The sequence below is a fragment of the Agriterribacter sp. genome (assembly GCF_035445465.1).
Taxonomy (GTDB): domain Bacteria; phylum Bacteroidota; class Bacteroidia; order Chitinophagales; family Chitinophagaceae; genus Agriterribacter.
Window position 1 is genome coordinate 57,672 of sequence record NZ_DAOMQT010000014.1, and the last position, 57,213, is coordinate 114,884.

At 44.8% G+C, this 57,213-nt stretch carries 37 protein-coding genes (1 of these 37 cut by a window edge); 18 read left to right on the plus strand and 19 right to left on the minus strand.

What is annotated here, in order from left to right:
- The 4 genes from PLE34_RS09575 to PLE34_RS09590 all read left to right on the plus strand — a co-directional run.
- On the plus strand, window positions 1-682 hold the 3' portion of the coding sequence (locus PLE34_RS09575) for a sugar MFS transporter (RefSeq protein ID WP_324556242.1). The gene continues 644 nt to the left of window position 1, outside the view; only the last 682 of its 1,326 coding nucleotides appear in the window; the start codon falls outside the window, past its left edge; the stop codon is at window positions 680-682.
- Between the two features lie 37 nt (window positions 683-719).
- A complete protein-coding gene (nagA, locus tag PLE34_RS09580; protein WP_324556244.1) occupies window positions 720-1,904 on the plus strand; it encodes an N-acetylglucosamine-6-phosphate deacetylase in 1,185 nt (394 codons plus the stop codon).
- A gap of 363 nt (window positions 1,905-2,267) precedes the next feature.
- On the plus strand, window positions 2,268-4,523 hold the full coding sequence (locus tag PLE34_RS09585) for a DUF7133 domain-containing protein (RefSeq protein WP_324556246.1): 2,256 nt from the start codon (window positions 2,268-2,270) through the stop codon (window positions 4,521-4,523).
- Window positions 4,524-4,652: 129 nt separating this feature from the next.
- Window positions 4,653-5,684, plus strand: a complete 1,032-nt coding sequence (locus PLE34_RS09590; protein ID WP_324556249.1) for a GntR family transcriptional regulator — start codon at window positions 4,653-4,655, stop codon at window positions 5,682-5,684.
- Between the two features lie 98 nt (window positions 5,685-5,782).
- On the opposite strand, the gene PLE34_RS09595 is transcribed toward PLE34_RS09590, so the two are convergent.
- The 4 genes from PLE34_RS09595 to PLE34_RS09610 form a co-directional block, all read right to left on the minus strand.
- Complete coding sequence (locus PLE34_RS09595; RefSeq protein ID WP_324556251.1) at window positions 5,783-6,598, minus strand: FkbM family methyltransferase; 816 nt, start codon at window positions 6,596-6,598, stop codon at window positions 5,783-5,785.
- A 101-nt stretch (window positions 6,599-6,699) separates the two neighbouring features.
- A complete protein-coding gene (locus tag PLE34_RS09600; protein ID WP_324556253.1) occupies window positions 6,700-7,671 on the minus strand; it encodes a glycosyltransferase family protein in 972 nt (323 codons plus the stop codon).
- Between the two features lie 274 nt (window positions 7,672-7,945).
- Window positions 7,946-10,390, minus strand: a complete 2,445-nt coding sequence (locus PLE34_RS09605) for a TonB-dependent receptor (protein WP_324556255.1) — start codon at window positions 10,388-10,390, stop codon at window positions 7,946-7,948.
- Between the two features lie 161 nt (window positions 10,391-10,551).
- Window positions 10,552-10,902, minus strand: coding sequence for a hypothetical protein (locus PLE34_RS09610; protein WP_324556257.1), 351 nt, complete (start codon window positions 10,900-10,902; stop codon window positions 10,552-10,554).
- Between the two features lie 329 nt (window positions 10,903-11,231).
- Here PLE34_RS09610 and PLE34_RS09615 point away from each other — a divergent pair, with 329 nt between their 5' ends.
- The 3 genes from PLE34_RS09615 to PLE34_RS09625 all read left to right on the plus strand — a co-directional run bounded on the left by PLE34_RS09615 (window position 11,232) and on the right by PLE34_RS09625 (window position 16,958).
- Entirely contained in the window at window positions 11,232-14,504 is a 3,273-nt protein-coding gene (locus PLE34_RS09615) for a protein O-mannosyl-transferase family (RefSeq protein ID WP_324556259.1), read from the plus strand.
- Between the two features lie 17 nt (window positions 14,505-14,521).
- Entirely contained in the window at window positions 14,522-16,489 is a 1,968-nt protein-coding gene (gene abc-f / locus PLE34_RS09620) for a ribosomal protection-like ABC-F family protein (RefSeq protein WP_324556261.1), read from the plus strand.
- A gap of 199 nt (window positions 16,490-16,688) precedes the next feature.
- Window positions 16,689-16,958 carry a hypothetical protein gene (locus tag PLE34_RS09625; protein ID WP_324556263.1) on the plus strand — a complete coding sequence of 90 codons (270 nt, stop codon included), beginning with the start codon at window positions 16,689-16,691 and terminating at the stop codon, window positions 16,956-16,958.
- Between the two features lie 250 nt (window positions 16,959-17,208).
- On the opposite strand, the gene PLE34_RS09630 is transcribed toward PLE34_RS09625, so the two are convergent.
- The 4 genes from PLE34_RS09630 to PLE34_RS09645 form a co-directional block, all read right to left on the minus strand.
- Window positions 17,209-17,946, minus strand: a complete 738-nt coding sequence (locus PLE34_RS09630) for a type 1 glutamine amidotransferase (RefSeq protein WP_324556264.1) — start codon at window positions 17,944-17,946, stop codon at window positions 17,209-17,211.
- A complete protein-coding gene (locus tag PLE34_RS09635) occupies window positions 17,943-19,043 on the minus strand; it encodes an alpha/beta hydrolase family protein (RefSeq protein WP_324556266.1) in 1,101 nt (366 codons plus the stop codon). The genes PLE34_RS09630 and PLE34_RS09635 overlap by 4 nt, the downstream gene beginning before the upstream one ends.
- A 129-nt stretch (window positions 19,044-19,172) precedes the next feature.
- Window positions 19,173-19,946: a copper resistance protein NlpE N-terminal domain-containing protein gene (locus PLE34_RS09640; RefSeq protein ID WP_324556268.1), complete on the minus strand. Its 774-nt coding sequence runs from the start codon at window positions 19,944-19,946 to the stop codon at window positions 19,173-19,175.
- Window positions 19,947-20,784: 838 nt separating this feature from the next.
- Complete coding sequence (locus tag PLE34_RS09645; RefSeq protein WP_324556269.1) at window positions 20,785-22,581, minus strand: MutS-related protein; 1,797 nt, start codon at window positions 22,579-22,581, stop codon at window positions 20,785-20,787.
- Between the two features lie 325 nt (window positions 22,582-22,906).
- Here PLE34_RS09645 and PLE34_RS09650 point away from each other — a divergent pair, with 325 nt between their 5' ends.
- Window positions 22,907-25,624: a 4-alpha-glucanotransferase gene (locus PLE34_RS09650; protein ID WP_324556270.1), complete on the plus strand. Its 2,718-nt coding sequence runs from the start codon at window positions 22,907-22,909 to the stop codon at window positions 25,622-25,624.
- A gap of 279 nt (window positions 25,625-25,903) precedes the next feature.
- Entirely contained in the window at window positions 25,904-26,941 is a 1,038-nt protein-coding gene (locus PLE34_RS09655) for a dipeptide epimerase (protein WP_324556271.1), read from the plus strand.
- 115 nt (window positions 26,942-27,056) lie between these two features.
- On the opposite strand, the gene PLE34_RS09660 is transcribed toward PLE34_RS09655, so the two are convergent.
- The 3 genes from PLE34_RS09660 to PLE34_RS09670 all read right to left on the minus strand — a co-directional run bounded on the left by PLE34_RS09660 (window position 27,057) and on the right by PLE34_RS09670 (window position 31,605).
- Complete coding sequence (locus PLE34_RS09660) at window positions 27,057-27,653, minus strand: 3-keto-disaccharide hydrolase (protein WP_324556272.1); 597 nt, start codon at window positions 27,651-27,653, stop codon at window positions 27,057-27,059.
- Between the two features lie 120 nt (window positions 27,654-27,773).
- The gene (locus PLE34_RS09665; RefSeq protein ID WP_324556274.1) at window positions 27,774-29,438 is read right to left on the minus strand and encodes a pyruvate dehydrogenase complex dihydrolipoamide acetyltransferase; all 1,665 of its coding nucleotides are present in this window, start codon (window positions 29,436-29,438) and stop codon (window positions 27,774-27,776) included.
- A 337-nt stretch (window positions 29,439-29,775) separates the two neighbouring features.
- Window positions 29,776-31,605 carry a DNA polymerase III subunit gamma/tau gene (locus PLE34_RS09670; protein ID WP_324556275.1) on the minus strand — a complete coding sequence of 610 codons (1,830 nt, stop codon included), beginning with the start codon at window positions 31,603-31,605 and terminating at the stop codon, window positions 29,776-29,778.
- Between the two features lie 393 nt (window positions 31,606-31,998).
- Between PLE34_RS09670 and PLE34_RS09675 the strand changes: the two genes are divergently transcribed.
- A complete protein-coding gene (locus tag PLE34_RS09675) occupies window positions 31,999-33,711 on the plus strand; it encodes an IlvD/Edd family dehydratase (RefSeq protein ID WP_324556276.1) in 1,713 nt (570 codons plus the stop codon).
- A gap of 59 nt (window positions 33,712-33,770) precedes the next feature.
- A complete protein-coding gene (locus PLE34_RS09680; protein WP_324556277.1) occupies window positions 33,771-34,544 on the plus strand; it encodes an SDR family NAD(P)-dependent oxidoreductase in 774 nt (257 codons plus the stop codon).
- Between the two features lie 195 nt (window positions 34,545-34,739).
- On the opposite strand, the gene PLE34_RS09685 is transcribed toward PLE34_RS09680, so the two are convergent.
- Complete coding sequence (locus PLE34_RS09685; protein ID WP_324556278.1) at window positions 34,740-35,525, minus strand: SDR family oxidoreductase; 786 nt, start codon at window positions 35,523-35,525, stop codon at window positions 34,740-34,742.
- Between the two features lie 120 nt (window positions 35,526-35,645).
- On the opposite strand from PLE34_RS09685, the gene PLE34_RS09690 reads away from it, so the two are divergent.
- The 3 genes from PLE34_RS09690 to PLE34_RS09700 all read left to right on the plus strand — a co-directional run bounded on the left by PLE34_RS09690 (window position 35,646) and on the right by PLE34_RS09700 (window position 39,035).
- Window positions 35,646-36,497 (plus strand): polysaccharide deacetylase family protein, encoded by an 852-nt coding sequence (locus PLE34_RS09690; protein WP_324556279.1) that lies wholly within the window; start codon window positions 35,646-35,648, stop codon window positions 36,495-36,497.
- A 141-nt stretch (window positions 36,498-36,638) separates the two neighbouring features.
- Window positions 36,639-37,220 (plus strand): DUF3347 domain-containing protein, encoded by a 582-nt coding sequence (locus PLE34_RS09695; RefSeq protein WP_324556280.1) that lies wholly within the window; start codon window positions 36,639-36,641, stop codon window positions 37,218-37,220.
- Between the two features lie 267 nt (window positions 37,221-37,487).
- Window positions 37,488-39,035 (plus strand): M28 family metallopeptidase, encoded by a 1,548-nt coding sequence (locus PLE34_RS09700; RefSeq protein ID WP_324556281.1) that lies wholly within the window; start codon window positions 37,488-37,490, stop codon window positions 39,033-39,035.
- Window positions 39,036-39,132: 97 nt separating this feature from the next.
- Here the strand turns inward: PLE34_RS09700 and PLE34_RS09705 are convergent, their stop codons facing one another.
- The 3 genes from PLE34_RS09705 to PLE34_RS09715 form a co-directional block, all read right to left on the minus strand.
- Window positions 39,133-39,660 (minus strand): YfiT family bacillithiol transferase, encoded by a 528-nt coding sequence (locus tag PLE34_RS09705; protein ID WP_324556283.1) that lies wholly within the window; start codon window positions 39,658-39,660, stop codon window positions 39,133-39,135.
- A 61-nt stretch (window positions 39,661-39,721) separates the two neighbouring features.
- The gene (bamJ, locus tag PLE34_RS09710) at window positions 39,722-40,468 is read right to left on the minus strand and encodes a BamJ family beta-barrel-assembly machinery protein (RefSeq protein ID WP_324556285.1); all 747 of its coding nucleotides are present in this window, start codon (window positions 40,466-40,468) and stop codon (window positions 39,722-39,724) included.
- A gap of 30 nt (window positions 40,469-40,498) precedes the next feature.
- Complete coding sequence (locus PLE34_RS09715; RefSeq protein WP_324556287.1) at window positions 40,499-41,263, minus strand: ABC transporter ATP-binding protein; 765 nt, start codon at window positions 41,261-41,263, stop codon at window positions 40,499-40,501.
- Window positions 41,264-41,419: 156 nt separating this feature from the next.
- Between PLE34_RS09715 and PLE34_RS09720 the strand changes: the two genes are divergently transcribed.
- Together PLE34_RS09720 and PLE34_RS09725 are read left to right on the plus strand one after the other, a co-directional pair.
- The gene (locus PLE34_RS09720; protein WP_324556289.1) at window positions 41,420-42,682 is read left to right on the plus strand and encodes an aspartate kinase; all 1,263 of its coding nucleotides are present in this window, start codon (window positions 41,420-41,422) and stop codon (window positions 42,680-42,682) included.
- A 139-nt stretch (window positions 42,683-42,821) separates the two neighbouring features.
- A complete protein-coding gene (locus PLE34_RS09725) occupies window positions 42,822-43,577 on the plus strand; it encodes a hypothetical protein (protein ID WP_324556291.1) in 756 nt (251 codons plus the stop codon).
- A 39-nt stretch (window positions 43,578-43,616) separates the two neighbouring features.
- Here PLE34_RS09725 and PLE34_RS09730 read toward each other — a convergent pair whose 3' ends face one another.
- The 4 genes from PLE34_RS09730 to PLE34_RS09745 form a co-directional block, all read right to left on the minus strand.
- Window positions 43,617-44,726, minus strand: a complete 1,110-nt coding sequence (locus PLE34_RS09730; protein WP_324556293.1) for a PorP/SprF family type IX secretion system membrane protein — start codon at window positions 44,724-44,726, stop codon at window positions 43,617-43,619.
- Window positions 44,727-44,833: 107 nt separating this feature from the next.
- Window positions 44,834-48,478, minus strand: coding sequence for a DUF7948 domain-containing protein (locus tag PLE34_RS09735; protein WP_324556295.1), 3,645 nt, complete (start codon window positions 48,476-48,478; stop codon window positions 44,834-44,836).
- 57 nt (window positions 48,479-48,535) lie between these two features.
- Window positions 48,536-50,668 (minus strand): ATP-dependent DNA helicase RecG, encoded by a 2,133-nt coding sequence (gene recG / locus PLE34_RS09740; RefSeq protein WP_324556297.1) that lies wholly within the window; start codon window positions 50,666-50,668, stop codon window positions 48,536-48,538.
- A gap of 344 nt (window positions 50,669-51,012) precedes the next feature.
- Window positions 51,013-52,578 carry a hypothetical protein gene (locus tag PLE34_RS09745; protein ID WP_324556299.1) on the minus strand — a complete coding sequence of 522 codons (1,566 nt, stop codon included), beginning with the start codon at window positions 52,576-52,578 and terminating at the stop codon, window positions 51,013-51,015.
- A 256-nt stretch (window positions 52,579-52,834) separates the two neighbouring features.
- On the opposite strand from PLE34_RS09745, the gene PLE34_RS09750 reads away from it, so the two are divergent.
- Window positions 52,835-55,951 (plus strand): DUF5107 domain-containing protein, encoded by a 3,117-nt coding sequence (locus PLE34_RS09750; protein WP_324556301.1) that lies wholly within the window; start codon window positions 52,835-52,837, stop codon window positions 55,949-55,951.
- 138 nt (window positions 55,952-56,089) lie between these two features.
- Window positions 56,090-57,213: formimidoylglutamase (locus PLE34_RS09755; protein WP_324556303.1), on the plus strand; the 1,124-nt coding region annotated here is incomplete at its 3' end.

A 57,213-nucleotide genomic window follows, 5' to 3' on the forward strand; every position in this document is an offset into this window, starting at 1 on the left:
AGGATTGGGTTTAATGGTGCGGTTTTCCCCGCTTCCCGAGATCAATACGGAAAAGGAAAGCGCTGAGCTGGCATCGGCTAACCTGGGGAAAAAGAATATTTTTCACTTTCCTTATCTTATTCTTGGCGCCGTGGCTATCTTTTTGCATGTTGGCACACAGGTGATCGCTATTGATACCATCATCGGCTATGCCAATTCCATGCAGATCAGCTTGCTTGAAGCGAAAGTGTTTCCATCCTATACACTGTTTGCCACCATTTGCGGCTATATCCTGGGCATTATCTTTATTCCCAGGTACGTAAGCCAGGTAACCGTATTAAAGCTGTGTACGCTCATGGGATTGTTATTTACACTGATGATCATTTTCGCCAGTGGCCAGGTAACGTTTTTGGGACATACCGCAGACATTTCTATATGGTTTATTGTACTGCTCGGGTTGGCCAACTCCATGGTGTGGGCGGGTATATGGCCGCTGGCCTTAGACGGGCTGGGGCGATATACCAAGCTGGGGGCTTCAGTGCTCATCATGGGTTTATGCGGCAACGCTATCCTGCCGCTTTTTTATGGCTCGATGGCCGATGCCTACGATGTTAGAACCGCTTACTGGGTGCTTTTTCCCTGTTACCTCTACCTGATATTCTATGCTTTTTACGGGCATCGTATAAAAAGGTGGACATTATAAACCGGCTCATGCATATTAACTGATTAAAACCGGAATCATGCAGCGATTGAAAATATACAACGGTAAGATCATAACGCCTTCGGGTATTATGGAAAAGGGTTCGGTATTGATTACGGGAGATACGATCACCGCTGTTAGTGAAAATAATATGGAAGCAGGTGATGCGGTTGAAATAGATGCCAAAGGATTATATGTTTCGCCTGGTTTTATTGATATCCATGTGCATGGCGGAGGTGGTCACGATTTTATGGACAATAGTGTGGAAGCTTTTTTGGCCATTGCCGAAACACATGCCCGCTATGGCACAACGGCTATGTGGCCAACCAGTCTTACCAGCCACACGGAGGGGATCCTGAAAACAATAGATACGTACGAAGCGGCGAAAGACAAAAATGTAAATGGCGCACAGTTCCTGGGGCTGCATCTTGAGGGCCCTTATTTTGCCATGAACCAGCGGGGCGCGCAGGACCCGCGCTATATACGCAATCCTGATCCGGAAGAGTATAAAAGAATATTATCGCACTCCGCGTCCATCAAACGCTGGAGCGCCGCCCCCGAACTGGAAGGGGCTATTGAATTTGGAAAATATATACAATCAAGGGGTGTGCTGCCGGCAATAGCGCATACCGACGCCATATATGAAGAAGCATACGAAGCGTTCAGAACGGGATATACACTGGCAACGCATTTGTATTCTGCCATGTCGGGTGTTACCAGGCGCAATGCCTACCGTTATGCCGGTGTAATAGAAGCGGCTTTCCTAACGGATGATATGGATGTGGAGATCATTGCCGATGGCGTTCATTTGCCGGCGCCCCTGCTGAAGCTGGTATATAAAATTAAAGGCGCTGAACGAACGGCATTAATTACAGACGCCATGCGGGCTGCGGGTATGCCTGAGGGTGAGAGTGTGCTGGGCAATATTAACGACGGGCTGAAAGTAATTGTGGAAGACGGCGTGGCCAAGCTGCCCGACCGGAATTCCTTTGCAGGCAGCGTAGCAACGGCCGACCGGCTGGTAAGAACCATGATCAGTATGGCGGAGCTGCCGTTGGAAAAAGCCATACAAATGATCACTGCCACGCCCGCCCGGATAGCGGGAGTAAGCGATAAAAAAGGATCCATAGAAGCAGGTAAGGATGCCGATATTGTATTGTTTGATGAAAGCATCCATGTTACAATGACCATGATAAAAGGAAGGGTCATCTGCCGGCAGACATAGTAAAAGGCAAAGCGCCGGGCATTGGGGAGATTGATTTTTAATTTTATATAGGGCAGAGAGGGGGAGAAGTGAAAAGTGAGAAGAAAACCTCTTGCGGGTTCGTACTTTCTTTTGCCGCTTTTCTCTTTGGATTTGAAATTTATTTGTTTTTTGCTATTTGTGATTTGGTTCTTTTGCTTCTGTCCGTATGCTCTTTCGAATTTCGGGTTTTCATCCTTCGAAATTTAATTTTATAATTACATGACGCTGCAGGATGATGATATGCATAATATTTTTTAACTTTCCATTTTGGTGCCGAATGAAGTTTGTTCTGTTGCATGCTGCGTTTCACATTCGCCATTTTTAATTTCACCCAACCCTGTAATGAGAAAAATATTTTCCCCCCTGGTCTTTTTATTGATCGCTGCCGCTTTTAATTGCAAAAATGCGGATAATGATATTCCTGAAAAACCTGCAATACGACCGCCCGTTATCCAAAATCCTTCCCCTGTAGCACTTTCTCCGGAAGAGAGCATGAAAACCATGCATCTTCCGGAAGGCTACAGGCTTGAGTTGGTAGCCGGCGAGCCCATGGTACAAGAGCCTGTTGCCATAGTATGGGACGGCAATGGGAGAATGTATGTGGCCGAAATGCTTACCTATATGCAGGATATTGAAGCTACGGATGAAAATGCTCCTGTTAGCAGGATTGTACGGCTGGAAGATACCAATGGTGACGGTAAAATGGATAAGCGGACCGTGTTCATTGACAGCCTGGTTTTACCCCGCATGATGCTGGCTTTAGACGACCGGCTGATTGTTCAGGAAACGTACTCCTGCAATTTATACACTTACAGAGATTCGGATAACGATGGCATAGCCGACCAGAAAGTACAGGTATACCACGATGATACGCCCGACACCCGCAACCTCGAGCATCAGAAAAGCGGGCTGGTATGGAACCTCGATAACTGGATATATACCACAAGCCAAATCAGGTATAAATGGACCGGCGATCAGTTAAAGATTGACAGCCTTGAGGATGTACCCAGCGGGCAATGGGGACTGGGGAATGATGATTACGGAAGATTATTCCTTTCTTCTGCCGGCGGTGAAGTGGCGGCACTGGGCTTCCAGCAAATGCCGGCCTATGGCGAGCTGGATTTTGAGAACGATCAGTATGAAGATGATTTTCATGCCCCCTGGCCTATAATAGCCACACCGGATGTGGAAGGTGGCAAAAAACGGTTGCGTGAAGACAGTACCTTAAATCATTTTACGGCAAGCTGCGGACAAACCGTTTTCCGCGGCGACAGGCTTCCTGCAGGGATGAAGGGCGATCTTTTTATTTGTGAACCTGTGGGAAGACTGATCCGGCGCGCCAACGTGCTGAACAGGGAAGGGATGAGAGTAGTGAGGAACGCTTACGATAAAGCCGAGTTCCTGGCTTCTTCCGATATGAATTTCCGCCCGGTTAACATGGCTACCGGGCCGGATGGCTGTTTGTACATTGTAGACATGTACCGGGGCATCATACAGGAAGGAAACTGGACGGGCCCCAAATCCTATCTTCGCCCGCAGATACAGCGTTTTGGGCTCGACAAAAATATTGGCAGGGGAAGAATATACAGGGTAGTTCACGAAGCTATCCCGCCTGATACACAAAAGCCAAATATGCTGAATGCATCAGCAGCACAATTAGTGCAATATCTCTCACATCCTAATGGCTGGTGGCGCGATAATGCGCAAAAACTACTGATCGTTCGTAATGAACAATCTGTTGTTCCCGCGTTAAAGCAAATTGTGCTGGATGAGCCTTCCTTTTGGGACGACCTGATATTCTGGAAGGATAAGCCTTCCCTATTGGGCCGGATACACGCATTATGGACACTGGATGGATTGCAGGCTGTAGACAGGCCTTTTTTATGGCAGGTAATGAAGGATCAATCGCCGGAGTTAAGGCGTATGGCTGTATGGATCAGTGAAGCGTATATTAAAGCCAAAGGTCAGGACGTGTTTCTGCAGTTAACTAAACTGGTCAGCGATCCGGATACAGATGTGCGTACCCAACTGGCACAATCATTACGGTATAGCACACCCGAAAAAGCAAAGCCGATGCTTGAAGTGATGATTAAAGCAGACAGTAGCCGCAAAGGCATGGTATACCAGGCCGCTCAAATGACCATGGGGCATCTTACTACAACGCTTCCTGTGGAGGTACAAACAGATCATCTTAAGGAAGCCGACAGGGCATTGGTATTGAAGGGTGCAGAAAATTTTAAATCCCTTTGCTCTTCCTGTCATGGCGCCGACGGCAAAGGGTTGCAGTTTGGCGGTTCCGGAATGGTGGCGCCACCTTTAGCCGGTTCAAAGCGGGTGAACGGTGATCCCGGGAAATTGATCCGCATTGTTTTGAGCGGTTTAACCGGCCCGATAGATGGAAAAGAGTATCCCAGTATAATGCCACCTATGCTAAACAGCAATGATGAATGGCTGGCCGCAGTACTGAGCTATATACGCACGAATCTCGGCAATTCAGCCTCAACCATACAGCCGGCAGATATTAAAAAAGTACGTGATGTGGTAGGAAGAAGATGGGACCCCTGGACGCTCGAAGAACTGGAAAAAGAAGGGAAATAAAAAAGAGGAGCGTTGTAAACAGATGATGATTCCTTAGCGGTCTCTGCGAAAACCTGCCTGCGTGACCCGATACTGTTAACCCATATAACAGGCGCATACTTTATATTTGCTGAAACATAAAATACAGGGATGAAATTCAGCAATTTTTTTGAGCATGTGCAGGTAGATGAATTTTCTGCTACACCCAAATACCTCCAGCTTACGCATTCCATACTGAATGCCATAGAGGCGGGGAAGCTAAAAAAAGATGATCTTGTTCCTTCTATCAATGAGCTCAGCTTTGAGCTGGAAATATCAAGAGATACTGCTGAAAAAGGATATAAGCACCTGAAAAAAATGGGCGTCCTCGGCTCAGTTCCGGGTAAAGGATATTATATTATTAACGACGATATTAAACAAACCCAGCATGTAATGTTGTTGTTTAATAAGCTGAGCGCCCATAAAAAAATCATATACGATGGCTTTGTGGAAACCCTGGGAGAGCATGTGGCCATTGATTTTTACATTTATAATAATGATTTTGCCCTGTTTAAGAAGCTATTGGGCAATGCCAGAGAAGACTATTCGCATTTTGTGATCATCCCCCATTTTATAGAAGGCGGAGAAAACGCGCATGAAATTATCAATACCATTCCAAGGCATAAGCTGATATTACTCGATAAAAAGGTTCCCGGTGTAAACGGCGAATATGGCGCTGTGTATGAAAATTTTGAGAACGATATTTACAATGCGCTGGAGCAGGCGCTGAAGCAGTTGGCCAAATACCATACTATAAAAATCATCTTCCCCGAAAAAAGCTATTATCCCAAAGGCATATTAAAAGGGTTCAACCGTTTTTGCCAGGAATATGCCTTTACGCATAAAGTGGTGCACGATATTGCAAAAGAGCCTATCAATAGCGGCGAGGTATACATTAACGTTATGGAAGCCGATCTGGTAATACTCATCGAAAGGCTCATATCCATGAAGTATAAAATCGGCAAGCATATTGGCGTTATTTCCTATAATGAAACTGTTATGAAAAAAATAATCTTAAACGGGATCACCACCATATCAACAGACTTTCGTCAAATGGGCGTAAAAGCTGCCGAGCTGATATTATCCGGCGCCAAAGATCATATTGAAGTGCCCTTTAAACTTACGCTGAGAGCGTCTTTGTAAAGCATCAGATACACTTAGCGCATCAAACATCAATCATCTTCTCCCTTGCGATGCAATAGAAGGTATATAAGCGGAGAATAGTTTTGTTCACCCGTTAACTATGCACTGTACTCAGCATAGAGGTTAAAAGTTTTCCAATTCGTCATTTCCTCTTTGTTCGAAATGAGCGTTACAGATGCGTTTTCATCAAAGTCATCAAATTTATAAATCTTATAGCCGGGTAAAGCTACAGTATTGTAAAGGTCATATCGTTCTTCCTTTGTAGATTTTGTAAAGCATTCCGCAATAACCAGCGGCTTGTATGTTTCGATCAGGTCTCTTACAGATTTAAGAATCGTACTATCCAATCCTTCAGCATCTACTTTTATAAACGAGAGTTTATTCAACTCTTTGGAATAATTTTCACGTAAATAATCGGACAGCCTTATGCCTTTTATTTTTTGTTGCAGTGAATATTTTCCATGATATCCCTTGTCTATCTCCTGGATACCTCCATTAGCAAAGGATGCTTCTGATGAGTTGTAAAAAAACTCACTTTCGTTTTCTGTGATGGCATAAGGGAGAGGTATAATGTTTGTCTTGCTGGAATTAAGTTTGGAGTTTGCCTCTAAAATTTTATACACATAGGGATTGGGGTCAAATCCAAGCGTTAACCCTTCTTTCCCTGCAGCCAATGCCATAGGAACTGTTGTATCACCAATATTTGCTCCTATGTCAATTACCAGGTCTCCTTTTCTAATGAATTTTTTATAGAAATTAATTTCAGATTGTGTAATGGTCTTAGATTTTACAAGCGGATTCAGCCAATTAGCAAATTGTATTTCTCCTTCTGCTGGTAATAGGAAGCTGTCAATTTTATAGGCATATTCCTGAGTTACCCTGCGGGCTTTTTTCTTGTTGAAAGATTTTTTCAAAAAGTTGAACATAAGAAGTTTGTTTATTTAAAAAGTATATTTTGTTCCTGACTTTGACTGAGCATTAATCTTGCGGGGGCTGTACGCATTAGTGTACTGATCTAAAAAAATAATTTATTATCAAGTTGACGCCTGATAAGAATATAATTTTTAAAAGTGAAGATTTGGTTGCCGCTCAATAATTTCTTTTCGATATAAGACAGCAAGCGATTTTTCCACTTCTCGTGTTTGTGTTTTATTTTGGGATCAGGTGGCTTATTGGGGTAAAGCTTATCCTGCCAGTTAAACCGGCTGATCGTATTTTCCATTACCCGCGGATGTGTTTCACTGAAACTGCTTAGTTTGCTGAGATCACCAAAATTAAACTCTGCTTCACTTTGCCTGAAATCCTTCTCTGCAACAGCGGCTCCTTTATAATTGCTCACATATACTTTCCGCTTGTTTTGCATATACCGGGGCGGGCGAACCCAGCCATAATGGTATACGCAGGCATCTGCACTGGCTACTTTCAGCTTATATGCTCCCCTTTTCTGGTAATAATCTATTCCATCAAAATCCGGGATGTTCCTGAACGACTGTGCATCACCCCATGAGTGTATGTGAGGCAGGTTGCGGATGATTCTTATTTCCTTTGCGTACCATCCGTGAGATTCGATATAGTGACTATAATCGCCCCAGAAATGCTTATAGTCAAAAAGCAGGCCTTCTACCTCTTTATCTTTTAAAAAGATTTCACATTTTTTTTTAATGACCGGCAGGTATTTTTCATGGATCACTTCATCACTTTGCAGGTAAAAAAGCCAGTCGCCTTTGCATTCCTTTTTTGCTATATCTGTTTGATGGGCATATGCCGTACCGCCGGGATATTTTTCCAGATCCCATACCGTGTGGATGATCCTTATTTTATCAGATCCTATGCTTTGTATCTCTTCCAGGGTATTGTCATCCTCGTCACAGTTTCCCAATGCTACAATAAACTCGTCTACCATCGGAAGAATGGATTGGATGGATTCTTTAATGGGGTAATAAAGTTTTGTAGCATTCCGGACTATAGTAAAACCGCTGATTGTCATATTGATTACAAGGCTATGCTTTTAATTGCAATACAATATGCAGAATTGTTTTAACAAATCAACAACAAATCTGCTTTTTTTTAGAAAAAAGAGGCTGCCTCAAAGTACCGTATAGAAGAAATGCCACTAAGACCCTAAGACACAAAGTCCTGACCTTCAGGTTTTGTTTTCTTCGTGCCTTAGAGACTTTGTGACAAAATATTACTTTTTAGAGAGTCACTTTGCTTTATAGGCTGATGCTGAATTTCGGATAATAAGAATGATATGGTACTGCTTAAAACGACAACGGCACATTGATCTTTACACTAAAGTTCCTCCCCATGTTATATACACCCTGCCGCCCGGTAACATCATTTACATCGGTGTATTTCAACCGGCTTAAATGACTTTGATAAGCGGCGTTGGCAAGGTTGCTGCCCGAAACATACACCGAGAACAGCGTTATTTTATGATGCATGATATCCGCTCCTATAAAGGCATTCAGTAAGCTGTAACCTTTTGTAGGCGTTTCTGTATTATAGGCGGTGAACGCCTTGTTCTGCCTGAACGTATTATCCAACTCAGCAGTGATGGAAAGGTTGCTGATCTTTTTTCCTTTCTGTAGAAATTCTCCTTTCAGTTGCGTAATGAGCCGGGCGGCGGGTATAAAGGGGATATGCTTTACGCCTTCCACCGGCTGGTTAAATTCACCGCTTACATACGAGAATGTATTTTCGAAATGCAGCCAGTCTAACGGATGGGGATGAATATCCATATATAATTCCGCGCCATACAAAAGGGCTTTGGCCTGGCTGAAGGTAAAAGCGGTAATATCATCGCCATCTACGTGCACCAGCGAATCGCCGCCATTAACATTAGAAAGCTTTCTGTAAAAAATAAAATGATCAATGGCGTTTACAAAACCGGTTGCGCTTAAAGACAGGTGTTCGGTATTGATCTCCGCCCCTATATCGGTCTGCAGGCTGCTTTCCGATCTCAGGCTTTGATCGCCGTATTCGTACCGGTTAGTGCCTTCATGCGTGCCGTTAGAGGCTAGCTCGGCAATGCCCGGCGCACGGAATCCTCTTGCTATGTTAAGTTTTAGCGTTGTGGCTTTACCGGCTTCATAACTAATGCCGGCACTGCCCGATACATTGCTGAACGACCTGGTAAAGGGTTCAAACTTTGTTTCATTGTTTTCCGTTAATTTTTTTGAATCTATGCTCCTGTTATCAAACCGTATGCCCCCGCTAAGGGTAAAGCGATCGTAATTGCGCTGCGTGTATACAAAAGCGCCTGCATCAAATAAATGATATTCGGGGATCAGCACTTCCTCCGCCTTATTGGTATTGCTTTGCTGCATACCGGTAATGCCCACAGCGGTTTTCCATTTGTTGTTATCCGGGAAGTGGTATTGCACATTATAGGTAAATGTGTTAAGATCAAAATACAATTCGGGCGTATCCGGCTCCAGCACATCCGCGAACTCTTTTCTTTTGTTGTTTTGGAAGCCAAGATTAACGGAGAGTTTTCCGTTGCCCACGTTAAACCTGTTATCGGCGGCAACTTTAAAGTGTTGAATATGCTGCCGGGGAATACCGGGGTGAATCCCCGAGAAATCACTGCGTTCCGTTATTCTTGTTTCCGCTATGCCATTATTGTTTATTTCCCGTATGAATTTTCCCGTAAGCGCATCGCGGTCGCCTTCTATAAGTCCGGGCTCCTGGTTAAAGCTGCTCACAATAATATGGCTGTAGCCCCAGCTTCCGTTGTAACCAATATACCCCCCAATATTCTTTTCATTAAATTTTGAATTGAATACATAACCATCGTATTTATTTTTATAGTCCTGCGCTCCTTTAAAAGATCCGTATACATTCCAGTTCAGCCCGTTTTTATTGCCTGCCAGGTTAGCGCCAAAGCCGCGGAGCTTATTATTGGTTTGATAATTGCCAACGATGTTTCCTTTTATAGTTCCTTCCGCGGCAGGTACGTTGGTTAAAATATTGATCACACCGGCCATGGCATCACTTCCGTAAATAAGGGAAGCGGGCCCTTTCAATATCTCCACCTTCTGCACGCTGTATTCATCTATTTCAATACCGTGCTCATCGCCCCACTGCTGTCCTTCCTGGCGTATGCCATCATTGAGCACTACCACCCGGTTGTAGCCCAGCCCCCGGATAATAGGTTTTGAAATGGAAGGTCCCGTTGAAACTTGGGCTACGCCGGGGCTTTTGCTCAATGCATCTATGAGGTTCGTTGCCGCCACCTGGGTAAGTTCTTTTTTGCTCATGATGGTAACCGGTGTGGGCGTTCTTTTAATTTTTGTGGCAGTGGAAACGCCGGTTACCGTTATACCTTCATTTTCCAGAACAGAAGGCAGCAGCGCAAAATCCTTTTGCAGGTCTCCTGTAAGCTTCACCTGTTCCGTAATGCTGCTGTACCCAACAAAAGAAATTTCAATAAGATAGCTGCCTGCTGCAATATTCCTGATCATGTATGCTCCGTTTGCATTGGTAACAGCGCCTGTTTTAGCATCGGCAATATATACGGAAGCGCCTGCCAGGGGCTCGCCTGTTTGTGCATCGCTTACCCGGCCTGAAACAGAAACCCTGGCTATGCCGCTACGGGCATTTTTTATGGGTTCAGGCAACAGGTGTTGTGCTCTTGTAAAACCAATGCTTAAAAAAAATACAGCAAATGATATAAGGAATAGCCTGATATAATGATGTTTCAAAATGATACGCTTAAATAATGAAGAATGTTTCAGTTAACGCCGTAAAACAGCAGTACACAGCTTATCAAAGTGTAATAGCTAATTATGTTTTTGTGCGAATGATAGTTGGTTCCGCTATGCTGTTGTTATGCGTAAAGAAGATGACGTCCGGCTGAGGGTGTTTACGCCATACAATGTGGGGGTCCCCGGAGCGCAGTATGTTCCGGCGTGTTGGAATGTATACCGGCAAAAGCAATGTGCCGGAACAGGAAACTGCTGCCGGAACTGTATTCCGGAAGCGGGCTGTTGAACAGGAATACTTTTTCTACATGAATGCTGCATGCCAAGCAATGATCCTTTTTTGTAGCCAGGTGCGATTTATGCTGGCATATATCTGTTCCCTGGCTATACGCGCTGCAAACAACGGTATTGCCGTGGTTATGAAAAAGCTCAAAGGGAAATTGCGTTGCTGAAAAGCTGATCAGCAACAGCAGCGCAGCACAGAAGCGATATGACCGGACTAATTTGAGCAACAGGTATTTGTATGAGCACACGAAGATATAAAAAATGAAACAATGATGCAAATTGTTAGCAAATGAATGTTGGCAAAATTAAATCCGAAGCCGGAGAGCCGTGAAAGATAGAATTACGGAGACGAGGGGAAGTTTGTAGTTTGTGATTTATAGTTTCTTAAATTCAAACCTCAAAACGCACTTGCGTTCTTTGTTCCTGTGTGCACTCTGCGTGAAATCCTTAACCACGGTTTAAAAATGTGATAAGGATAACCAAATTCATTGCAGTGGTTTTTGTAGCTTATTAAAATTCGTGTAGGTTTGCCAATCTTATAAAAGACAGTACTAATATGAATTTCAACAAGGTTAATAACATTACCGGATGGATTGTTTGCATTATTGCCTGTGCCGTATATATTTTAACAGCAGAGGCAGGAGGAAGCCTTTGGGATTGCGGCGAATTTGTGAGCAGTTGTTTTAAGCTGCAGATCCCCCACCCCCCCGGAGCGCCGTTATTTGTGATCATCGGGCGCATTTTTATTGTGCTATTCGGCGATAACCCGTTAACCGCCGCCAAGGCCGTGAACATCATGAGCGCTTTGGCCAGTGGCTTTACCATACTGTTTCTTTTTTGGACGATAACGCATTTTACCCGTAAAATATACCAGAAAGCGCATGCCACCTTAAACGCTGAAAAGTTGTTTACCATTATGGCTGCCGGTGTAGTGGGCGCCCTGGCCTTTACTTTCAGCGATTCTATGTGGTACAGCGCCGTTGAAGGGGAAGTATACGCTTTTTCCTCATTCCTTACTGCGCTGGTATTCTGGATGATGTTAAAATGGGAGCATAATGCCGATGAGCCCGGGGCAGACCGATGGATTGTATTGCTGTTTTTTGTTATCGGGTTATCTATAGGCATTCACCTGCTTAACCTGCTTACCATTCCTGCCATTGTAATGATATATTATTTCCGCCGGTATAAAACCACGCCCTGGGGTATCTTCTGGGCTTTTATAGTAGGCTGTATCATTACAGGGTTTGTACAAAAATTTGTAATACAATATACCATAACCGGCTCGGGCATATTCGACCGCTGGTTTGTAAACGGACTCGGCTTGCCCTTTTTTACGGGTTTCGCCACTTATTTTGCCCTGCTTGCCATTGTAATAGTAATAGGTATCCGCCGGGCCGATAAGCTGATCAATAATTTCACAGGTTTTGCTGTCTGGCTTTCTGTTTTTATTTTCCTGTTCTCGTTTCCTTACATTACCTCTTTCCTGTCTTTCCTGCTCTTTGTAGCCGGTACCACCATAGTGGTATATGCCGCTTACCACAGCAGGGCTAAAATACTGAACTTCCTTAAGCTGGGTCTGTGGTGCTTTGCATTTATACTTATTGGCTACTCTACCTATCTTACTACCATGATCCGCTCTGCAGCCAACCCTTCGGTAGATATGTATAATGTAGATAATCCCATGAGTTTGGTAGGTTATGTTGGCCGTGAGCAGTATGGCGATTTTCCGTTAATATACGGACAAACCTTTGCCGCCGATGTAAAAAGGAATCCAGATGGTACCCCAATGGTTAAAGAAAAAGGCTACCGCTGGCAGAAGGGAGATAAGAAGTACATCAATATCGGTAAAAACTTTGAATACGAGTATGAGGCCGAAGATATGATGTTCCTGCCCCGTATATGGGATGCCAGCAACGACCAGGGGCACGCCAATTATTACCGGAGCTGGCTGGGATTGGGAAAAGATGAAAAACCCACCTATGTTGATAATATCCGCTGGGCTTTCGGTTACCAGATAGGATGGATGTACCTGCGGTATTTTGGATGGAATTTCATTGGTAAGCAAAACGACCTGCAGGGAACCGGCAATGTGCGGGATGGTAATACCATTACCGGCATTTCATTTATTGATAACCTGTTTTTGGGCGACCAGTCTAAGCTGCCCGACAGCATTAAGGATAATAAGGCCAACAATAAATTATTTGCTTTGCCTTTTATACTGGGTCTTATCGGACTGTTCTTCCATTACCGTCATCACCGCGAAGACTTTTTAGTAAGCTTTTTATTGTTCTTCTTTACCGGTTTTGCCATTGTGTTTTACCTGAATGCGGCCGGTCCGCAACCGCGTGAACGCGATTACGCGTTTGCCGGTTCTTATTATGCATTTGCTATATGGATTGGCATTGGCGTAATGATGGTAAAGCAATGGTTTCAAAAAGTAATGAATGCTAAGCTGGCTGGTTATGCCGCGGCAGTGATCTGTACCCTGGCCGTTCCTGTTATCATGGGTTTCCAGGAGTGGGACGATCACGACAGGAGCAAAAAGGAGCTGGCCCGCGACCTGGCGAAAGACTACCTCGAAAGCTGCGCGCCTAACGCCATACTCTTTACATTCGGCGATAATGATACCTATCCTTTATGGTATGCGCAGGAAGTGGAAGGCATCCGCCGCGACATACGGGTGGTGAATTACAGCCTGTTGGGCATAGACTGGTATATTAACCAGATGCGGTATAAGGTAAATGACAGCGATCCTATAGCTTTATTGTGGGGGCCCGAAAAAACGGAAGGCGATAAACGCAACGTGGTATACTTTGAGGCCAAGCCCAATATCCCCCAGAACCAGTATGTATACCTTGGTGATGTATTAACCAGGATCATTGGCAGCGATGATCCCGCCTATACCATAACCTATGGCGCCGATAATGTATTCAATACTTTTCCTGTAAGAAAATTCAGTTTGCCGGTAGACAGTGCGCTGGTACGTGAAAACGGAACAGTAAATGCAGACGATACCCTGGTAGATGAATTAAGGTTTGACTTGCCGGAGGGTAAAAACGCGCTGATGAAAAATGATCTGGCCGTACTGAATGTACTTGCAGCCAACAACTGGAAACGGCCTATCTATTTCACTGCACCTTTCAGCGAGCTGGGTTTTTCCAGGTACCTGAGGGCGGATGGATTGAGCTACCGCTTAGTGCCCGTACAGCTTAAGCAGGATAATGCGACTAATGTAAACACGGAAGCGGCCTATGAAAATATGATGAAAAAGTTTGCCTTTGGTAATGCAAACATCCCGGGCGTATATTTTGATGAAGAGAACCGGCGTCATTTGTTAACCATACGGCAGGCTTATGCCAATGCGGCTGAAAGCATGGCTAAAGATGGCAGAAAGGAAGAAGCGAGGAAATTATTAGAAAAGAGCGATAAAGGGATTAATGTGGCCAATATGCCATATGCTATGGTAAGCCGTGGCAACCAGCAGAATATTGTAGCCATATCGGTAATGGAAGCCGCTTACGAAGCAGATTATAAAGAGCTGGGCGACAGGGTATTGAAAGATATTAAAAAGGATATTGATCAGCAATTGAGGTATTATGCCGCTTTGGGAAGCATGTCGGTACAGGAAATGACACAGCATATGCAGGATCCGGAAGGCTTAAGCGCAAAGCAACGCACCTTATACAGCGAGATTGACCAAACCTTCAGGGTACAGAATTATCTTTCCTTTATTGAAGGAAAATATAATGTGCCTGCCATTAATCCCGAAACGCCTGCTGTAATAAAAACAGACAGTCCCGGAGATAATCCGGATTCTATAAAACAATAAAGTTATTTTTTGGAACTATGCTGGCAGGATTGCAGGATGTGACTTTTGAATTTGGCGCAAGAACCATTGTACGGGATGCCACCTGGCATATACAGCCCGGCGAAAGGATAGGGCTGATCGGTTACAACGGAACGGGAAAATCAACCTTACTGAAAGTGCTGGTAGGCGAATACCTCCCTTCTGCCGGAACAATAGAAAGAGGCAGGGGCACAACGATTGGGTACCTGCACCAGGATTTGCTGAGCTTTGATACCAACGAATCCATACTGCAGGTTGCCCTCGGCGCCTTCGAAAAAATATTGTTATTAGAAAAGGAAATTGAGGTATTGGGCAATCGCCTCGAAAAAGAGCATGAAGATGAAGCCCTGCTGCATGAATATTCAGACAAACTGCATGAGCTGGAAATGCTGGGTGGATATAATATTCATCACCAAACGGAAGAAGTGTTGCAGGGCCTGGGCTTTGCCAATAATGACCTGCAAAGGCCTTATAAAGAATTTAGCGGGGGATGGCGTATGCGGGTGCTGCTGGCTAAAATGATATTGCAGCAGCCCGACCTGCTGCTGTTAGATGAGCCCACCAACCACCTCGATCTTCCTTCCATTGAATGGCTGGAAAAATATTTGCTGCATTACAAAGGATCAGTAGTAATTGTAAGCCACGATAAATATTTTTTGAACCGCATGGTTACCAAAATTGTGGAACTATACCAGCAACAACTGCATTTCTATATTGGCAACTACGATTTTTATGAAACCGAAAAAGCAATGCGGATAGAACTGCAGCAGCGTTCTTTTGAGAACCAGCAGGAGTATATTAAGCAGCAGGAAAGATTTATAGAACGCTTTCGTGCAAAGGCCACTAAAGCGGCTGCGGCGCAAAGTGCTATGAAACGGTTAGATAAGTTAGACCGGATAGAAGATGTATCTGTTGACCGTCCTGAAATAAAGATCAACTTCCAGTTAGACAAGGTGCCGGGGAAGATCATTTGCACCTTAAAGCATGTTAGCAAAAGCTTTGGCAATATTAAGATCGTTGAGAATACATCCGCTGAAATTAACCGTGGCGATAAAATTGCGCTGATAGGCGCTAACGGTAAGGGAAAGTCAACCCTTCTCAGGATCGTTGCGGGTACGGAGTCTTTTACAGGTGAAAGGATATGGGGGCATAACGTGGAGGAAAGCTTTTATGCCCAGCACCAATTAGAGGCGCTGAACGTGCAGCAAACCATCCTCGAAGAGATGAAAAATTGCGGCAGCCAGAAAACGGAACAGGAATTAAGAACGCTGCTGGGATGTTTTTTATTTAGCGGCGATGATACGGATAAAAAAATTAGAGTGCTGAGCGGGGGAGAAAAAGCACGGGTGGCACTGGCGAAAACCATGGTAAGCAAAGCCAATTTTTTAATATTGGATGAGCCTACCAATCACCTCGACTTGCTTTCCATTGACTTATTGATAGAAGCATTGAACCGCTACCAGGGCAGCCTGATCATGGTAAGTCACGACAGGCATTTTATTTCAAAAGCGGCCAACCGGATATGGGAGATTGAAAATTACGAGATCAAAGATTTTGCCGGAGGATATGAAGAATGGATGGAGTGGAAAGAGAGAAAAAAAGCGGAAGCGGCAAAAGCAGGCGGTGCTGCTGTAAAGCAACAGGAGAAAAAGGCGCCGGTGAAGGAACAGCGGCCTGTTGCGCCTGCCAAAGCCATAGTAAAAGGGCCTATTGATAAAGAGCTGAAAAGAGCATTGCAAAAGCAGCAAAAAAACCTGGAGCAACTCGAAGAAAAAATTGCTGCTTTAACCCGGCAAAAAACCACATTTGAAGCGCAACTGGCTTCACCTGATATCTATTCTGATAAGAACAAATTCCTCGCTGCCGAATCCGGCTATCAAAAGAACGGCGAAGCGCTTGCCGCCGCCAATAAAGAATACGAGCAAACTTTTGAAAAGTTGCTGGAACTGGAGGAGAAGAATAAGTAGAGGCAGTAAAAGTTATAGCATCCGGTTAGCTTTATTAACCACATATTTATACATCTTGTAAAAGCATAGTTAACGTTATAGCAATGGCGTTACACGGGTTGTTTCTTTCAAATTGAATTATATATTATTACAATAATATTATATAGTAGTCCGTTCATATATTTCTTTCATTTAAATTAATCCTTAAAAATTAAAAAGTATGAAAAAAATTTTGTTCGGTCTCTTAATTTGTGGCATGGCTCCTGTTTTGGTTTCGAGTTGCAAAAAGGAAAAAAAAGTGGATTGCACCAGTGCAGCTAAAAGAGTAGCAGATGCGGTTCAGACTTATGCGGCCAATATTAATTCTGCTAATTGTAAGGCTTATAAAGCGGCACTTCAGGAATATCTTGAAACGGATTGTGTTACCGGCTTGAGCGCAGAGGAAAAAGCTGCCTATCAAAGTGCATTATCTGGACTTACTTGCGATTAATGATTAAAGCTGAGACATTGCTATCTTAATGGAATAAAATGTAAAAAAGGCCGATCGTTGGGATTGGCTTTTTATTTTATCGAGAAGATAGTGTTGCTTCTCGTTACCAAAGCTGCCTTCCGGGTGTGTACTCCTGACTTTACCCAATATGCTGCGCATTTGAGATTTCTGTTCTTCATGCCTGCCTTGTTTGCCCCTGGCAACAAAACAGGTGGTGATGTGCGCAGCAGTACAATACTTTCTGTTTGCACTACCGTTGCCGGGTGTTGAGTATAGGTTGAAATGCCGCTACCAGCTTATCCAGAAATACAAAAAGCTTGTTGTTCATTTCTCCGTAGTCGTAACCGAGCATTTTTTCCGGCGATTGAACAAATGTATGCTTCCTGCTTTTTTCTTTTAGATCATCCTCGTTTTCAATCAGTAACGCAACCACTTCTTTTGTCAGTTCCATATGGCATTGAAAGCCGTAAACATAGTCGGCGTATTTTATAATCTGCCGCGGGCACCCTTCGCTGATAGCCAGAATCTCACAGTCGTCTGTCAGTCCCGGCATATCATTATGCCAGTGACCAACGGTGAGTACCGGGCCAAAATGGCTGATGTTTTCATCCTGCTTTCCAGCTTCGGTTAAAGCGATGGAGAAATTTCCGATTTCCTTTTCCGGACTATGAGCATAAGGGGCATTGAGACTTTGTCCGATGAGTTGGGAGCCCAGGCAAACACCCACTATGGCTTTCTTGGCCTGAATGCATTTCCGGATCAGGTTCATCTCAGCTTCTGCGTTAAAATGGGGGCATTGCAATACGGAAGTATCAGGGCTCTGCGGCCCTCCTAAAATGATCAGCAGATCAATATGCGCGGCAGCATCGGGTAAGGGTTGAAATTCATAGACTTTTGAAAAAGTAATTTGATAGCCTTTTTGCTCAGCCCATTTCAGATATGCGCCCGGCGCTTCAAAAACTTCGTGTTGTATAAAATGGATGTTCATAGCAGTTCACTGATGCGTTTAAATATCTTATACTGAGTTTCTAATACTGATAAATTAAAACCATGTGCTGTTTTGGGTAATAAATAATATTTCTTTTCAGGTGCTTTTATTTTATCAAAGTATTTTTTTGATTTTTCTTTTGGCGTTAAAATATCCTCATCACCCTGAATTAAATATACCGGGATCTTAAAATTTACATTGTCTTTCATTAAGTTGATGGTGCTGCTCATTGATGGCACACCCAAAACACTATCACCTGCATAGTTCACAAATGAATAGTCATCTCCGTCATTTCTGTCCTGATTATCTTTTTCATTATCATAATCAGGAGAAGGTACAAACCAACTCCCGGGAGCAGGAATCGAATTTTCCTGTTCATACTTTTTTATGATCCGCAGTAACTGCCCTGTCTTCCTTGCCCTGTCATAAGGAGGCTTTCCTGTTGCATGTAATATGGCTAAGCCATCTTTGTCATGTTTGATCTCTGCCATTGTATAAATCGTATTATACAATTCCAGGTCAATGGCAGGATTAACAATTTGAGAATGTCCCACATAAGCGTAAAAAAGATCGGGCCGCCGGGTAACCATTTTTACCGCGAGTACCGAACCCCAGGATGTACCAAAAAGAATAATTTTTTGCTTGCTCAGATGCTTTAAAAGATATTCCGCCAGTGCAATACCGTCGCCTGTCATCAGGTCAACCGTTAAAGGATGGTCTTTCAAATATTCGGGAGTTAATTCCTGCGGAGCAAGTTTGCCAAAAGTTTTTCCTGTTCCCCGCTGATCCCATTGCACTACAATGAAGTCATCTTCCAAATTCTTGTAGAGATGATTCGCGTACGGGCTTAACGGACTGCCCGGCCCACCGTGAAGAAACAGTATGACGGGCTTTGAACTTTCTCCTTTGATAGTAACCCATTGTTCTATACCATTGATTATAACAAATTGCTCCTCAAAAAGTTTTGTTTTTAGGGCAGTAGCTGTTTTGATAGTTTCAGTTTGTGCATGTGCTGACGCGGAGAAGGTTAATGAAAGGAAGAGCATAGAAACATTCACCGTATAAATGAATATGCTGTACAATTTGTCAACCTTCATCGGGAAATAATTGATGCAACCGAAGATACAAAAGACCGGAATATAGGTTTCAGTTTATATGTTTTAGGTAAGTAACTAAACAGGGCTTGCTCAAAAACTTAAAAAGCAATCATTACCTGTGAAACTAATCTAATTCATAACAACCAATTTAAACCTGGCAAGCGGAGCCATTTTGGCTTTGTTGAGTGTTAGCATATCTCCGTCAATTTGATAATGATCTGCTTTTTGAAGCACTTCCATAAATTGTTGCGCTGTATTCATATCGGGGCAGGCCATGAGGGTAGCTGCTACCTTTGAAATGGTGATACGATTCATTCCTTCCAAACCAAAAGGCCCTGACAGACTATTACAACCATCATTTCCAACCACACGGTTGTTCTCTTCCTTAAAAATGAGATATGGTTCCTCTCTAAAGCTGCTATCCACAATAACGGGTTTGCCATTTAGTTCTACCAGTTTCCAGTAGCGCTCATAAAGTGCAAATGCCGTTTTGGAAAGAATATAATGATTAGCCAGTGCACCGGTTATTTTCTTACCCTCCTGGTCTAATTGGGTAAGTATGTTTTCACCCACCTGGTATTGATATTTTTCTCTGCTGTCTGAAGACGTTAATGTAATCTGGCTGCCTTCCTTATTCCAGGTGAAGCGCCCCGTCATTTGAAATACGCTGTCTGACTTGCCAAGATACCTTGATTTAATGGTAAAGCTGAGGTCTTTTTGAAGGTATATCGTAGTTTGAATTCCTTCACAGTCTGCACAGGGTAATATGCCCCGGTATATGCCATCCCAATCGAGAGCGTTTTGACTGTTGTGCTCATCAATAGCATTTTCGGTACTGTGCTTTGTGCTGCTGCAACTCATCATAATGAGGGGGATTGCAAATGCAATGATGGATTTGATCATAGCTTAGGTTTTTAAACATTCATAATTTGTGTCCAAAATATGAATGTTTTATCAGGTGAGTACTATTTTTTTATATAGCTGCTTATACAAAGAAGGAGTACTCATCCTATCGTTAGAAAAGCTTCCCAACAGATAGCTGACCCCTGCAACCTGACCCCTGCAACCTGCCCCCCTGTAACTTGAACCTTGTAACCTGCAACCTGCTCTCCCTCCCCCAAACACAATACCACAGCATCTTTGTCGTTAATAAGTGTACAACCCCGTTTTGAAAACTAATATCCTATTTACTCCGTATACCTCCCTGGAAACTTCAGCTTAAAGGAATTTGATCCGACCCTGTCATTTTTAACCCTTAAAAAACAGTGTCTATGAAAAAGTTATTTACTACCCGGCATGCAGCAGAAGAAACACAGGCCTATATTATAGCCTGGGCTTTCTTTTCCACTATTACGGTATTTGCCCTGCTGCTTGTTTAAAGCAACAGGCATTCGAAATCATTAAGGCGAAGTATCATACTCCGCCTTTAATTGCTTGGAGAGAGGTGTAAGGTATCACTCACCGATAGCCTTAATTCAATGGAAATACAAAGCATCAAGAACCAAATAACAAGAACCAAATAAAATTCAAATATTAAATTCGAAGTTGTAAACTCGAAATTCGAAAGGGAATCCGGCTAAGAGCAAAGTGAGAGTTAAAAAAAAGAGTATTCATCGTATCGTTAGTAGCTCATACCCTATACCCTATACCTCATACCTCATACCTTATACCTTATACCCTATACCCTATACCTCATACCCTATGCCTCATACCTGTAAATCTTCCTTTGTGTGCCCGGTTGTCAGCTATTAGTATCACTATTAACAATCCCCATCTGCTTCATTAAAAAAGAAGCGTTCTTGTTCCTGGCTACTCCGGGTTGCAGCTTGTAATCGAAGTGCAGGGCATCATCCTGTATAATGCTTTCAAAACAAGCATTGCTGACTTGTCCGCTATACGTATTTTCGAGTGAGGCTAATGTGAGGTCATGGGTTGCAAAGAGGGTAATGCAGTTGTACTGCAGCAGTTGCCGGATAAACTGCTCCGATCCATAGGTTTTGTCTTCCGAATTGGTGCCGCGCAATATTTCATCAATCAGCACCAATGCAGGTTTGTTATGCTGCAGGCGCAGTATAATTTGTTGCAGGCGCTTTAGCTCAGCCATAAAATAGGAAGTATGTTCCTGCAGGGAGTCATTAACACGGATAGAGGTTAATATCTCCATAGGTGTAAAAATGAATTCCCTGGCGCAAACCGGCGCCCCGCTTTGCGCCAGGATAAGATTAACGCCCAATGTTCGTAAAAAAGTGGTTTTTCCCGACATGTTGGACCCGGTAACCAGTACCAGCTTATTGCTTTTTCCGGTTTCAAAATCATTGGCAACCCGTTCTGTGGCAGCAATAAGCGGATGTGCCATTTGCGTAGTGCTGATAAAAAGCGTTTCACCCGTATTAACCGAAGGATAGGTGAAACCGGGATGATTGAAGGCAAAGCCTGCAAGTGTATTTAAGCATTCTATATCTCCAACCGTGTGCAGCCACTGCGAAAAATGGCCTTTGTACCGCTCTTTCCACTGTTCCAGCGCCAGTATGCACTGCATATCATACAATATAAGGCTGTTCAGAAAAATATTCACCAGCAGGTTCAGGCGCTGATCAAAAAAGGAAGAAAGCTTTGCCAGGCTGCCGATAGCGCCGTGGGCATTTAATGCTGTTTGGCGTAATTGCTGCAACACGGAAGATGAGCCGGTTTCAACCGCTGCAAAAGCTTTTAAAATACCGGCATACTGGTCAAGAACTGATTGTTTTTTGCTGATAAGCTCATGCTGGCTGTGAATATATTTTGCATAGCGCGCTGTTAGCAGCCATGCGGCTATTACACCTATAGCTATATATAACATTTCGCCGGTAGCAATATAATATAAAAAGCAGGGAATATTGTACAGCGGCAGCATCCAGCGCAGTAGCTGCAGCCATCTTTTTTTGTGGAGACTGGTTGCAGGCTGCAGCCATGTTTCAAGGCTGTGCAGGTTCCCTTCTGCTTCGGCGTGTAACAAGCCCTGCGCGGTAATGAGTTGTCTCTGGTTAGCCTGGCCTGAAAGGGTTTGAACGGCTTCCTGCCGCTGTGTAATAGCGGCAGGGTCTGACAGAGGCTGCGCTAACAAAGCGGCTAAGCCGGATTTGCCATGCGAGGTAGTACAGCGGTTCAGCAAATGAAAGAGGGAGCGGGGTCCGAAAATATCAAGATCTTCCGCATAGCCCATGCCGTTAGTGAAAAGGCTGCCGTTATCCATTTCATTGGATTCATTATTAAGAACACCCAACTCATTGCTATTGATAAATAATAATTTCTCTATGAGGGCTTTCCTTTCTTTTAGCCTTTGCGCATATATGACCAGCAGCAGGAATAGCGCAAAAAACAGTATCGAAAGAAGTAATAAGCCGGTTGAGCGCTGTGTAAAGAAAAAATAACCCGATAAACCAAAAGCAGCAAAAGCCACTAACCGGAACAGTGCCGATGCCGCTATCTTTCTTTTAAAAGACAGTACCGCTTCCGTATATAGCCGGGACTTGTTCTCGTAAAATGATTGCGCAGTCATTGGGCCGACTGCGGATTATATGATATCAAGCGCCTTGGCAAAAAAGTAAACAACAAAAGGAAGGGTAACCGTAATGAAGTTTCCGGCGAACGCGTATACCACGAAAAAAACAACTACGGAAAGTAAGAAAAGCAGCCAGTACAGACCGCGGGATTTTTTATTGGCAGTATCCATGTCTGATCATTAATTTGCGGCAAATATAACGAGGATTTGCCTTCTTTAGGGTAAGAAGGAGAAAATTTATGCCCGCTCTGTATTTTTGTCTCTTTACATTTACAATGTTGGGTTAACAGAAAAGCATTACCACTAAGGCAAATACACCCTTATGATAAAAATTCATTTTTATATACGCTTCCATACCCAATTTGGGGAGTCGTTGCAGCTTTCGGGAAATATTCCGCAGTTAGGCAACCTTGATGACGGCGCCGCCGTTACCATGAACTACCTTAATGAGGAATATTGGAGTTATGTGCTGGAATTAAATACGTCTCCTGCAGGTTTGCCCGGTGATATCCGGTATAAATATCTTTTTAAAGATAAGATCGGCAGGGTTACAGAAGAATGGAATGATGATAAAGTGATACCTGTTCAAAAGATCACCGCCGGAGAAATACACCTGCAGGATACCTGGAACTTTGCCGGGCAGTACGAAAATGCTTTTCTTACTTCCCCCTTCAGGGAAGTTTTGTTGCCCCCTGCTCCGTCACCGGTGAAGCCTGCGCCTTACCAGGGCAATACCCATGTTTTTAAAGTAAAAGCGCCGCTCCTTCAGAAGGATGAAGTGATTTACCTGCTTGGAGGAACTGCGGAACTGGGGGAATGGGATACAGCCCATCCGGTGTGGATGAGCAGGGAAAATAACTGGTGGACAACAAAGGTGAATCTTTCCGGCGCTGTATTCCCGGTGGCATATAAGTATGCTGTTTATCATATTAAAACCAAAGCGTTTATCCGTTATGAAGATGGCGATAACCGTTTGCTCCACGATAACGGGGGTAAAAAAAAGCTAACCATTTTACATGATGGTTTTGTGCATTTTATGCATGCTGCCTGGCGGGGAGCGGGCGTAAACATACCCGTATTCAGCCTCAGAAGTAAAAAAAGCCTAGGCACGGGTGAGTTTACTGATATCAAATTGCTGGTTGACTGGGCTAAAAAAACCGGTATGCGTATGATACAACTGTTACCCGTGAATGATACAACGGCCACGCATACCTGGAAAGACTCGTATCCCTACAATGCTATTTCCGCCTTTGCATTGCATCCCCTGTATCTTAATGTGGAGATAATAGCCCGGGAAGAAGATGCGCAGATCATACGATTGCTCGGAAAAAAAAGAAAGCAGTTAAACGACCTGGCGGAAATTGATTACGAAGAAGTGATGCGGTATAAATGGGAGATCATCAAACAATTATACCACGCACAAAAAAAGGCATTCTTTGGGCAGGAAGCATACAGGCAGTTCATGGAAGATAACCACCATTGGTTAATTCCTTATGCAGCGTACAGCTACCTGCGGGATACATACAAAACATCGAAATACACCGAATGGAGCCAGTACAGCAACTACGATAAAAAGACTGTAGAAAAGTTATCGGGCGCTGCTCAAAAGCATTTTGACGGGATAGGGATATACTATTTCATACAGTTTCATCTTCATACACAATTAAAAGATGCTACCGGCTATGCGCATGCGAACGGAATAATTGTAAAAGGCGATCTGCCTATTGGCGTAAACCGGTATAGCTGCGATGCCTGGATGGAGCCCGAACTCTTTCATATGGATATGCAGGCCGGCGCGCCACCCGATGACTTTGCCGTAAAGGGGCAAAACTGGGGCTTCCCAACCTATAACTGGGAACGTATGCAGCAGAACGGGTACGAGTGGTGGCACCGGCGGTTTAAGCAGATGAGCAACTATTTTGACGCTTTTCGCGTAGATCATGTGCTGGGCTTTTTCAGGATATGGAGCATTCCCGCTCATGCTGTGGAAGGCGTAATGGGCCGTTTTGTACCGGCAATTCCTGTTGACGTGGCAACATTTTCTGAAAGAGGGATAGCTTTCGATTACAGCCGGTTTTGTGAACCTTATATCACCGATGCGGTTTTGTATGAATTACTGGGAGAAAACAGGAACCTGGTTAAGGATTTTCTTGAATTACGCCAGGATGGCTCGTATGCGCTTAAGCCGTCATTCTCAACCCAGCGTAAAGCAGCGGCTTATTTTTCTTCCCTGGAAATAAATGAAGAAAATATACTGCTTCAGTCGGCATTATATGATTTGATTTCCAATGTGATCCTTTTTGAAGAAGAAGGCTCGCAGCAACAGCAATTTCATTTCAGGATAGACATAGAGAATACCATTTCATTCCGCCATTTAGATGGTTATACACAGCACCAACTGAAAGTATTGTATGTTGACTACTTCTTTCACAGGCAGGAGGAACTTTGGGCAACACAGGCCATGTATAAGCTGCCCGCGCTCAAAAAATCAACTAATATGCTGGTTTGCGGCGAGGATTTGGGTATGGTGCCGCGTTGTGTGCCCGAAATTATGCGGCAACTGGGAATATTAAGCCTCGAAATTCAGCGCATGCCCAAACAGGCGGGAGCAGCATTTTTCAATCCCGCCAACGCGCCCCGGTTATCTGTTGTTACGCCATCAACGCACGACATGAGCACCATACGGGCCTGGTGGGAAGAGAACAGGGAAGAAACACAACATTTTTTCAACAATGAGATGCAGCATCCCGGGCTTGCGCCTTATTATTGCGAGCCCTGGATCAATAAAGCCATCGTTATACAGCATTTATATTCACCTGCCATGTGGAGCGTTTTTTTATTGCAGGACCTGATGGGCATTGATGGAAAAATAAGGAGGGAGGATCCGGCTCAGGAACGCATTAATGTACCGGCTATTCCGCGGTATTACTGGCGCTACCGTATGCATATTACCTTAGAGCAACTTTTAAAAGAAAATGATTTTAATAACGAACTGATCAGTTATATACATTCAAGCGGCAGGGCAGGCGCAGGATTTTAAATTTGTGTAGATTTTCAAGCAAAGAACGCAAAGGAACAACGGACCCAAAGAAAGATTTGGATACTGTTACGCCACGAATTCCAGCGGACTGCAAGCGGACCGATTTAAAAATACAACTTAAGCCAGCCACGAATGCACGAATAAAATGCACTAAATATTTCTCTCCGTGTGCCTTTATGCCGTTGTATCTCCGTGATTGAGGCCTGCCTCCGGACGGGCAGATAAGGGGCAATGAGAGCGAAGAAAAACCATAAACCATAAACTCCCAAACTTCTCCATATGGGCATTAAAATACAATACCGGCATAATAATTTAAAATTCAGGTATCCCTTCACTATTTCCAAAGGAACAAAAACGCATCAGCCTTCATTGCTGGTGGAGCTGAACTTTAATGGTGTTAAAGGTTACGGGGAAGCGCCGGCAATAACCTATTATGATGTAACAGTTGAAAAAATGATAACGGATATTGAGCGGAAGAAGGCGTTTATTGAAAAGTTTTCTTTTACCCATCCCGATCGTTACTGGCATTACCTGCATCACCTTTTCCCGGCCAATCCCTTTCTGGTAGCAGCATTGGATATCGCCGCCTGGGATATCTACGGGAAATTAAAAAAACAGCCGCTTTACGGGTTGTGGAATACAGACATTTCAGCAGCACCGCTAACGGATTATACCATTGGCATTGATTCCATTGAAAAAATGCTGGGGAAAATGGAGGAAAAGCCCTGGCCGGTATATAAAATAAAATTAGGTACCAAGGAAGATATTGCCATTATGGAAGCATTACGCAAACATTCTGATGCAGTGTTCAGGGTAGATGCCAATGCGGGGTGGACAGTGGAGGAAGCGCTGGATATATTGCCGGTGCTGCAGCAACTGGATGTAGAGCTGGTGGAACAGCCTTTGGCTAAGGACAACTGGGAGGGTATGAAAATATTATATGAGCAATCGCCGTTGCCTTTAATTGCGGATGAAAGCTGTGCGGGGGAAGCCGATGTAAAAAAGTGCCGGGGCTATTTTCACGGCATCAATATCAAGCTCACCAAGTGCAGCGGCATTACGCCTGCATTGCGTATGATTGCCGAAGCGAAGCAACTGGATATGAAGGTCATGCTGGGTTGCATGAATGAAAGCACGGTGGGCACGGCGGCTATGGTTCACCTGTCGCCGCAGGTAGATTATATGGACGCTGATGGCCCTTTGCTGCTGGAGGAAGACATAGCCGAAGGCTTGCATTATGATTTTGGAAAGATAATGCCAACGGCAGCTCCGGGACTGGGGGTGAGGATCAGGGATGAGGTTGCTGATTTGGGTTGATGTTGCAGGTACAGGTTGCACGGCTTAAATAAAAAAGCGTTGCGGATACTTAGCATATCCGCAACGCCGAACTGATCTTATCATTAATGTGATGTAAGAAATATAGAAATCATTTTTACAGTTCCTTAATCTTTATATTTTTCCACCTTACTTTTATACCGCCGCCATCGTGGATCTGCAGGGCGATAAAACCTTCTCCCTTACCAATTTTTTCGTCTTTCAGGGTAATCATTTCATGACCATTCACCCAGGTGGTTACTTCATCGCCCACCACCCTTAAGCGATAGGTATTCCATTTGCCGTATTTAAGGAATTTATCCTTTTCTGCTTCGGGCTTAATCAGCCAGCCGCGTCCGTACGATTCGTAAATACCACCTGTATTGCTGCCGGGAGGCGCCACTTCGGCCTGCCACCCGCTGATCTTTACACCATCAATGGTGGAGCGAAAAAAGATGCCGCTGTTTCCTTCCGCCTCCTGCTTGAACTGCAGAGTAAGATCAAAATCCTTATAATTTTTATCGGTAGACAGGTAGCCGTAAGCCTTATCCGGCCCACTTTCACAGATCAGCTCACCCTTTTCCACATACCATTTTTCGGTACCGTTGATCGTCCAGCCCGAAAGATCTTTGCCATTAAAAATAGAAACGGCTTTTTGCGCAAATAAGTTAGCGCTGAGGAGCGCTGCTGCCAGCAGGAAAAATGTCTTTTTCAAATGATGTGTAATTAAGTGGTTAATGATATCGTGTTTGTTAAATCGCTTGTTTCGTTTGTACTGACCCGTTAGTATCGTGATGCTTACATCTCAAATCAGAAATCTCAAATTTCAAATCTTTCACACCAGCATCGTTACCGGGTTTTCTAAGTATTTTTTAAAGGTTTGTAAAAACGCGGCGCCTACAGCACCATCCACGCTCCTGTGGTCGCAGCTTAGTGTTATTTTCATGATATTGCTTACGCCAAATCCATCGCCTTTTTTTACTACGGTTTCTTTAATACGGCCCACCGCCATGATCGCGCTGTCGGGGGGGTTGATGATAGCGGTAAACTCATCAATATCCATCATGCCCAGGTTAGAAATGGTAAAGGTGTTGCCGCTAAACTCGTTGGGCTGTAATTTTTTATTGCGCGCACGGCCGCTCAGCTCTTTACTTTCCGCGGCAATCTGGCTCAGCGATTTCTGATCGGCAAAACGCACTACCGGCACAATCAGCCCGTCTTCAATGGCTACCGCTATGCCCACATGAATATGGTGCCACTGGCGTATGCTTTCGTTCATCCAGCTACTGTTTACCGCCGGGTGCCGGCGTAAAGCCATAGCCGCGGCTTTTACCACCATATCATTAAAGCTGATCTTTGCCGGGCTTACTTCATTCATCTGCGCGCGGGCAGCAATGGCATTGTCCATTACTATTTCCATAGTAAGATAAAAATGCGGCGCGGCAAACTTGCTTTCGCTAAGGCGGCGGGCAATTACTTTACGAATCTGGTTCAGGCTGATGTCGGTATATCCTTCTGTTCCGGGAGCAGCCGTAAAGGCAGGCACCGTAACGGCAGCAGGAGCAGTTGCTGTTGCTGCGGCAGCAGGAGTATAGTTGTCAATATCTTTTTTAATGATCCTCCCGCCATCGCCGCTGCCCTGTACTAATTTCAGGTCAACACCTTTATCCTTCGCTATTTTTTTGGCTAATGGCGAAGCTTTAATTCTTCCGTCTTCACTGGCTCCCGGTGTGGTGGCTGCCGGCTGTTGCGGAGCGGTTGTAGCTGCCGGAGCCTGCTCTTTGCCGGGAGCGGCTGAGGCTTGTTGCGCATCCTGGGGGTTGTTTAAAGAAGCTACTAATGCGCTCACATCTGTTCCTTCTTTGCCAATAATGGCGATGACATCATTCACTTTTGCGGCTTCTCCTTCAGGGGTACCTATATATAATAAAGTGCCATCCGTATAACCCACCACTTCCATAGTGGCTTTATCGGTTTCCACATCGGCCAGATTATCATCGCTTTTCACCTTATCGCCCACCTGCTTATTCCATTGCACAATTTTTCCTTCCGTCATGGTATCGCTCAGCAGCGGCATGCGTATAACGGTAACGCCCAACTGCTCCGGAGTTACCGCGGAAGCCTGCTTTTGGGGGGCTTCAGCTTTAGGAGCGCCATTGGATACGGAAGCTTTTCCGGCGGGCTCCGGCTCTTCTTTTTGTTCCGCTTCCTTTTTAGGTGCTTCGCCGGATGCGGCGCCCAATGCGGCTTTATAATCTTCACCCTCCTTTCCGATCACAGCAATAACTTCTTCTACCTTTACGCTTTTTCCTTTTTCCACGCCTATATATAATATGGTGCCCTCGTTATAGCTTTCCAGCTCCATAGTGGCTTTGTCTGTTTCAACTTCGGCCAACAGATCGCCGGGTTTAACCTTATCGCCTACTTTTTTATGCCATTCCACGATCACGCCCTCTGTCATGGTATCGCTCATTCGTGGCATTTTAATAACTTCAGCCATACTATATATGAAATTTAAGTTTAAGATGTGTTTGGAAGGTCGAAATTAAGGCAAAAAGCGCAAATGAAATGTGCCGTGTTTATTTTTATGCCGGTACCCGCAGAAGCCATCCTGCTGCCACGAATTTCAGAAATAGTTTACAATTGATTTTTAAATGGCCGATTTGAATTTTTTGCCGCAGATTCGCAGATGAAAACTACTAATCTGCGGTATGTCTTACGGTATCAATAACAACAATCATTCTATACAATTTCTTAAATCAGGGTATAAAAGAAAACATTCTCCGGATGCGATGAAAATGCCCTGTCTCAAATATTAAATGTCAAATCTCAAATTTTCAATAATCCAGCTCTAACTTCAACCTTTCCTTTAATTCTTTCACCATCGGGTATTGCTCAATCATTTTCAGGTATTGCTCGCGGCTGCTCAGTGGCCGCTCCTGCGGTGTGCCGGTAGCTGCGGCTTCCTCAACCTGGATGGCATAGGAAAGAGAACGGTTATTGTAAAAAGATTGCAGGTGTTCAATTAAAGTTCCCCGCTCCTGCTCAATAAATTTTTGCTGGATATTGCTTTCCACCACTATCTCAAAACTATTGTTATCTGCTACCCTTAATTGCGCCAGCTTAAAATTGGTAACCGCGGAATGATTCTTTTGCTGCGCTAATTTATCAATATACCCGCTCCATGCTTCCTGCAGGTTTTCCATTGTTAATAACAGCGCCGTATTATTAGCCTGCGTTTGTTGCCGGGCTATCTGTTTGCGTATCTTAGATAAGGCGCCAAGCGTTGGTGTAGTGGTGGCGGATGCTTCTGCCGCTGTGCCGGTAACCGGTTTGCCGGAGCCGCTAAGCGGTTGCACCGTTCCCCGGCCATATGGCGTTGCTTCCTCTTCCACCATACTGCTTTCAATAATTAGTTTGGCATCCGTTGCCTGCCGGTTTTTTTTTATAGCGGAAGCAGTGCTGCCCGGAGAAGGCTCAGCTATCGCGGGCCTGATACTTTTAAAAGCTACCGGTTTGGCTGCATCAGTTGCTTTTTTTTTAATAACGCCGGCTTCGTTTACCAGTTCCACAGCCTGGCTCAGGTAGGTAAGCTTAATGAGTGTAAGCTCTGCATGCAGCTTTTTGTTCCGCGCTCCTTTATAATTGATCTCTGCTTCATTCAGTATGTTCAGCGCGCTGATGAGCCATGCAGGTGATACCTTTTGAGCCGTTGCCACATACCTTTCTTTAAAGCTGTCTACTACCTCTATCAGTCCCGCTATTTTTTCATCCCTGCACACCAGCAGGTTGCGCACAAATTCGGCAAAGCCATTCAGTACCAGGTCGCCTTCAAACCCTTTCCTGTTAATATCATCGTATAACAGCAGGGTAGCAGCCAAATCCTGCGACAGCATGGCTTCTATGAGTTTAAAGTAATAGTCGGCGTCTAATATATTCAGGTGCTCTAAGGTGTTTTTGTAGGTGAGCTCGCCATTGGTAAAGCTCACTATCTTATCTAAAATGCTGAGCGCATCGCGCATGCAGCCTTCGCTTTTTTGGGAAATCACCTGGAGCGCGGCCTTATCGGATGTTATTTTTTCTTTATCGCATATTTCCTGCAAATGTTCAACGGTATCATTAGGCGTGATTCTTTTAAAGTCGAATATCTGGCAGCGCGATAGAATAGTAGGAAGTATCTTATGCTTTTCGGTGGTAGCTAAAATAAAAATAGCATAGGGTGGGGGCTCTTCCAATGTTTTCAAAAAAGCGTTAAAGGCCGAAGCGCTAAGCATATGTACCTCATCTATGATATACACTTTATATTTCCCGGCCTGCGGCGAAAAGCGCACCTGCTCGGTAAGCGTTCTGATATCATCTACAGAGTTATTGCTTGCCGCGTCTAACTCATGAATATTAAGGGAGGCGCCGTCATTAAAAGATACACAGGAATCGCAAACATTACAGGCTTCTCCGTCTGCCTGCATGTTTTCGCAGTTGATGGTTTTGGCCAGTATACGGGCACAGGTGGTTTTACCCACTCCCCTTGGTCCGCAAAACAAAAAAGCATGCGCCAGTTGCTTGTTTTTAATGGCATTCTTTAAAGTGGTGGTAATATGGGCCTGGCCCACCACGGTATTAAAAGTTTGCGGGCGGTATTTACGCGCCGATACGATAAAATGTTCCATACCCCTGATTCCGTTTATGCAAATGTAAGGGAATGTACAAATTTGAGGATGTGGGATTGGAAATGCAGAAAACCCGAAGCCTGAAGTTCGAAATCCGGGGGAAATACAAAGGACCAAGAACCAAATCACAAGAAACAAATAAAATTCAAATGCCAAATCCGAGAAATACAACGATAAACTGCAAACGATAAATCACAAATTAAAAATCCCGAAGCCGTAAATACGAAATGCGTTAGAAGGAAAAGGTAGATTTAAAAGAAGGATTACTCAGCCTTTCGTTAGCAGCAAAACTCACCTGATTGCTCACTGCTGATAATGATACCTAAACTATAAACTTGAAATCAGCCAATATTAAATCAAAAACAATACCTTTAAAAAAAGGATTGTTTTGCTATGAGTAATGAGCTTCGCAGCCGCGGCTGGTTCGGAAAAACCGGTAAAGACGGCTTTATATACCGTGCCTGGATGAAGAACCAGGGTATTCCGTCATATGAATTTGAAGGTAAGCCTGTTATCGGTATTTGTAATACCTGGTCTGAGCTTACACCATGCAATGCCCATTTCAGGGAACTGGCTGAATCTGTTAAACGGGGTATATCTGAAGCCGGCGGTTTCCCGGTAGAATTTCCTGTAATGTCGCTGGGTGAAACGCTCATCAAGCCTACGGCTATGCTTTACCGTAACCTGGCCAGTATGGACGTGGAAGAATCTATCCGCGCCAACCCTATGGATGGCGTGGTACTGCTTTGTGGCTGCGATAAAACCACCCCTTCCTTAGTAATGGGCGCCTGCAGCGTTAACCTGCCCACCCTGGTGGTTTCCGGTGGTCCCATGCTCACGGGAAAGTATAAGGGCAAAGATATTGGTACCAGCGATATCTGGCGTTTCAGCGAAGCCGTGCGGTCCGGCTCCATGTCGCTGGAAGAGCTGACCGTTGCGGAAGCCTGCATGTGCAGGAGCAGGGGGCATTGCGCCGTAATGGGTACAGCCTCCACTATGGCCTGCATGGTAGAATCGCTGGGCTTGTCGCTGCCCGGCAATGCCGCTATTCCTGCGGCCGATTCGCGGAGGAAGGTGCTGGCGCAGCTATCGGGCATCCGCATTGTGGAAATGGTAAAGGAAAACCTGAAGCTATCGGATATCCTCACCCGGAAAGCGTTTGAAAATTCCATTAAGGTAAACGCGGCCATCGGCGGTTCCACCAACTTTGTGCTGCATTTACTGGCTATAGCCGGAAGAATAGGAGTGGAGCTTTCCATTGAAGATTTTGATACGCATTCCAAAGACATACCGCTCCTCGCTAACCTGCAGCCTTCGGGAAAATATTTTATGGAAGACCTGTACTATGCGGGAGGCCTGCCTGCGGTGATGAAGGAAATGGAGCAATGGCTCCATAAAGATTGCATAACGGTAAACGGGAAAACAATAGGCGAAAACCTTTCAGATGCGGAATGCTACGACAGGGAAGTGATTGCTGCCGGCGCTGAACCATTCAATGACATATCCGGCATAGTAGTGCTCAAAGGAAATGTTTGTGAAGAAGGCGCCGTGCTGAAGCCTTCGGCCGCAAGCGCGCATTTGCTGAAGCATACCGGCAGGGCCGTGGTATTTGAAGATATTGAAGATTATAAGAACAGGATTGATGATCCTGAACTGGATATTGATGAAACCTGCGTGATGGTGCTCAAAAATGTGGGCCCCGCCGGCTACCCGGGAATGCCCGAAGTAGGTAATATGGGCATGCCTAAAAAATTACTATCCAAAGGCGTTACGGACATGATTCGTATTTCCGACGGCAGGATGAGCGGAACGGGCTTTGGAACGGTGGTGCTGCATGTATCGCCAGAAGCCGCCGTGGGTGGCAATCTTTCGGTTATACAGAACGGTGATATGATTACATTGGATGTGGAGCAAAGGATATTGCATGCCGATATAACAGACGAAGCGTTGAAAAAAAGGAAAGCGCAGAAAGCACAAGCTCCTTCACCATACAACCGCGGGTATGTAAGCCTCTATCTCCGGCATGTGCAACAGGCGCACCTGGGCGCCGATTTTGATTTTCTGAGAGGCTCATCGGGCAGCGAAGTAACAAGGGATTCGCATTAGATCTGCCTGCCGGCAGACAGGTTTGAAATTTAAAATTTGAGATTTGAAATTGGTATCGTATGTATGCTTCTTCAAAAATATTTAACGAACAGGTAGCTATTGTAACAGGTGCGGGTCAGGGCATTGGCTTTGAAATTGCACGGCAGCTATGCGCGCAGGGCGCATCCGTTGTTTTGAATGATGTAGATGAAAAATTAGCAAAGGAAGCGGCTGCGGCTATTGTTAAAGAAGGATATACCTGTATGGCGTTACCGGGCGATGTATCCTCGCCGGAGTTCATTACAACAATGGTGAATGAAACAGCAGCACAATTTGGTAAGCTCACTATTGCTGTTGCCAATGCCGGCATCACGCTCTTTGGCGATTTCCTGGATTATCCCCCCGAGTCATTGTATAAAGTAATGCAGCTAAACCTGGGCGGCAGCTTTTTGCTGGCGCAGGCTACGGCCAGGCAAATCATAAAGCAGGGTTCCGGAGGCAGCATATTATTCATGTCGTCGGTTACGGGTCACCAGGCGCATAAAAAGCTGGCGGCGTATGGCATGACCAAAGCTGCGCTGGAAATGTTGGCCAAGACCCTGGTAGTGGAACTTTCTGAACATAAAATTTCAGTGAATGCCATAGCACCCGGCGCCACCGTAACGGAACGCACGGGTGATGACCCGGAATATGTGCCCGTGTGGAGCCGTATAACGCCCATGGGAAGACCCGCGCAGGTGCAGGATATTGCCAATGCCGCTTTATTTCTGGTGTCTCCGGCATCACGGCATATAACAGGACAAAGCCTGGTAGTAGACGGTGGCTGGACTTCCGTAAGTCCTTCACCTTATTAGAAGGAGAAGTATCAGGTGTTGGGTGTCAGGCAGATAGGTGAGTTTATAGTTTGTGGTTTATAGTTTGTGGTTGCATTTGTCTTCGGATTTCGAAATTTAATCTTCGCATTTTGTGATTTATCCGCCCCGGCGGACAGGGTTGGTTCTTGATGCTTTGCGGAGCGATCAGCTTCAGCTACTCACCACTCCTCTCCACTATATGCTTCCTGTTCTTCCTCCGTCTACCGGAATGCTTACCCCATTAACATAGGATGCGGCAGGGGAAGCAAGGAAAGCGGCAACATGTGCTATTTCTTCGGGTAGTCCAAACCGTTTCATAGGTATTTTTTCCTCCATTTCTTTTTCTATTGCTTCCCTGCTGAGCTGTTTCTTTTCTGCCGTTTCTGCTATTAAGCTGTTGAGCCGGCTGGTTCGGGTAGACCCGGGCAGAACATTGTTTACCGTAATATTATATTGTCCCACTTCGTTAGACAGGCTTTTAGCCCATGCGGCCACTGCCGCCCGGATGGTATTGGATACGCCGAGATTGTCAATGGGGATTTTAACCGAGGTGGAGATAATATTGATGATCCTGCCGTATCCTTCCTTTTTCATGCCGGGTAAAACCGTTTGTGCCAACAATTGATTATTGACTAGATGCTGCCGGAATGCATTTTCAAAATCGTTTGCGGCTGCGGTTGTAATGGGGCCGGCAACAGGTCCGCCGGTATTATTTACCAGTATATGTATGTTGTTTTCGCTAACAACAGATTCAATTGCCAAAAGCACCTGCCCCTTATCGGAAAAATCGGCTACGCGGTATTCGTGCTTTCCCTGGGCGGGAACGGAGAGCCGGGAAACAGCTTGTTGCAGCCGGCTTTCATTGCGTGCGAGTAAAATACACCTGGCGCCCAGCAGAGATAGCGTTTCTGCCACTGCTAATCCTATACCCTGGGTGCTGCCACATATCACAGCATTCATTCCGGTAAGCGATATATTCATCTTTTCGTTTTAAACACGAAATTAGTGAAGTCCTGCAAACCTGTATTTTTAATTACACAGCTAATAATATCTTTGCATCCGGTTTTATACTTTCTTAATGTGAACACCGTTATTATTAGCATGAAAAAAATAATCCTGCCCCTTACGGTAGCTGCCCTGGTGCTGACCGCTTCCTGCGGATCAACTGCCAGCCAAAAACTGCTTCCGGATTTCCCTGAAGCAACTGTTCCATCCAAAGTAAATGAAGATACGCTTTCAAAGATAGCCGATGCGGCAACCATAATGGCACGCCCCGAAGTGCCGGTATTATGTTATCACCAGATCAGGGAATGGCGAGGAAATGAATCGAGAGGCGTAAAGGATGTGGTGGTGCCTCCCGCTACGTTTAAAAGCCAGTTACAGCTATTGGCCGACAGCGGATACCAGACTGTTCTGCCGGATGATTTATATGCCTATTTAACGGAAGGGAAACCACTGCCGGCCAAACCCGTTATGCTCACCTACGATGACAGCGACCATGATCAGTATGCCATTGCCGCCCCGGAAATGAAAAAGCATGGATTTAAAGGAGTATTTTTTATTATGACGGTTTCCCTGGGCCGTTCTATTTATATGAGCAAAGACCAGGTAAAGGAATTGTCGGATGAAGGACATGTTATTGCTTCTCATACCTGGGACCACCAGAACGTAAGAAAATATAAAGATGGCGACTGGGAAACACAAATCGTTAAACCCGCCCGGCAACTGGAAGCCATAACCGGGAAACCGGTACAATATTTTGCGTATCCTTTTGGTGCATGGAATAAAGAAGCAATAACCGAGTTAAAAAAGAATAATGTAAAAGCGGCTTTTCAGTTATCAACACAACGCGATTCGTCCGAACCATTATATACTATCCGCCGTATGATCGTTCCCGGCGACTGGAGCGCTCCAACCATGTACAGGGCAATGAAAAGAACGTTTAAGGGGTAGAAGGGGCGAGGTAGGAGGTGTGAGGTGTAAGGTGTAAGGTGTGAGGTATAAGGTATGAGGTGTAAGGTTGTTGTTGGTATCCGTGTGGCCGGCAACCTTTTTAGCAATCTTTTCAGTAGGTTTGTGAAAAATTATTATCCGATGAACAAGGTAATGTACAGTATAGCGGTATTATTTTTATTTGCCTGCAAAAGCAACGAAAAAAAAACGGAAGCAAATACAAATGAAGCACCTGTTGTAAAAGTTGCTTCTTATTCAGAAGCCTTTGACGCTTCGTTTGAAAATGTGCTTAACCGTTACTATGCGCTTCGTGATGCGCTGGTTGACAGTGATACCGCTGCAGCTAACCAGGCTGCTGCATTACTTATCCGCTCGGCCGATGATCTGAAGTTAGATGAACTGAAAAGTGTTGATACCAATAATATTATCATCCCTACAGCGCAAACCTATACCGGTGGCATAAGCAGTGAAAGTACAGGCCTGCTGGGCGAGCGGAATATAGAAGGTAAACGCAAAGCCTTCCAGATGATTTCGGGCAACCTGTTTGATCTTACCAGAACGGTAAGGTACAGTAAAGAAAAAGTATATCTCCTGCATTGCCCTATGGCTTTTAACGATACCGGAGCCGACTGGCTGAGTAGCTCAACTGAAATTAAAAACCCTTACTTTGGAAGTAAAATGCTCACCTGCGGAGCCGTGAAAGATTCTGTCGTGTTGAGGTAGGTGTGGGGTATCAGGTATGGGATATGAGGTATCGGTCAGATTTGTCTAAAATGAACTGGTCCCGGATTTATTGCGCTTCGCTCCCCAGATGCTTCCGCTCTGCATTATACCTCTTTTTAAAGTCTGAAATAGCAACAGCAAACCCAATAGTGTTTTATGCCGCAAATACACGAATTGTTAATGAGCTTTCGGTATAAACTATACAAATTCGGGCATTCGTGGCGTATATATCCCAATAGCGGATATTGAATTTCCAAAATCGATTTTATGAAAAAAATCATCTTCTTTTCCTTTTTAATGACCTGTATTTTTTACCTGGCAAATGCACAGGAAAAGATTGATCAGTCCATGATGCAGAAGATAAGGAATGAAGGGTTGAATCATTCAAAGGTTATGGATATTGCCTTTCAGCTAACCGATGTAAGCGGCCCGCGCCTAACCATTTCACCCGGCTTTACCAGGGCAGCTAACTGGGCAAAAGAACAGTTAGCAGACTGGGGACTGGAGCATGCCGTACTTGAACCCTGGGGTGAGTTTGGAAAAGGATGGGAGCTGGAGAAAATGTATATAGCGCAAACCGCACCTTACTACCGGCCGCTGATCGGGTTTCCAAAAGCATGGACAAGCGGCACCGGCGGATTGAAAAAAGCGCAGGTTATACTGGTTGATGCAGCAGATTCCGCTGATGTTGTGAAGAAATACAGCGGACAGCTTAAGGATAAGATCATCATCATGAGCCAGCACGATATTTTAATGCCGGGGTTTAAGCCGGATGCACGCCGGTATTCAGATGAAGAGCTGCAGGAAATGACCGGCAGAAAACCATCTACACCTGCTTACCCACGCCCCGCGGCTCCGTCCCGCAGCGGCGTAAGTCCTGTGGCTTTGCTGAATGATGTGAAAGAAGTGGCAAAAAAAGAAGGCGCGCTGGCTATATTAACTTACAGTATGCGTGGCCGTGATGGTACTTTATTTGTGCAGGGCGGCGGCTCATATAAAAAAGATGATCCCGAAAATTTTACCGATGTTATGGTAACTGTAGAAGATTATAAAAGCATAGTGCGGTTGTTGCAGGCTAACATCCCGGTTGAAATAGAAACGGATATACAAACCCGCTTTATAGCAGAGGACACTAAGGGATATAATGTGCTGGCAGACATTAAAGGCACAGATAAAAACCTGGGAGATGAAGTGGTTATGCTGGGCGCGCATCTCGACTCCTGGCAGGGCGCAACGGGTGCAACCGATAATGCGGCAGGCTCGGCAGTGATGCTTGAGGCTGTACGCATATTGAAAACGCTGGGTGTTCAGCCCCGGCGCACCATCCGCATCGCTTTGTGGAGCGGCGAGGAGCAGGGACTGCACGGATCAAGGAACTATGTAAAAAACCATCTTGCCGATCCGGCTACTATGACCCTAAAGCCCGGCCATGCTAAAGTTTCGGCATACTTTAACTTCGATAACGGTACCGGTAAAATAAGAGGTATTTACCTGCAGGGAAATGAAGCATGCAGAAATATCTTTTCGCAATGGTTCGCCCCTTTTAAAGACCTGGACGCCTCAGCCGTAACCATCAGCAACACCGGCGGTACCGATCACCTGGCTTTTGACGCTGTGGGTATTCCCGGTTTCCAGTTTATACAGGATCCTATAGAATACAGTACCCGCACGCATCATACCAATATGGATTCGTATGATCATTTACTGGCGGATGATCTGAAGCAGGCAGCCACTATTATCGCCGCTTTTGTATATAATGCTGCCATGCGGGATGAAAAATTGCCCAGAAAGCCATTGCCAAAGGCGGGCCGGTAACCGGTGGAGGGTATGGGGTATAGGGTGTAGGGTGTAAGGTGTAGGGTGTAAGGTGTAGGGGATAAGGTGTAGGGGATAAGATGTGTGGTTGGAGGAATCACCAATGTTTTTCTTCTCTTAGCGTGGTTATATGTGCCGTATGATGTTTGCCATGCCAGGCATAGCTGCCCAGCATTTCCCAAAGCGTTATTGTTCTTTTTTGTTCGGGATGAAATACTGTCCTTTCCCAATCCCGTATAGTAAACTTTTCTAACAGGTAATGCCACCGGGCATGAAGCGCGTGCAGAAGCGTAATAGAAATATTTACCGGCAGGTGCTGCACATCAGGCAGTTCGGCCCACAATTTTTCATCATAAGGTTTTATTTGCGGATTGCTTTCCGTAGCACCCAGCTTAAACCGGCAATAAGCATTGATGTGGCTGTCGGCTACATGATGCACCAATTGCTGTACGGTCCATCCCCCTTCCCTGTAGGGCGTTTGCAATTGCTGTTCATCTAAATTGAGCAGGGCGTTTTCAAGCAATTGCGGCAGGCGCCCGATATCAGCAATCCGGGCTTCTTTCCTTTGTTCCGAAAAAGGCTTAGGTATGTACTGTCCTATTGGATAACGTTTATCTGCTGCCATAATATGGAGTTATAACGATACCGGCTACCCTTACTACTTATTACTCACCACTTACCACTCATTAATTCACAATATCAATCAGCTCCACATCAAAAACAAGCGCTGCGCCGCCGGGTATGGCGCCCCCGGCACCCTGTTCGCCATAGCCTAAGGTATAGGGAATGTAAAACTTAAACCTGGAGCCTACGGGCATTAATTGTACGCCTTCCGTCCAGCCTTTAATTACCTGGTTCAATGCAAAGGAAATGGGTTCGCCCCTGTCGCGGGAACTGTCGAACTTCTTACCATTGATCAAAAACCCTTCGTAATGCACTTTTACCGTGCTCGTATCTGCTGGCCTGGGGCCGGTTCCCAAATGCAGCACTTCATATTGAAGACCGCTGGGGGTAACTTTCACCCCTTCTCTTTTTTTATTTTCGGCCAAAAATTTTTCACCTTCATCAATAGCGCCCTGCGATTTTTTGCGCATGAATGCCTGTAGTTGTTCTCTTACTGTCATATCTGCCTGTTGACTGGTTAATAATGTATTTTTCTCTTTTAAAACTTCATCAAATCCTTTGTTCATTAAAGCATAATTAATGGTATCTACCCCCTGCGATTTAAAGAAAGTAGCGTCTATCATACCCAGTGCATAGCTCAGGCTGTCTAATGCGCTGGATAATACCGGCGCTTTCGGCTTGGCCTCAGCAAATACAATATGGGAAGTATCGGCAGCCATTTCCTTAACAGACGAACACGCCGTCATTGAACTAACCAGGGTAATGGTAACTGCGCTGTAGGTAATACTTTTTAAAATCCTGCTGCTCATGTTATTTGTTTAATTGTATTTTTTAGATTTTTATTCATTTCGCAAAGCGTGTCCTGTAAGATGAATGAATACATCTTCCAAATTGGCCTTTTTTACTTCTTTGGGCCGTTCAAAGCCCGATGCCACAAGATCATCAATCAACTGATCGGGCGAATGCATGGCAATGATCTTTCCCTGGTCCATAATAGCAACCCTGTCGCAAAGTATTTCCGCCTCATCCATATAATGGGTGGTTATAATGATGGTAGCGCCTTTTGAACGGATATCCCTTATCAGGTCCCAGAGGTTCCTGCGCGCATGCGGATCAAGTCCTGTTGTAGGCTCATCTAAAAAAATAACCCTGGGTTTATTGATCAGGGTAGTGGCAATGGAAAACCGTTGCTTTTGTCCGCCGCTGAGCTCTTTGTATTTGTTCTTCGCTTTATCTTCAAGATCAACCAATTGCAGCAATTGGGTGGCGTTAACGGGTTCATTATATAAGCCGCCGAATAAGGCGATCAGTTCGGTAAGGTTAAGACCGGGGTAAAACCCCGAAGATTGTAACTGCACCCCGATGATCCTTTTTATTTTATCTGCGTGTTTATCAAGATCGTAGCCATCTATAATTACTTCACCGCTCGTTTTTTTGCGAAGTGTTTCCATGATTTCGAGCGTGGAAGATTTGCCGGCGCCATTCGGCCCCAGTAACCCGAATATCTCTCCTTCATTCACACTAAAGCTAATGCCTTTTACCGCTTCAAAATGGCCATAGTTTTTTACCAGGTTCTTTACGGTAATCACTTCTTTTCTGTACATGAACGGCAAGATAATACAGTTAAGGATTATGACAAATTATTTAACACAAGCGCACGATGGGAATGCCCCAGGTATTTTCTTTTGAAACCCTGCAGCGGGAGGAAGGCATACAGCTATCTTTGCGTATTCTATTTCATGAGCAAATAACAGCACGGAATGAAAGTATTTAAATTCGGCGGCGCCAGCGTAAATAGTGCAGACAGGATCAAAGCGCTTGCGACGCTGCTGCACTTATACCCTAACGATAAAAAAGTAGTGGTTATTTCCGCTATGGGAAAAACAACCAATGCGCTGGAAAAAGTTACCGATGCATTTTATAATAACCGGAAGGAAGAGGCCCTTGAATTGTTTGAGTATATCAAAAAGCAGCATTTAAATACCGCCAAATATTTGCTTGTTGCAAGTGCAAATGAAACGGATGCCCGGCTTTCGCAGCTTTTTACGGAAGTGGAATGGACCCTGCATGATGAGCCTGCCAGGGATTTTGATTATTACTACGACCAGATCGTATGTGTTGGCGAGTTGCTTTCCACCACTATTATCAGTGCATACCTTAGCGAAAAGGGAATACCTAATAAATGGATAGACGTAAGGGATGTTTTCAGAACCGATGATCATTTCAGGAATGCCGCGATTGACTGGCAGGTTACCGGAAAAAACATCAGGGAAAAAATACTTCCTGTTTTTGATGAATATGAGATGGTTATCACGCAGGGCTTTATTGGCGCTACAGACGAAAATGAAAGCACTACCCTGGGAAGGGAAGGCAGCGATTACAGCGCCGCAGTTTTTGGCAACCTGCTGGATGCCAGAGCGGTTACTATCTGGAAAGATGTGCCTGGCATTATGAATGCCGATCCCAAAACATTTCCTTCCGCTGTTGTAATGCATGAGCTGAACTATGATGAAGTTATTGAGATGGCTTACTACGGCGCGCAGGTGCTACATCCTAAAACCATTAAGCCATTAGAAAACAAGGCCATCCCGCTATTGGTAAAATGTTTTTCTGACCCGTCATTACCCGGAACGGTTATACAGCATAAAGCAATAAAAAACCTGCCACCGGTAATCATATTGAAAGATAACCAGGCCCTGCTTCATTTACATTCTAAGGATTTTTCGTTTATTGAAGGGAACGCCATCTCACAGCTTTACCATTTACTTGCCGAAAAAAGTATTACGGCCAACCTTATACAAACTGGTGCGGTAATATTGATGGTTTGCACAGATGACAGGGAAGATAAAGTAAACCAGTTGGCTGTGGCGGCCGCAGCAATTTTTGGCGTGCAGGTAGAAAAGCAGCTCAGCTTATTAACCATCCGGCATTATACCCCCAAAGCCGTGGCAGAAATGACTGAAGGGAAAAATATAGTACTGCAACAACAATCCGGACAAACGGTGCAGTTTTTACTTCGGTAAAAAGCTTGCGGCAGCATTGTTCCTGTTTTCTTAACAGAGCTGAAAGAAAAAAATAATCTTACTTTTTTTGTTATTACGAAGTTTATCGTAATATTGTACGAAATTAATCGTAATTGATCATCTTTTAAATATTGCAGTTATGTTACCCCGTACTTCCATCCACGGTAAATATGGCTTTGGTCTTTTGGTCATTTGCCTGTTAGTAGTATCTTTTTCATTTGCATACGGCGGAAAGGAGGGCGGCCCTTTTCGCAGCTTTCACCAGGTTCAGACAGCATCTTTCGTCTTCAAAGACAGCATCCCCCAAAAAACAAGACCGGAGGGAAGCACCCTGGATGATAGACCCGTTTTGGATAAGGAACTGAACGACCAGGCCATCGAAAAGGCTTTGAGAAATGTTGAATACAGTTTAAAAAAGCTGGAAGCGGAGCTCAGGAATACAAACTGGAGCAGGGTAGAAAAAGATACAAGACGTGCTTTAGCGGATGTAAATAAACAGTTATTGCTTGAAAACAATATTCAATTAGATCAGCTAAAGGTACAGTTGAACAATGCACGGGTAACAGCCAACGAGCAACTGAAACAAATGCATTTCGATATTGATCACCACCTTAAAATAAACCTGCAAAATGCTGCCCATGGTTTGCAGAAGGCGAGGGTTTCGTTACAGCAGTGGAAAGCATTTATGAATGATCTTGAAAAAGACGGACTGATTGAAAAGGGGAAACCGTATTCCATAGAAATTAAAGATGGAGATCTGTATATCAATGGTGTAAAGCAACCAAAAAAAGTTACTAAAAGATACAGGGAAAAATATGAACAGTACTTTGAGGGGAAGGGGGAATTTAAAATGCAGTTTAATGGAGCGGGGGAGGATGAAGGAGAGCTGATATAAGTGGTAAGTAGTAAGTAGTAAGTGGTAAGTGGTAAGTTGCTAAAACCGTGGCACGGGGCATTGCATTTGCCGCAGGCTTTGGTTATACTGGTTGTAGTAGCCATTATATAATAAGGCAAACTCGGATGCTCCCCGCATATTGTTATAGTTTTTAAGAGAAGAGGTAGTAGCATCGTAAGAGAACATGAGCCTTACTGATTTCCATTGAAAGCCGATCATTGGAATAACGGCATCACTTCCCCGGTAATACAGGCCCCCGATCACCTGTTTTTCACCATCACCCGATAAATTATAATTAGCGTGAAGTCCCAATGTAAGTTCTTTTGCCTTTGCCTGTGTGGTGAAATAGGCGCCCGGACTTACAATTACCCTGTCGTTCACTTTAAGTACCGCATCGGCAAAAGCAATGTATCTGCGGGCTATGGCGTTATCATATCCGGCAGCGCTGTTGAAGAAAGATTCTTTTGGTGCGTTTACATGGTGCACTGATACACCTGCATGGAGGTAAATATTATCGGTTGGAAAATAAGCGTAATTCAGGCCAACCTGCACATCTAAGTAGTTGATACTGGTTGCCGCGAAGTTTTCTCCGCTCGGGGCGCCCGCATCAAAAAATTTCCCGTTCCACTGGTTATCGAATGTAAACTTGGTTACATCTACTCTTTTATTTGCCCAGCCCAGGTTAAAGCCCAGGGAAAGTAATCCTGTGCTGCCCAGCATTTGATGGTAGGCGGCGGAACCGTAAACTTTGGTGGAAGTGAGATTGCCGCTGCCGGCAACATCGCGCAGTATTACACCACCGAGGCCTACCCAGCCCGATTCAAACCTGTCGCGGAATACCTGGGCATCTCCAAAAATACTCATGGTTTTAAATTGGGCGGGGAGGCTTGCCCATTGCTGGCGGTAATTAGCGCCGAGGCGGTAATCGTTCTCCGGCAAAAAACCAGTATTGGCCGGGTTAGTGGTCAAAGGGGAATTGAAGAATTGGGAAAAGTGTAAATCCTGCGCACCAACAAAAGCGGGCAGCACATTTAATATGCCGGTACTCACCAGCAACAGGAATGCGAAGCCTCTTCCGTTTTTACGGTTGCGCTTAGCAGGGCACTGTGCCCCAACACCTGCTGCATCTGAGTATTTCCTGTATATCATATTTAAAGCTGGTAATACCATGTCAGTAATCTCCTTTATATGCGTCAATCTCCAGGCAATTAGTGCAGCCTTGTAAAATCTTAAATTTCAAATCTCAAATTCCTCCCCTATCTCAGCAACGTAATATCTCCCTTTTTGGTTGCTTTGCTTCCATCCGTAAATTCTACTTCTAATGTATAGGCGTATGCATCCATAGGTTGCAGCACACCTTTATATTTTCCATCCCAGCCCTGGTTGCGGTCTGTTGATTGATATACCAATTGTCCCCACCTGTTGTAAATCCGGAAAACCATTTTCCCGATAGCATATCCCCTAACATACACTTTATCGTTTACGCCATCTCCGTTGGGCGAAAAGGCATTGGCTACGGCGATTAAAGGAGATACGATTGCCGACACGGTTTGGCAAACCGTATCAGGGCAGCCATACTGGTTGTATGCAATGAGGCAGGTATTGAAGTCGCCGTTCATATTAAACTGGTGCACAGGGTTAGCCAGTGCAGAAGTATCTCCATCGCCAAAATACCATTTATAGCTTACGGCGTTCATAGATGTATTGGTATAAGCGGTTGGCGTATTTTCCAATGGTGGCACAGGGCTGAAAGTAAAGCCTGCTGTTGGTATAGGCCGCACATTGATCGTAAAAAATGCGGAATCGGATTTATTGCAGGTCATGGAATCCACTACTATTAATTTTACCCTGTAAGTGCCTACAGAAGTGTATTCGTGTTCCGGGGCAAACTCGTTTGAAGTGCTGCCATCACCAAAGTCCCAGTAAAATAATTGACCGGCCTCCGAAGTATTATCAAATACCGCATGGTGTGGCACGCACCCTTCGGGAGGCGTGTCGAAGCGCGCCTTAACGTTAGGGGCCACACGCATGGTAAGCGTAAAGGTATCGGGTGCGTTACAATAATTGGTGTCGGCAAGTGAAAGCTTTACGTGATAAGTACCTGGTGCAGGAAATTCATGCTTTATATTACCGGTTCCGGTCGTTACGGGAGCCGATCCATCGCCAAAATCCCAGGTAAAAATGGCGCCCTGGAAAGGTTTGCCCGGTGGCGCCACCGATGTATTCGTAAACTCAAAATTAAGGCTTTCGCAGGGAAGCAGCTTGTCAGCGGTAGCGCCTATTATCGCCCTGTCTGTTCGTACCCTGATGGTAGTATATGCCGTATCGCTTATAATACATTTGCTGGAATCTACAGAGATAAGTCTTACGTTATAAGAACCAACAACGTTATACGTATGACTGGTGCCCGGTGTAGTTGTGGTAGCTGTATTACCATCACCGAAATCCCACAGGTATGTTTTTCCTTTTTGCAAAGTATCTAAAAAATCTACCGTAACCGGCACACAGCCATAATCCCTGTAGGCTTTGCCCTCGATAGTTGTCCGGAGGCCATTGGTAACGCCTGAAAAGTCCATTTCAATTTTAACGGCTGCAAGATTACATTCCTTTGGGTTCCCCGACCTTGGCCGCCATACGCCAGGCGTTACAGGGAATGTAGTTCCGGGAAAATTGCTGATAAAGCAGGCCGCACAAATTGCCTGGTAAATTACCCCGTTGGCATCGAAGCGGCTGGTGCCGCCGTCCACGTGGTCTCCAAACCCTCCTTTTTGCCCGTAAAAAGCGCCAAATAGTATATCCTGCGCATCTTTTTCCAGTACAAAAAAGTAAAAGTCGCTGCCATCGGTAGTACATCCGTTGGGCAGTACATTGCAATCCTTCGTTGGCATTCCAAACGTTCCCGAAGTGTGAAACTGGTCATCCGCCGAAGGTGATAATCTGCCACCCCATCCTGCTACATATACATTTTCGCATTTGTCTACAGCAAAGGCCACCGGTGAAATATTATACGTTGCCGTTCCGCTGCCAAATACGGTTGAATAAACGCTTGCCGAAAGGTTGGGCTGCATTTTTACAATGAACTGTTTTGTTCCCGGGTTATTGTATATGCCTGCGGGGCTAACCGGCCAGGTTCCCAAAGTAACGCCTGTTATATACGGAAATCCACTGGGATCAAACTTTAAACCATATATGGCGTCCATGCTGTTGGTGCCCATGTAGGTAGCTCGTTGTAAAGTGCCTGAGTTACTAAAAATGGCTATGAACCCATCTGCCGTACCGCCCTGGTAGGAAGATGCTATTACCCCTGTAGCGGGCACGCCTGGCAGGTTGTTGCTTCTTGTTGACCCGCCCACATAAATATTATTGTTTTGGGGATGAAGCGCAAGAACAAAAGTACCATCGTCTTCAATGCCGCCAAATAAGGTGCTGAACAATACTGTTCCCACATCGGGAGCTATTTTCATTAATACGCCATCCTGCTTTCCACCCAGGCTGGTTTGTGATGCGCCGGCAGTTGTGGGGAAATTATTGGACTGGGTGCAGCTGGCGAGATAGATATTATCATTATCATCCAGTATTATCTCGCTTCTTGAATCATCACCGTAAAAAACGGACAGGCTGTTGGGCGACCGGGAGGTAGATATATTAACGCCATCCGCATTTGAACCGCCAATTCTCTTTGATCCGATAAGCGTGGTTCCCGAGGCGTTGAGCTTGGTAACCACAATGTCGAACCCGCCGCCAACCCCCAATTTATTATCCTGCGGCTGCAAAGGATAATTAGCGGAATTGGTTCTGCCCAGTATCACAAGGTTGCCCTGACTGTCTTCTATGAGGCTGTGGGGCTGATCGGCGCCGCCACCACCTATATAAGTAGCATACATCCTGTTGGTACCGCTGCTGTTGAATTTCATGATACCAATATCAAAGGCTTCGTTACCTGATCCCCCATTATAACTGGTTTGAAAAGCGCCGGTTGATGCCGGGAAGCCGGCTCCAAAAACAATGCCGCCGGAGTATAAGCTTCCGTCTGCCGCGTAGGTTGCGGTAAATCCCCACTGGCTTGAAGTGCTTCCTGTAAAAGTGGCAAATATAAGCGTGGGGTCTATAACTAATATTCGGGAAGGATCGTATTGCTTTACTTTAAATTTAACCTTGTCCTTTCCTTCGAGTACATACCTGCAGTCCAGCTCATTTTTCCCTGCATCGTTAACCTGATAAGAATAGGGCGATAGTTCTTTAACATCGCCAACAGAGGTTTTAATATACAATTCCCGGTTCCTGATCTGTAGCTTATCGGCACCTTCATATTGCATAACAATATCATTGATGTTTGCCCCAGGGTAAACAATGATATCATATTTTAACTGTCCGCTCTGCGCATAATACCGCACGTCAATATTGGGGTAGATATTTTTATAGGTAACCGCCTGGAATATCCTGCAATTGGCGGCCCATTGGGCAGGGTCATTGCCGGTAAGATAATTTTCATAGGAGTTTATTGGTTTCTCACTTATTACGGTTGCATTGGTATCAGCTCCGGCAAAGCGCATGGCATAGGCATGTGAGCGTAAAGCCATGCCGGTGTTGGGATCCGGCTGATTGCCATGGCCGGGGCGGGGATGGGCGGTTCTCTTGCTGGTGTTGTGATCTGTTTGCCCTTCAGCCGCATGTCCGTGAATTTGCTCAGCAAGCTGTTGCATGTCATCTTCATTATGCAGTAGTACGGTAAACCCGTTTCGCTGAAGAAAAAAGGCGCCGTTATTAATTTCTCCCCTGAATAAAACGCTATTGTTCCACTGGCCCCTGTTTTCTGTAAACTCTACTGCCTGCTGGGCGGAAGCCGCCAGCACACTGCATAATAATAACCAGATAAGAAATATGTAGGATTTAGATGTCAATGGTAGTTTCTATTAAATGTACAGATTTATAATGCGAATTTACCCTTAATTACACATTTACGATATCTTACTCCAGAGGGTTTGTCCTTTTTGCTGCTGAAGATAGTTTTTTAACTTCTGGTTAACTGCTAAATCCAGTTCCGGATCTTCATTTAAGATGCTTTCCGCATGTTTTTTAGCTAAATCTAACAAATGTTTATCCTGCACAATGCTTGCTAATTTAAAATTGAGCATTCCGCTTTGCCGGGTACCCTCAATATCGCCGGGTCCGCGTATCTCAAGATCCTTTTCGGCTATGGCAAAACCATCATTCGTGGCGCACATCATTTTCAACCGCTCCCGTGCATCGGCACTTAACTTATTGCCGGTTAATAAGATACAATAGCTTTTTTCGCCACCCCTGCCTACTCTTCCGCGCAACTGATGCAGTTGCGATAAACCGAATTTTTCGGCGCTTTCAATAACCATAACGGTTGCATTCGGCACGTTTACACCCACTTCAATAACGGTGGTGGATACCATGATCTGAGTATCCTTTTGTACAAAACGTTGCATGTTCGCATCTTTCTGGGCCGCTTTCATTTTTCCGTGCACCATGCTTATCCAGTATTTCGGTTCGGGGAAATACGCTTTCACATTTTCATAACCTTTCATCAGGTTTTCATAATCGAGCTTTTCACTTTCTTCTATCAGCGGAAAAATGATATAGGCCTGCCTGCCTTTTTGAATTTCGGCTTTTATAAAATCCATTACCTGCGACCGGGCAGTTTCATAGCGGTGAACGGTAGTAATGGGTATTCTTCCCGGGGGAAGCTCATCCATGATGCTGTAATCCAGGTCGCCATAGGCCGTCATGGCCAGGGTTCTGGGGATAGGCGTTGCCGTCATTACCAGTACATGCGGCGGAACTTCACCTTTCTCCCACAGCTTTGCCCTTTGCGCCACGCCAAAACGGTGTTGTTCATCTACTACGGCGAATCCGAGCTTGTGAAACTGTACCTGGTCTTCAATGAGGGCATGCGTGCCCGTTAGTATATGAAGACTTCCATCTGCGGCTTTCGCCAGTATTTCTTTTCGTTTAGCCTTTGGCGTTGATCCGGTGAGTAACGCCGTTTCAACGGGCATTCCTTTTAAAAGCTGGCTTATGTTATCGTAATGCTGCCGGGCTAAAATTTCTGTAGGCGCCATCATGCAGCTCTGGTAACCATTATCTGCGGCCAGCAACATGCAAAGCAGGGCCACAATGGTTTTGCCGCTACCTACATCCCCCTGCAGCAACCGGTTCATCTGGAATCCTCTTGCCGTGTCCTGCCTGATCTCTTTCAATACCCTTTTTTGCGCGCCGGTTAATTCAAAAGGCAGATGGTTTTTATAAAAGCCATGAAACAGTTCACCCACCCTGCTGAATATGATGCCTTTTGAATAATGGTGGCGGCCGAAGCGGATCAGTCCGAGCCGTACCTGCGCCAGGAAAAATTCTTCAAATTTTAACCGTGCCAGGGCTTTCTCATACATTTCGGTATTAGCAGGGAAATGGATATTTATATAGGAGTTATACCGGGGCAGAAGCTGCAATTCCTTAATGATAGTATCAGGTATATTTTCAGGCAGATCTTTTTCATGCAGCAGTTCAATAAGCGTTTGCGTTAGCTTACCTATTTGCCTGCCGTTGAGTCCTCTTACTTTTAATTTTTCCGAAGCGGGATAAACCGGTTCAAGATAATTTTTACCTTCTTTTTTTTCGGGCGTAAACAGCTCGGTTTCCGGATGGGTGATCTGTGGGCTGCCCATGAAGTAAGACAGCTTTCCAAAAACCAGGTAGGACTGACCTACATGGATATTTTTTTGTATCCAGCTAATGCCCTGGAACCAGGTGAGTTCAAGGGATCCCGTATCATCCCTTAATTCGGCTACCAAGCGCTTTCCTCTTTTTTCACCCATCATTTCGCAGGAAACGATTTTACCGGCTACCTGGATAAAATCCATAGCCGGTGTAATATCGCCGATCTTTTTTATTTCCGTTTTATCTATATGCCGGTAAGGAAAATGTTCCAGCAGGTCGTTGAAAGTAAAAATGTTCAGCTCTTTTTTAAGCAGATCGCCTTTTAGCGGGCCCACGCCTTTAAGGTATTCGATGGGATTAGATAATATGGAACTGAGCTGACTGATACAACCGGGCTTTAGGGGCAAATGTAAGGAAAGCGGAAGTTATGGGAAATGAGTAATGTGATAGAACGTGGTAATCATTGGCGTTGCAAAGTGCAGCATGTTTATTTTTTGTCATACAGGACCTGTCATCAGGCATATAGCGGTATATTTTATCATCATGTATCAGTTCCCATCGAATCCCGTTTTAAACTGTCATTTTTAAAAAGCAAATTTGTGAAAACATGAACACAATGGCAAGCCTATTAGAAAAGGAAATGTACAATTACTTTACCCGAGCCTGCACCAGGTTATTGACAGCATTGAAGATAGGAAAGTGGAAGCTGTTGACTACTAGCTTGTTGCTTATTCATAAACTTGTTGTTTATTCATAAAATGGTAACAGGAAATTCCCGGTATCCTGATCCTGTTGTCCAGCGTATCTTATAATCTCCCGTATAGTTTACTTTGCCCAACGGGTCTTTCCCGTCCCAGCGTATCATAAAGGTTTCTTCTCCTGTTGTGCCTGTATATAAGTTAGTGATTTTTTTACCTGTTACTGAATACAGGTCTACCTGCAATTTCCCGGGTATCCATGATTTGCATATGATCACCGATCTTTCTTTTTTTGTGATGATATGCGGAAGTACAGTGGCAAGGTAGAGTTCCTTACTCTCTGTAAAGTGCATTTCGGGTATGGTAACTTTTCCTTTAGCATATTTTCTTTTAAAGCCGGGAGGATTCTTAAGCACGGTGTTTTCATAACGTAAACGCTCAATCGCATGTTTGCCTCCTCTGAACCGCAGTTCATACAGGTCGCGTATGGTTTGGTCAAAGTCGAGCAGGCCTGTCCAGAGTTCACCCGCATTCTTTGAAGCTGCTGAATGCCCGTAAGCCTGCTTGAATGCTGCAATGCCCGTAGTATCATTATCCGCACCCAGTCCGTTTGAATTAATGAATTTTGGATTTTCCTTATCCTTATTCCACATCACATTCAGGTTGGTATTGATGATCCTTTGTATGTCTTGTTCACTAAAGACAATTCCATAATGATAAGCTTCGGTAATTTTTTCTACATCGCCGGCCTGGTAACCCGAACGCCAGGGATGAACCCAAACGCCATGGCGTGTATCTTTCTTTTCTGCATCAATATCGCCGGGGGTGAGCGGGTCAAAATAGTTCCAGCAATAGTGATCGTCAAAGTATTGGAAATGACTTTTTAATGTGAAAAAGATCCTTTCCGCCCTGTTTCTGTAAGCTGTACTGCCTGTAATGCGGTAAAGCCGCAGGTAAACCTGCCCGGCATCCAACTGTTTATTAAACGGGTGGCTAACACCGGCCCGGTTAGCCGCAGGGTTGTATATCCACTCTTTTAGATTACCGGGTTTTAAAAACTTGCTGAAGCCGGTATAAGCGCCATATGAACCATCTTCATACCATGTTCCTCTTTTGTCCCACTTCTCTGCAAAATCTTTTTCAGCTATTTCAACATAGGAGTTGGCTTTGCCGGCATATATTTTTTTCAGGGAATCATTTTCCAAAACCAGAACGCAGAAATCAAGGATCCCTGTCATCAGAATGGCGTCGCCTACAAGCGCGTCCTGCCAATATCTTTCGTCATAAGCGTATGGGCCAATCCATCCGCTGTATCCGTCCGGATCGGTGTCCATCCTGCTAATCAGAAAGTCGTAGTATGCTATTCCGGCATCTAACCATGCTGTATCTCCGGTGAGTTGAAAGTTTTCTACATACTGATCCATTCCCACCCGGGCATGCCAGCAGAAGTTTTCGCCTTTTGCATTTTCTGTAAATGCGGGATTATTGATCATGCCGGCGGATAATGCTTTTGGCGTTATCCTCACCAAAGGGCTATTTTGAGCAGGAACGAAAATGGCAGTGCATAAAAGTACCGGCAGGGAGAATAAAAATATAAAAAGCTGCGGTCGTATGGTCATATTACATGCTTTTTGAATCGTTTGTTTTTAGGGGTATTCATAACGCTGACCATTGGGCAAGCCCGGTTGTTTGTGTAAATATCCAAAAACTTCTTATTACAACGGTTTTATTACGGCACATAACAGTTTTATTATGCAAGAGCCAGTGCGATGTATGTATAAGCCGGGAAACTTTAAATCACACAAACGATTGCTGTGTTTTAATGGAAGTGTTTTTCCTAATTTTAGTATTTAAGCCTTTTTAAATGATTGTTCCATGAGAAAGCCTTTTATGACTTTGTTGTTTTTTTGCCTCGCGATAATGATGGGAATGGCACAGCAGCCGGCTACGGTGAAGGAATATATGCAGCCGTTTCCTACCTATGGATTTTCAGATCCGAATCCCATGCCGCTGCTTTCGCCTGTGTACCCGTATTTCCGTTATGACGGATTTACCGATAAGCCTCAGCAAAAACAATGGAAGATCGTTGAACTGGAGAACGACTATATTAAAGTGCTCATCACACCTGAAATCGGAGGGAAGATTTGGGCGGCGATAGAAAAAGGATCCGGGAAATCATTTATCTATCATAACCACACGGTAAAGTTCCGTGATATTGCTATGCGCGGCCCATGGACGAGCGGCGGACTGGAACCCAATTATGGTATTATTGGCCATACACCTTCCAATGCCACGCCTGTTGATTATATAACACGCACAAACGATGACGGAAGCGTAAGCTGCATTATTGGCGTATTAGACCTGTTAACAAGAAGCGACTGGCGGATAGAGATCAATCTCCCTAAAGATAAGGCCTATTTTACCACGCAGTCTTTCTGGTACAACTCCACTCCCGTTGAACAGCCCTATTACCACTGGATGAACCTCGGTATTAAAGCAAAAGGTAACTTAGAATTTATTTTCCCCGGTACAAAGTATATCGGTCATAATGGAGAATATGCAGATTGGCCGGTAAATAAAACCAACGGTAAAAAGATCAGTTTTTATGAAGAGAATAATTTTGGAGGATACAAATCCTATCACGTGTTTGGAAAACCGGCTGATTTTTTTGGAGCCTACTGGCATGATGATAATACCGGCATGGTGCGTTATGGCACATACGATGATAAGGCAGGCAGAAAGATCTGGATCTGGGGCTTATCGCAACAGGGTATGATCTGGGAAAAACTGCTCACCGATACCGATGGACAATATGTAGAAATTCAATCGGGAAGGCTCTTTAATCAAAACTCATCTCCAAGTACGTTTACCCCCTTTAAGCATATTGGCTTTGCTCCCTATGCCACAGATACCTGGAAGGAATACTGGTATCCCGTATCACAAACGCAGGGCATCGGTCAGGCCAATGCATATGGTGCACTCAACATAAAGTATGAAAACGGTTTTCTGAAAATATACTTTTCCGCGGCGCAGTTTGTTGCTGATACTTTGGTGGTGAAAACAGGGGAGAAAACAATATACAGCAGGGTGCTGAACCTGGCGCCGTTGCAGGTGTTTGCAGACTCCTTACAGGTAAGCATAAACGCAAATGACATTGCCGCCTCACTGGGTACTAATAAGCTGGTATACCATAGTGATCCGGAATTTGAAGCGCTCAGCCGGCCGGCAACATCTCCTGTAAACTTCAACTGGAATACTGCCTATGGTTTGTACATACAGGGAAAGGAATATATGGATCAGAAGATGTATGGAGCCGCTGAAGAAAAACTTACCGGGGCTTTAAGCAAAGACAGTAATTATCTTCCCGCCCTGGTAAAAATGGCTGAGCTCCTGTACCGCAACATGCGCTATACCGAAGCGCTGCAATTAGCCGCCCGGGCATTAAGCATTGACACCCACGCAGGCGATGCGAATTACTATTATGGTATCATTAATGCGCAATTGGGTAATATAGCCGATGCAAAGGACGGGTTCAGTATTGCCTCGCTTACGCCTGAATACAGGAGCGCAGCGTATACTGCGCTCAGCAGGTTATATAGCAAAGAAAAAGATTTTGATAAAGCCATCGCCTATGCTGCAAAAGCAGTTGATTTCAACCGGTATAATATTGATGCCCTGATGCTGCAGGCTGCTGCATTGCGCAACAACAATGAAGCGGCAAAAGCCGGCGCGGTGCTGCAAGCCATTTTATCGTACGATCCGCTGAATCATTTCGCCCGTTTTGAAAAACATCTCTGGCAACAAACGGAAGAGACTAAAAAGACATTTACTTCCTTAGTGAGAAATGAATTGCCTGCCGAAACCTTTGCCGAATTGGCTATCTGGTATTATAATGCCGGTTATAAGAAAAAAGCGCTGGAAGTATTTTCCTTAAGCCCTGCAAGTGCGGAAGCCGCTTTCTGGCTGGCATTTCTGCAAAACAAAAAAGCAGATTGCGATGCGGTAAACCCTGAGCTGGTTTTCCTTTTTCGTTCAGAAACGGCAATGGTGCTGGAGCACTTGCTGGAGCAGCAAAACGACTGGCTGCTGAAATACCAACTGGCATTGATATATAAAGATCGCAACCGCGAAGCGGAGTGTAAACGATTATTGCTGTCCTGCGGCAATGAGCCTGCTTACGCCCCGTTTTATGCAACGCGCTCCGCCATCTTTAAGGAGAGCGATACCGCACAATGTTTGAGTGATCTGCAAAAAGCCCTGTTACTTGATAAAGCACAATGGCGGTACCATAAGCTGCTTACCGAATATTATATAGAACACCAGCAACCTGCCGCGGCATTAGCGGTAATAGCCCCTTTCTACAGGGCTCATCCAGAACAATACATTATGGGTATGCTGTATGCCAAAACGCTGATGCTGAATAAAAAATACAATGATGCCGATGGGGTGCTGGCTAAGCTCAATATTATACCCTTTGAAGGAGCTACGGAAGGAAAAGCATTGTACCGCGAGGCGAAGCTGATGCTTGCGCTGCAGGAGATGCAAAAAAATAATTACAAAAAAGCATTAACATTTATCAGCCAGTCGCGGTTATGGCCACAAAACTTAGGGGTGGGAAAACCATATGATGATGAGATAGACAGCCGTTTGGAAGACTGGATGGAATACCTGTGCGGCAGGCAGCTAAAGAAGGCAGGCGGCGAGGCTTTATTGGATCATATTTTGCAGTTTACCCCGCGTATAGACAATACGGTGAGCAATTTTATTCCTTCCAACGCACTGGTATCGGCATGGGCAATTGAAAAAAGGGAAAACAGAATAAAGGCTGTTGAATGGATTGATCAGCAAATAGCGGCTTATCCTCATTTGCTTACTGTTCTGCAGTGGAGCAAAGAAGTGTTTGAAAATAAGAGTGCTGCTACCGCTTTACCCGGGGAAAGCAAGGATGCCGGCGTACGCATATTAGAAGCATTGCGTGCTGCGGGAAAATGATTGCGAAAGGTAAAATAGCGCTTTACGGTTGTCCGTCTAAGTGTTTTTACCAGCCGCTTATCCGGTTTTTCACATCATGTTAGAAGTTTCTGCTCTGATTTTTGCTGCAGAACCAGTAGGTTTGTAAAAATCATTGTTATGGGTGACGTGCTAAACATCACTGATTTTTTAAACCCGGTTAACCGGTATCATTTATCGCACGATGAGGGTTACTTAGAAGGACAGATTGGTAATCATATTGCATTGTATGAAGAAGAGTTGCCCGACCTTGATATTGCCGATGTGGTATTGATAGGTTGCGGCGAGCAAAGAGGCGAAGGTTCAGACAGCTATTCTGCCGGTCCTGATGTTATTCGCAGCCAGTTTTATGCTTTGTATTACTGGCATAAAGATATCAGGATCGCAGATGTAGGAAATATCAAATCGGGTGCGGGCATAGCCGACACGTACGCGGCGCTGAGAACCGTGGTAAGTGAACTGCTGCATATCGGGAAAACAGTAGTTATTCTGGGAGGCAGTCACGATCTCACCCTTGCCCAATACGATGCGTACAAGGTATTGAACCATATTATTGAAGCCGCGGTAGTAGACGGTTTGATTGATCTGAATATGGATAATCCTTTGCGCAGCAGGAGTTTCTTAATGGAAATATTAACCGGCGAACCCAATTTCATCAGGCATTATAATCATATTGCATTCCAGAGCTATTTTGTAAACCCGCATATGCTCGAAACAATGGATAAGCTCCGTTTTGATTGTTACCGGTTGGGTGTTGTAAAGGAACATATGGAGGAGATGGAGCCCGTGCTGCGCAACACGAATATGCTGAGTTTTGATATTGCTGCGCTGCAGCATGCCGCGGCGCCTTCCAATTATCTTTCGCCCAATGGGTTGGATGGCGAGCAGGCCTGCATGCTCACCCGTTTTGCAGGCATGAGTCCCAACCTCAATTCCATAGGTATTTATGGTTATACGGTGGAAAATGATATCCAGCAATTAACCGCGAAACAAATAGCGCAGATGTTGTGGTATTTTGTGGATGGAAAATGGCAGGGCAAGCATGAAGCGCTCCTGGCGGAGAGAGATAATTTCTTTGAATTCAACACAGCGTTTGCCGAAATAGATACGGTGTTCCTGCAAAGTAAAAAAACCGGCCGCTGGTGGATGCAGTTGCCGGATAAATCCTATATCGCCTGTTCGTACCAGGATTATATCCAGGCCAGCAGCAATGAAATACCCGAACGCTGGCTGAGAGCGCAGGA

Excerpts from the sequence above, each read along its gene's own strand:
- PLE34_RS09665 (WP_324556274.1), bottom strand. The coding sequence starts at position 29,438 with ATGGCTGAAGTTATTAAAATGCCACGAATGAGCGATACCATGACAGAG.
- PLE34_RS09670 (WP_324556275.1), bottom strand. The coding sequence starts at position 31,605 with ATGGAACATTTTATCGTATCGGCGCGTAAATACCGCCCGCAAACTTTT.
- bamJ (WP_324556285.1), bottom strand. The coding sequence starts at position 40,468 with ATGAGCAGCAGGATTTTAAAAAGTATTACCTACAGCGCAGTTACCATT.
- PLE34_RS09705 (WP_324556283.1), bottom strand. The coding sequence starts at position 39,660 with ATGGCAGCAGATAAACGTTATCCAATAGGACAGTACATACCTAAGCCT.
- abc-f (WP_324556261.1), top strand. The coding sequence starts at position 14,522 with ATGCTGGCAGGATTGCAGGATGTGACTTTTGAATTTGGCGCAAGAACC.
- PLE34_RS09700 (WP_324556281.1), top strand. The coding sequence starts at position 37,488 with ATGAAAAAAATCATCTTCTTTTCCTTTTTAATGACCTGTATTTTTTAC.
- PLE34_RS09640 (WP_324556268.1), bottom strand. The coding sequence starts at position 19,946 with ATGATCAAATCCATCATTGCATTTGCAATCCCCCTCATTATGATGAGT.
- PLE34_RS09680 (WP_324556277.1), top strand. The coding sequence starts at position 33,771 with ATGTATGCTTCTTCAAAAATATTTAACGAACAGGTAGCTATTGTAACA.
- PLE34_RS09630 (WP_324556264.1), bottom strand. The coding sequence starts at position 17,946 with ATGAACATCCATTTTATACAACACGAAGTTTTTGAAGCGCCGGGCGCA.
- PLE34_RS09745 (WP_324556299.1), bottom strand. The coding sequence starts at position 52,578 with ATGACCATACGACCGCAGCTTTTTATATTTTTATTCTCCCTGCCGGTA.
- PLE34_RS09590 (WP_324556249.1), top strand. The coding sequence starts at position 4,653 with ATGAAATTCAGCAATTTTTTTGAGCATGTGCAGGTAGATGAATTTTCT.
- PLE34_RS09720 (WP_324556289.1), top strand. The coding sequence starts at position 41,420 with ATGAAAGTATTTAAATTCGGCGGCGCCAGCGTAAATAGTGCAGACAGG.
- PLE34_RS09750 (WP_324556301.1), top strand. The coding sequence starts at position 52,835 with ATGAGAAAGCCTTTTATGACTTTGTTGTTTTTTTGCCTCGCGATAATG.
- PLE34_RS09730 (WP_324556293.1), bottom strand. The coding sequence starts at position 44,726 with ATGATATACAGGAAATACTCAGATGCAGCAGGTGTTGGGGCACAGTGC.
- nagA (WP_324556244.1), top strand. The coding sequence starts at position 720 with ATGCAGCGATTGAAAATATACAACGGTAAGATCATAACGCCTTCGGGT.
- PLE34_RS09635 (WP_324556266.1), bottom strand. The coding sequence starts at position 19,043 with ATGAAGGTTGACAAATTGTACAGCATATTCATTTATACGGTGAATGTT.
- PLE34_RS09695 (WP_324556280.1), top strand. The coding sequence starts at position 36,639 with ATGAACAAGGTAATGTACAGTATAGCGGTATTATTTTTATTTGCCTGC.
- PLE34_RS09645 (WP_324556269.1), bottom strand. The coding sequence starts at position 22,581 with ATGACTGCGCAATCATTTTACGAGAACAAGTCCCGGCTATATACGGAA.
- PLE34_RS09675 (WP_324556276.1), top strand. The coding sequence starts at position 31,999 with ATGAGTAATGAGCTTCGCAGCCGCGGCTGGTTCGGAAAAACCGGTAAA.
- PLE34_RS09725 (WP_324556291.1), top strand. The coding sequence starts at position 42,822 with ATGTTACCCCGTACTTCCATCCACGGTAAATATGGCTTTGGTCTTTTG.
- PLE34_RS09600 (WP_324556253.1), bottom strand. The coding sequence starts at position 7,671 with ATGACAATCAGCGGTTTTACTATAGTCCGGAATGCTACAAAACTTTAT.
- PLE34_RS09585 (WP_324556246.1), top strand. The coding sequence starts at position 2,268 with ATGAGAAAAATATTTTCCCCCCTGGTCTTTTTATTGATCGCTGCCGCT.
- PLE34_RS09625 (WP_324556263.1), top strand. The coding sequence starts at position 16,689 with ATGAAAAAAATTTTGTTCGGTCTCTTAATTTGTGGCATGGCTCCTGTT.
- PLE34_RS09615 (WP_324556259.1), top strand. The coding sequence starts at position 11,232 with ATGAATTTCAACAAGGTTAATAACATTACCGGATGGATTGTTTGCATT.
- PLE34_RS09685 (WP_324556278.1), bottom strand. The coding sequence starts at position 35,525 with ATGAATATATCGCTTACCGGAATGAATGCTGTGATATGTGGCAGCACC.
- PLE34_RS09690 (WP_324556279.1), top strand. The coding sequence starts at position 35,646 with ATGAAAAAAATAATCCTGCCCCTTACGGTAGCTGCCCTGGTGCTGACC.
- PLE34_RS09715 (WP_324556287.1), bottom strand. The coding sequence starts at position 41,263 with ATGTACAGAAAAGAAGTGATTACCGTAAAGAACCTGGTAAAAAACTAT.
- PLE34_RS09655 (WP_324556271.1), top strand. The coding sequence starts at position 25,904 with ATGGGCATTAAAATACAATACCGGCATAATAATTTAAAATTCAGGTAT.
- PLE34_RS09650 (WP_324556270.1), top strand. The coding sequence starts at position 22,907 with ATGATAAAAATTCATTTTTATATACGCTTCCATACCCAATTTGGGGAG.